The organism is Kitasatospora sp. NPDC058162 (assembly GCF_042884005.1).
In the GTDB taxonomy this organism is placed as follows: domain Bacteria; phylum Actinomycetota; class Actinomycetes; order Streptomycetales; family Streptomycetaceae; genus Kitasatospora.
Map to the genome: position 1 here is coordinate 412,738 of NZ_JBHVUS010000003.1, position 55,692 is coordinate 468,429.

52 protein-coding genes (1 of these 52 only partly in view) are annotated in these 55,692 nt (G+C 73.0%); 24 read left to right on the forward strand and 28 right to left on the reverse strand.

Going from position 1 to position 55,692, the window contains the following annotated elements; translation table 11 throughout:
* Positions 1-2,986: the 5' portion of an FxSxx-COOH system tetratricopeptide repeat protein gene (gene fxsT, locus ACFVXG_RS08295; protein WP_387925481.1), read on the reverse strand. Its footprint begins 1,010 nt before the window's first position; the window shows 2,986 of its 3,996 coding nt (coding positions 1-2,986); the start codon lies at positions 2,984-2,986; its stop codon lies off the left edge, out of view.
* A complete protein-coding gene (locus ACFVXG_RS08300) occupies positions 2,983-4,569 on the reverse strand; it encodes a TIR-like protein FxsC (protein WP_387925483.1) in 1,587 nt (528 codons plus the stop codon). The genes fxsT (ACFVXG_RS08295) and ACFVXG_RS08300 overlap by 4 nt, the downstream gene beginning before the upstream one ends.
* Before the next feature lie 175 nt (positions 4,570-4,744).
* Between ACFVXG_RS08300 and ACFVXG_RS08305 the strand changes: the two genes are divergently transcribed.
* Positions 4,745-4,966: a DUF397 domain-containing protein gene (locus tag ACFVXG_RS08305; protein WP_350505004.1), complete on the forward strand. Its 222-nt coding sequence runs from the start codon at positions 4,745-4,747 to the stop codon at positions 4,964-4,966.
* 5 nt (positions 4,967-4,971) lie between these two features.
* Here ACFVXG_RS08305 and ACFVXG_RS08310 read toward each other — a convergent pair whose 3' ends face one another.
* Positions 4,972-5,931 (reverse strand): helix-turn-helix transcriptional regulator, encoded by a 960-nt coding sequence (locus ACFVXG_RS08310; protein WP_387925485.1) that lies wholly within the window; start codon positions 5,929-5,931, stop codon positions 4,972-4,974.
* Positions 5,932-6,004: 73 nt separating this feature from the next.
* Here ACFVXG_RS08310 and ACFVXG_RS08315 point away from each other — a divergent pair, with 73 nt between their 5' ends.
* The 7 genes from ACFVXG_RS08315 (at position 6,005) to lipB (ending at position 10,161) form a co-directional block, all read left to right on the forward strand.
* The gene (locus ACFVXG_RS08315; RefSeq protein ID WP_387925486.1) at positions 6,005-6,502 is read left to right on the forward strand and encodes a hypothetical protein; all 498 of its coding nucleotides are present in this window, start codon (positions 6,005-6,007) and stop codon (positions 6,500-6,502) included.
* Positions 6,499-7,050: an NIPSNAP family protein gene (locus ACFVXG_RS08320; RefSeq protein WP_387925488.1), complete on the forward strand. Its 552-nt coding sequence runs from the start codon at positions 6,499-6,501 to the stop codon at positions 7,048-7,050. Before ACFVXG_RS08315 ends, ACFVXG_RS08320 begins: the two co-directional genes overlap by 4 nt.
* A gap of 77 nt (positions 7,051-7,127) precedes the next feature.
* On the forward strand, positions 7,128-7,790 hold the full coding sequence (locus ACFVXG_RS08325) for a DUF6215 domain-containing protein (RefSeq protein ID WP_387925489.1): 663 nt from the start codon (positions 7,128-7,130) through the stop codon (positions 7,788-7,790).
* A 94-nt stretch (positions 7,791-7,884) separates the two neighbouring features.
* Positions 7,885-8,196, forward strand: a complete 312-nt coding sequence (locus tag ACFVXG_RS08330; RefSeq protein WP_387925491.1) for a hypothetical protein — start codon at positions 7,885-7,887, stop codon at positions 8,194-8,196.
* A gap of 55 nt (positions 8,197-8,251) precedes the next feature.
* The gene (locus ACFVXG_RS08335; RefSeq protein ID WP_387925492.1) at positions 8,252-8,812 is read left to right on the forward strand and encodes a GNAT family N-acetyltransferase; all 561 of its coding nucleotides are present in this window, start codon (positions 8,252-8,254) and stop codon (positions 8,810-8,812) included.
* 25 nt (positions 8,813-8,837) lie between these two features.
* The gene (locus ACFVXG_RS08340; RefSeq protein ID WP_387925494.1) at positions 8,838-9,419 is read left to right on the forward strand and encodes a hypothetical protein; all 582 of its coding nucleotides are present in this window, start codon (positions 8,838-8,840) and stop codon (positions 9,417-9,419) included.
* A 100-nt stretch (positions 9,420-9,519) separates the two neighbouring features.
* Complete coding sequence (lipB, locus tag ACFVXG_RS08345) at positions 9,520-10,161, forward strand: lipoyl(octanoyl) transferase LipB (RefSeq protein ID WP_387925495.1); 642 nt, start codon at positions 9,520-9,522, stop codon at positions 10,159-10,161.
* A 13-nt stretch (positions 10,162-10,174) separates the two neighbouring features.
* Here the strand turns inward: lipB and ACFVXG_RS08350 are convergent, their stop codons facing one another.
* From ACFVXG_RS08350 to ACFVXG_RS08365, 4 genes are all read right to left on the reverse strand, one after another.
* Positions 10,175-10,702 carry a hypothetical protein gene (locus tag ACFVXG_RS08350; protein WP_387925497.1) on the reverse strand — a complete coding sequence of 176 codons (528 nt, stop codon included), beginning with the start codon at positions 10,700-10,702 and terminating at the stop codon, positions 10,175-10,177.
* Positions 10,703-10,747: 45 nt separating this feature from the next.
* Complete coding sequence (locus ACFVXG_RS08355; protein ID WP_387925499.1) at positions 10,748-11,209, reverse strand: MarR family winged helix-turn-helix transcriptional regulator; 462 nt, start codon at positions 11,207-11,209, stop codon at positions 10,748-10,750.
* 107 nt (positions 11,210-11,316) lie between these two features.
* Positions 11,317-11,562 (reverse strand): hypothetical protein, encoded by a 246-nt coding sequence (locus tag ACFVXG_RS08360; protein WP_387925501.1) that lies wholly within the window; start codon positions 11,560-11,562, stop codon positions 11,317-11,319.
* Complete coding sequence (locus ACFVXG_RS08365; protein ID WP_387925503.1) at positions 11,559-11,936, reverse strand: ATP-binding protein; 378 nt, start codon at positions 11,934-11,936, stop codon at positions 11,559-11,561. Before ACFVXG_RS08365 ends, ACFVXG_RS08360 begins: the two co-directional genes overlap by 4 nt.
* 157 nt (positions 11,937-12,093) lie before the next feature.
* On the opposite strand from ACFVXG_RS08365, the gene ACFVXG_RS08370 reads away from it, so the two are divergent.
* Together ACFVXG_RS08370 and ACFVXG_RS08375 are read left to right on the forward strand one after the other, a co-directional pair.
* Positions 12,094-12,948 carry a helix-turn-helix domain-containing protein gene (locus ACFVXG_RS08370; protein ID WP_387925505.1) on the forward strand — a complete coding sequence of 285 codons (855 nt, stop codon included), beginning with the start codon at positions 12,094-12,096 and terminating at the stop codon, positions 12,946-12,948.
* 2 nt (positions 12,949-12,950) lie between these two features.
* Positions 12,951-13,145 (forward strand): DUF397 domain-containing protein, encoded by a 195-nt coding sequence (locus ACFVXG_RS08375; protein WP_387925507.1) that lies wholly within the window; start codon positions 12,951-12,953, stop codon positions 13,143-13,145.
* Here ACFVXG_RS08375 and ACFVXG_RS08380 read toward each other — a convergent pair.
* A complete protein-coding gene (locus ACFVXG_RS08380) occupies positions 13,135-13,992 on the reverse strand; it encodes a helix-turn-helix domain-containing protein (protein ID WP_387925509.1) in 858 nt (285 codons plus the stop codon). The genes ACFVXG_RS08375 and ACFVXG_RS08380 overlap by 11 nt on opposite strands.
* 133 nt (positions 13,993-14,125) lie before the next feature.
* Here ACFVXG_RS08380 and ACFVXG_RS08385 point away from each other — a divergent pair, with 133 nt between their 5' ends.
* From ACFVXG_RS08385 to ACFVXG_RS08395, 3 genes are all read left to right on the forward strand, one after another.
* Positions 14,126-14,512, forward strand: coding sequence for a VOC family protein (locus tag ACFVXG_RS08385; protein ID WP_387925511.1), 387 nt, complete (start codon positions 14,126-14,128; stop codon positions 14,510-14,512).
* Positions 14,513-14,544: 32 nt separating this feature from the next.
* Entirely contained in the window at positions 14,545-14,958 is a 414-nt protein-coding gene (locus ACFVXG_RS08390; protein WP_387925513.1) for an SRPBCC family protein, read from the forward strand.
* 170 nt (positions 14,959-15,128) lie between these two features.
* Positions 15,129-15,518: a fucose-binding lectin II gene (locus ACFVXG_RS08395; protein ID WP_387925515.1), complete on the forward strand. Its 390-nt coding sequence runs from the start codon at positions 15,129-15,131 to the stop codon at positions 15,516-15,518.
* 55 nt (positions 15,519-15,573) lie between these two features.
* Here ACFVXG_RS08395 and ACFVXG_RS08400 read toward each other — a convergent pair whose 3' ends face one another.
* The 3 genes from ACFVXG_RS08400 to ACFVXG_RS08410 all read right to left on the reverse strand — a co-directional run bounded on the left by ACFVXG_RS08400 (position 15,574) and on the right by ACFVXG_RS08410 (position 18,347).
* Entirely contained in the window at positions 15,574-16,452 is an 879-nt protein-coding gene (locus ACFVXG_RS08400; protein ID WP_387925517.1) for a hypothetical protein, read from the reverse strand.
* Positions 16,453-16,563: 111 nt separating this feature from the next.
* Complete coding sequence (locus tag ACFVXG_RS08405; RefSeq protein ID WP_387925519.1) at positions 16,564-17,646, reverse strand: serine hydrolase domain-containing protein; 1,083 nt, start codon at positions 17,644-17,646, stop codon at positions 16,564-16,566.
* A gap of 32 nt (positions 17,647-17,678) precedes the next feature.
* Entirely contained in the window at positions 17,679-18,347 is a 669-nt protein-coding gene (locus ACFVXG_RS08410; RefSeq protein ID WP_387925521.1) for a DUF4097 family beta strand repeat-containing protein, read from the reverse strand.
* 301 nt (positions 18,348-18,648) lie between these two features.
* Between ACFVXG_RS08410 and ACFVXG_RS08415 the strand changes: the two genes are divergently transcribed.
* Positions 18,649-19,659 (forward strand): questin oxidase family protein, encoded by a 1,011-nt coding sequence (locus ACFVXG_RS08415; RefSeq protein ID WP_387925523.1) that lies wholly within the window; start codon positions 18,649-18,651, stop codon positions 19,657-19,659.
* 30 nt (positions 19,660-19,689) lie between these two features.
* On the opposite strand, the gene ACFVXG_RS08420 is transcribed toward ACFVXG_RS08415, so the two are convergent.
* The 9 genes from ACFVXG_RS08420 to pdxH all read right to left on the reverse strand — a co-directional run bounded on the left by ACFVXG_RS08420 (position 19,690) and on the right by pdxH (position 32,625).
* Entirely contained in the window at positions 19,690-20,466 is a 777-nt protein-coding gene (locus tag ACFVXG_RS08420) for an aminoglycoside N(3)-acetyltransferase (protein ID WP_387925525.1), read from the reverse strand.
* Between the two features lie 48 nt (positions 20,467-20,514).
* Positions 20,515-22,911, reverse strand: a complete 2,397-nt coding sequence (locus ACFVXG_RS08425) for an FxsB family cyclophane-forming radical SAM/SPASM peptide maturase (RefSeq protein WP_387925527.1) — start codon at positions 22,909-22,911, stop codon at positions 20,515-20,517.
* 71 nt (positions 22,912-22,982) lie between these two features.
* Positions 22,983-23,168 (reverse strand): hypothetical protein, encoded by a 186-nt coding sequence (locus ACFVXG_RS08430; protein ID WP_350517169.1) that lies wholly within the window; start codon positions 23,166-23,168, stop codon positions 22,983-22,985.
* A gap of 347 nt (positions 23,169-23,515) precedes the next feature.
* Positions 23,516-24,628 (reverse strand): aKG-HExxH-type peptide beta-hydroxylase, encoded by a 1,113-nt coding sequence (locus ACFVXG_RS08435; RefSeq protein WP_387925529.1) that lies wholly within the window; start codon positions 24,626-24,628, stop codon positions 23,516-23,518.
* A gap of 178 nt (positions 24,629-24,806) precedes the next feature.
* Positions 24,807-25,985 carry an FxsB family cyclophane-forming radical SAM/SPASM peptide maturase gene (locus tag ACFVXG_RS08440; RefSeq protein ID WP_387925531.1) on the reverse strand — a complete coding sequence of 393 codons (1,179 nt, stop codon included), beginning with the start codon at positions 25,983-25,985 and terminating at the stop codon, positions 24,807-24,809.
* A 44-nt stretch (positions 25,986-26,029) separates the two neighbouring features.
* Positions 26,030-30,043 carry an FxSxx-COOH system tetratricopeptide repeat protein gene (gene fxsT / locus ACFVXG_RS08445; protein WP_387925532.1) on the reverse strand — a complete coding sequence of 1,338 codons (4,014 nt, stop codon included), beginning with the start codon at positions 30,041-30,043 and terminating at the stop codon, positions 26,030-26,032.
* Positions 30,040-31,437, reverse strand: coding sequence for a TIR-like protein FxsC (locus ACFVXG_RS08450; RefSeq protein ID WP_387925534.1), 1,398 nt, complete (start codon positions 31,435-31,437; stop codon positions 30,040-30,042). Before ACFVXG_RS08450 ends, fxsT (ACFVXG_RS08445) begins: the two co-directional genes overlap by 4 nt.
* A 132-nt stretch (positions 31,438-31,569) precedes the next feature.
* On the reverse strand, positions 31,570-31,764 hold the full coding sequence (fxsA, locus tag ACFVXG_RS08455) for an FxSxx-COOH cyclophane-containing RiPP peptide (RefSeq protein WP_350504982.1): 195 nt from the start codon (positions 31,762-31,764) through the stop codon (positions 31,570-31,572).
* A gap of 228 nt (positions 31,765-31,992) precedes the next feature.
* Complete coding sequence (gene pdxH / locus ACFVXG_RS08460) at positions 31,993-32,625, reverse strand: pyridoxamine 5'-phosphate oxidase (protein ID WP_387925767.1); 633 nt, start codon at positions 32,623-32,625, stop codon at positions 31,993-31,995.
* A gap of 418 nt (positions 32,626-33,043) precedes the next feature.
* Between pdxH and ACFVXG_RS08465 the strand changes: the two genes are divergently transcribed.
* Together ACFVXG_RS08465 and serC are read left to right on the forward strand one after the other, a co-directional pair.
* The gene (locus ACFVXG_RS08465) at positions 33,044-34,144 is read left to right on the forward strand and encodes a citrate synthase 2 (RefSeq protein WP_387925536.1); all 1,101 of its coding nucleotides are present in this window, start codon (positions 33,044-33,046) and stop codon (positions 34,142-34,144) included.
* Positions 34,145-34,294: 150 nt separating this feature from the next.
* Entirely contained in the window at positions 34,295-35,419 is a 1,125-nt protein-coding gene (gene serC / locus ACFVXG_RS08470; protein WP_350504980.1) for a phosphoserine transaminase, read from the forward strand.
* A gap of 302 nt (positions 35,420-35,721) precedes the next feature.
* Here serC and thpR read toward each other — a convergent pair whose 3' ends face one another.
* A complete protein-coding gene (gene thpR, locus ACFVXG_RS08475; RefSeq protein WP_387925538.1) occupies positions 35,722-36,309 on the reverse strand; it encodes an RNA 2',3'-cyclic phosphodiesterase in 588 nt (195 codons plus the stop codon).
* 46 nt (positions 36,310-36,355) lie between these two features.
* Here thpR and ACFVXG_RS08480 point away from each other — a divergent pair, with 46 nt between their 5' ends.
* Positions 36,356-36,874 (forward strand): GNAT family N-acetyltransferase, encoded by a 519-nt coding sequence (locus tag ACFVXG_RS08480; protein ID WP_387925540.1) that lies wholly within the window; start codon positions 36,356-36,358, stop codon positions 36,872-36,874.
* A gap of 79 nt (positions 36,875-36,953) precedes the next feature.
* Here the strand turns inward: ACFVXG_RS08480 and ACFVXG_RS08485 are convergent, their stop codons facing one another.
* The gene (locus ACFVXG_RS08485) at positions 36,954-38,528 is read right to left on the reverse strand and encodes an MFS transporter (protein WP_387925541.1); all 1,575 of its coding nucleotides are present in this window, start codon (positions 38,526-38,528) and stop codon (positions 36,954-36,956) included.
* A 79-nt stretch (positions 38,529-38,607) separates the two neighbouring features.
* Positions 38,608-39,042, reverse strand: coding sequence for a MarR family transcriptional regulator (locus ACFVXG_RS08490; protein ID WP_350504977.1), 435 nt, complete (start codon positions 39,040-39,042; stop codon positions 38,608-38,610).
* Between the two features lie 121 nt (positions 39,043-39,163).
* Here ACFVXG_RS08490 and ACFVXG_RS08495 point away from each other — a divergent pair, with 121 nt between their 5' ends.
* On the forward strand, positions 39,164-39,586 hold the full coding sequence (locus ACFVXG_RS08495) for a VOC family protein (protein WP_387925543.1): 423 nt from the start codon (positions 39,164-39,166) through the stop codon (positions 39,584-39,586).
* A gap of 292 nt (positions 39,587-39,878) precedes the next feature.
* Positions 39,879-40,718, forward strand: coding sequence for an MHYT domain-containing protein (locus ACFVXG_RS08500; RefSeq protein WP_387925544.1), 840 nt, complete (start codon positions 39,879-39,881; stop codon positions 40,716-40,718).
* Between the two features lie 73 nt (positions 40,719-40,791).
* Here ACFVXG_RS08500 and ACFVXG_RS08505 read toward each other — a convergent pair whose 3' ends face one another.
* Together ACFVXG_RS08505 and ACFVXG_RS08510 are read right to left on the reverse strand one after the other, a co-directional pair.
* Positions 40,792-42,501 (reverse strand): hydrogenase maturation protein, encoded by a 1,710-nt coding sequence (locus tag ACFVXG_RS08505; RefSeq protein WP_387925546.1) that lies wholly within the window; start codon positions 42,499-42,501, stop codon positions 40,792-40,794.
* Positions 42,502-42,693: 192 nt separating this feature from the next.
* Entirely contained in the window at positions 42,694-43,617 is a 924-nt protein-coding gene (locus tag ACFVXG_RS08510) for a DUF4231 domain-containing protein (protein ID WP_387925548.1), read from the reverse strand.
* A gap of 130 nt (positions 43,618-43,747) precedes the next feature.
* On the opposite strand from ACFVXG_RS08510, the gene ACFVXG_RS08515 reads away from it, so the two are divergent.
* Positions 43,748-44,197 (forward strand): VOC family protein, encoded by a 450-nt coding sequence (locus tag ACFVXG_RS08515; RefSeq protein WP_387925549.1) that lies wholly within the window; start codon positions 43,748-43,750, stop codon positions 44,195-44,197.
* Positions 44,198-44,259: 62 nt separating this feature from the next.
* Here the strand turns inward: ACFVXG_RS08515 and ACFVXG_RS08520 are convergent, their stop codons facing one another.
* Entirely contained in the window at positions 44,260-45,720 is a 1,461-nt protein-coding gene (locus tag ACFVXG_RS08520) for an NCS2 family permease (protein WP_387925551.1), read from the reverse strand.
* 184 nt (positions 45,721-45,904) lie between these two features.
* Here ACFVXG_RS08520 and ACFVXG_RS08525 point away from each other — a divergent pair, with 184 nt between their 5' ends.
* From ACFVXG_RS08525 to ACFVXG_RS08535, 3 genes are all read left to right on the forward strand, one after another.
* Complete coding sequence (locus ACFVXG_RS08525; protein ID WP_387925553.1) at positions 45,905-46,228, forward strand: DUF2530 domain-containing protein; 324 nt, start codon at positions 45,905-45,907, stop codon at positions 46,226-46,228.
* A 52-nt stretch (positions 46,229-46,280) separates the two neighbouring features.
* Positions 46,281-48,737: an HAD-IC family P-type ATPase gene (locus ACFVXG_RS08530; RefSeq protein ID WP_387925554.1), complete on the forward strand. Its 2,457-nt coding sequence runs from the start codon at positions 46,281-46,283 to the stop codon at positions 48,735-48,737.
* Between the two features lie 83 nt (positions 48,738-48,820).
* Complete coding sequence (locus ACFVXG_RS08535) at positions 48,821-49,030, forward strand: hypothetical protein (RefSeq protein ID WP_387925556.1); 210 nt, start codon at positions 48,821-48,823, stop codon at positions 49,028-49,030.
* Between the two features lie 2 nt (positions 49,031-49,032).
* Here the strand turns inward: ACFVXG_RS08535 and ACFVXG_RS08540 are convergent, their stop codons facing one another.
* Positions 49,033-52,329 carry a sacsin N-terminal ATP-binding-like domain-containing protein gene (locus tag ACFVXG_RS08540; RefSeq protein ID WP_387925557.1) on the reverse strand — a complete coding sequence of 1,099 codons (3,297 nt, stop codon included), beginning with the start codon at positions 52,327-52,329 and terminating at the stop codon, positions 49,033-49,035.
* Positions 52,330-52,800: 471 nt separating this feature from the next.
* Positions 52,801-53,682, reverse strand: coding sequence for a DUF3027 domain-containing protein (locus tag ACFVXG_RS08545; RefSeq protein WP_387925768.1), 882 nt, complete (start codon positions 53,680-53,682; stop codon positions 52,801-52,803).
* A 641-nt stretch (positions 53,683-54,323) separates the two neighbouring features.
* On the opposite strand from ACFVXG_RS08545, the gene ACFVXG_RS08550 reads away from it, so the two are divergent.
* Positions 54,324-55,688: an MFS transporter gene (locus ACFVXG_RS08550; protein ID WP_387925770.1), complete on the forward strand. Its 1,365-nt coding sequence runs from the start codon at positions 54,324-54,326 to the stop codon at positions 55,686-55,688.
* Positions 55,689-55,692 lie beyond the last annotated feature (4 nt).

Here is a 55,692-nt window from a genome sequence, read left to right on the forward strand (position 1 = left end):
CCTGGAACCGGCCGAGGGCCCGCCGGTCGGCGCCGAGCGAGCCGGCCGTCATCAGGGTGTACGGGTGGTGCTCGCCGAGCAGCACCCGCTGGCGCTCCAGGGTGGCCTCGTCCAGGGCCAGCGCCTCGGCGTAGTTGCCCTGGGAGCGCAGGACGTTGGCGAGTTGGAAGCGCAGCAGCAGGGTCTGCCGGTCGTCCTCGCCGAGCTTGCTGGTCCATTCGGCGTCGAGGGCGTGGCCGAGGTCGCGGGCGCGGTCGAGTTCGCCGCGCTTCCACAGGTAGCGGACCCGGTCGATGAGCAGTTGGCGGGTGTCGGCCTCGTCGCAGTTGTGCGCCTTGGAGGGCGACAGGTGGGGCCAGATCTCGTCGAAGGCCGGCCAGTTGGCCGGGTCGTCGGTGTCGCCGAGGACGGGCCGGGCGCCGGTGAGGATGCGGTGCACCTCGTGGACGGCGATCTCCTGCTCGTCGTCGGTCATCCCGGCCCGGATCACCGCCTGGACGAGGCGGTGCACCTGGAAGCTGTTGCTGCCGGCGTCGACCTTGGCCAGCGCGTACCGGCCGATCGCCTGGATGACCTTGCCGAGCATGAACTTGTCGCTGAGGTCGGCGTCGTAGCGCACCAGCGCGCGGATCATCTGGTCGCTGTAGAAGAGGTTCATCGAGATCGGCTCGGGCGCGAAGAAGGCGCACAGCTGGAGCAGCCGGACGGCGGCCGGGGACTGCTGGCGAAGCCGGCCGATCGAGACGTTCCAGGTCGCGGCGACCGGGGTGGGGTAGTCGGTGGGGTGGTCGACGGCGAGGGCGCGGGCGGCCTCGGCGTGCAGCTGGGCGACGTAGGTGTCCACCGGGGTGCCGGTGGTGTCCAGCCAGGCGGCGGCCACCTCGACGGCCAGCGGCAGGTCGCCGACGGCCTCGGCGACCCGGTCGGCGTCCGGCCGGGAGAGGCTGCGGGCGCGCCGGCACAGGTGCTCGACGCTCTCGCCGCGGGTGAAGACGTCGACCTCCAGCGCCTCGGCGTGCCCGGTCCAGGCCTGGTTGCGGGAGGTGACCAGGATGTGGCCGGAGCCGCCGGGGAAGAAGCGGCGGATCTCGGAGGGCTCGTCGGCGTTGTCGAAGATCAGCAGCCAGCGCGAGGTGGGCACGCCGCGGCGCAGCGCCTCCCGGGCGGCCTCGGCGGCCTCGGTGACGGAGTCGCCGACCCGCAGGCCCAGCCGGCGGGCGAGTTCGGCGAGCGCCGGGGCGACCAGTTCGGTCTGCTCGGCGTCGATCCACCAGACCAGGTCGTAGTCGGACATGAAGCGGTGGGCGTACTCCAGCGCCACCTGGGTCTTGCCGACGCCGCCGAGCCCGTACAGGGTCTGCGGGGTGGGCAGCACGGCCGCCATGCCGCCGCGCAGCTGGTTGCGCAGCTGCTCCAGGACGGCGGCGCGGCCGGTGAAGGAGGGGTTGCGCGGCGGGACGTCCCACACCGAGGGCTTGCTGCCGGGGAAGCGCGGGCCGCCGGCCGGGGCGTCGCCGAGCACGGCGTCGCCGCGGCCGAGGGCGCGCAGCAGGCTCTGGATGGACTGGGTCTCGTCGCGGCCGACCAGGTCGACGGGGTTGCGGTTGCTGAACGGCGCGGTGAGCCGGACGTCGCCGACGCGCACCGGCAGCAGCTGGCGCCGGGTGCCGGAGGGGTCGGAGTTGACCACCGACTCCCACAGCGCCCGGGCCTGCGGGGAGCGCTGGTAGGCGGGCGAGAGCACGGCGACCGTGCGGTAGGCGGAGTCGATGCCGCGCTCGGTCTCCTCTCGGGTGTCGGTGCCGGCGCTGAGGTCGCGCGGCAGCACCCGGAAGCCGGCCCTGGTCAGCACGGACTCGATCCAGTCCGCCCACATCCGGTCCTCGGGCACGTACGAGAGGTAGAGGTCGGCGGGGACGGACGGGCGGCGGCGGGTGAACGCGTCGACGAAGCGCAGCCGCACCTCCTCGTCCAGCGGCGGCAGGGCGGTGGGCCGGCCGGTGATCATCGAGGTGAGCCGCTCGCAGGCGGCCAGCATCGAGGTGGGGGTGCCGCTCTGGTCGCCGAAGGTGGCGAGGATCTCCTCGTAGGCGTAGAACGGCCGGTACGGGATCTCCACCGAGCCCCAGTACCCGGCGAGTTCCTCGCCGCTCAGGCCCGCGGGCAGCCCGTCGAAGCGGACCCGGGCGAGGGCGCGGCCGGCGTCGGCCTTCTCCTTCTCGCCCTCGTCGATGCGCATCGGGACGGGCAGGATGCGGATGCCGCGGTCGCGGTAGCGGTCGTGGATGTGCTGGGCGATCCGGGAGGCGCCGTCGATGGACTGGTCGCTGAGGGTGAAGCAGACCACCAGGTCGTCGGGCATCTGCACGGTGCAGATCTCGGCGATGTCGGACAGGCCGGTGCGGGAGTCGATCAGCACGTAGTCGTAGCGCTTGGCCATGTCGGCCTTGAGCGCGTCGAAGAACTGCCCGCCGTCGAAGCGGTCGTAGAAGATGTCCCAGTCGAGGTGGGTGACGGCCTCGGAGTAGTCGCGGTTGAACTGGCCCGCGGAGAGGAAGTCCAGGCTGCCGCCGGCCGGGAAGTGCGGCCAGGAGAGCGAGAGCGCGTGCGGGTGCACCCGGGCGAAGTCCAGGTGCCAGCCCTCGGCGTGCTCGACCGGGCGCAGCGCCTCCTCGCGGTACTCGGCGATGAGGTCCATCATCCCGGTGGTGCCGGCCAGCGAGGCCGGGTCCAGGAACGGGTGGAAGAACTTGGCGAGGCCGGGGGCCTCCAGGTCCCAGTCGACGGTGAGCACCCGGTAGCCGTTGGCGGCCAGGATCCAGGCGGTGTTGGCGAGGGCCATGGTGCGGCCGGTGCCGCCCTTGTACGAGTAGAAGGTGATGATCCGGCCCTGGCGGTCCTGTTCGGCGGCCCGCCGGGCGGCCTCGCGCGCGGCGGCCAGCTCGGCGGCGCCGAGTCGGAGGTTCCTGGTGGTGTTGTCGCTCATCGGTGCGGTCCTCCCAAGGGCGCCATCCCAGCATCGGGGTCATCGCCGTCGTCACGGTCGTTGCGGTGGTAGCGATCGTTCTCACGGGCGGTGCGGTTGGTGCGGTCGTCGCTGATGTTGCGGACGTTGCCGAGGCCGTAGCCGTCCCGGGTGATGCGGACGGTGCGGTCGTCGGGGGCGCCGTAGTCGTCCCGCGTGGTGCGGTCGTCCCGGCCGGGGTTCCGGTCGTGGTCGGGGTCGTGCTCCCGGTCGGGGTCGTGGTCGCGGTCGAAGGGGTCCGGTCCGAAGGGTTCGGTGCGGTGCCCGCCGAAGCCGTCCGGGCCGTACGCGCCCGGGCCGTGCCGGAAGGCCTCGCGCAGGCTCGGCCGGGGGGCCGGCGGTTCCTCCGGTTCGGCCCTGGTCCGGCTCTCGAAGGCGTACTTGGCCTTCATGGCGGCGCGGGGCAGCGCGTCGTCGAAGTCCTCCAGGCTGTTCAGCCCGGTCGGGCCGGTCACGCCGAGGAAGCTCGGGCGGCCGGCCCGCCGGGTCTTGCGCAGTGTCTGGTCGCTCAACCCGCTGAACTCGCCGTCCCGTTCGAGGCACTCCCGGTCGTCGGTGTTCCACGGTTCGAGGACGCTGACCCAGGTGGCGTCGGAGCGGTCGAAGCGGCGGACCAGTTCGCGCCGGCGCGGGTCGCGCAGCGCCCACCGGTCGAGCAGCAGCAGCCCGGGGGCCTCGGCGTTGCCCTCGATGATGGACTCGACCTCGTCGTCGAACTCGTGCACGGTCGGCTGGAACCCCAACTGCCGGGCCAGCCGGACGGCGTGCTGCGCGATGGGCGAGCCGGCCGGGCGGTAGGGGTGCCAGTCGGCGCGCCGGGCGCCGTAGAAGTCGGGGTTGCGGTCCTGCGGCAACTCGCCCTGGTGGTAGGTGAGTACGGAGATCCGCAGCTGCTTGGTCGGGGCGGACACGTTGAACGCGCTGGGCAGCCCGTTGAATTCCAGCCGCCGCCCGACCGGGATCACGGTCTCTTCCGCGACCTGGACGATCCGCGCGGCCAGCCGGTGCACGGCCAGTTCGTAGGCGGCCCGGAAGTAGCTGAGCTTCATCAGCGCGTACAGGCCCTCGGTGGCGTAGTCGGGCCCGAACCCCGCGTGGTTGAACTGGAGTTCACTGGCGACCTTGGGCAGCCGGTACCGGCTCATCGGCGCCCACAGCACCGGCACGATGCCGCTGGTGCGCTCCACGTCCATGGTCGCCGGATAGACCGGTCGGCGGGTGAAGGCGTGCCACTCCTGCCCGCACGGCACGCTATTGAAGTAGCGCGGGGAGTACAGCGGCACGAAGACGCGGCAGCTCGCCAACTCCTCGGACAGCCGTTCGGCCCACAACTCGCCCTGGTGCATGGACTCGTCCATGAACCCGACCGGCACCCCGGCCGGGACGGTGGTGAGTTGGAGCACCGCCTCGCAGAGGTCCCGGTACAGCTGGCGCACCCAGTGGTTCGGGTCGCCGGCACCCCGCGCACCGGACTTCGGTGTGTGCGCGTAGGAGAGGAAGAAGTACGGCCGGGTCTCGTCCTCGTCCCAGCCCCGGTCAGTCACACGTGCCTCCCCCGGGCCCGTCGGCAACCTGGTTCCCGCAGCCCCCGTGCGGCGGGGTCTCAGTGTAGGAACGACTGACACCCCAATGGAATAGCACAACGACCCGCACGAATTGACATGACCGAAACGATGCCGCTGCCCTCTTGCGTGGAGCAGTACCCTCGTTGCGGCCACCGTGAACGATCAGGAAGGGCACTCGATGGACCAGCTCAACTGGCAGCGGTCGAGCTTCGGCACCGACCAGCCCAACTACCTGGAGATCGCCTCCGAGGGCGACCTCGTCTACATCCGCGAGTCCGACAACCCCGACCTGGTCGTCACCACCACCCGGGTCAAGCTCAACGCCTGGATCCTGGGCGCCAAGGACGGCGAGTTCGACCACTTCGTCGACCTCTGATTTTTTTAGTTCTCAGATCTGTAGCGGACGGCCAGCGCCCGGGCCGTCGCCGCGATCCGCTCGCGGAGTTCGGCCGGTTCCAGCACCTCGACTTCGGCGCCCAGCCGCAGGAACTCCCCGTGGGCGTGGTCGACCGACTCGATCGGCACCCGGGCCTGCGTCCAGCCGTCCTCCACCGGCGGCACCCCGAGCGTCACGCCCGGCGTCACACCCAACCGCCGGGCGCCCTCCGGGGTGAGCCGCACCAGCGCCTCGCCGGTGTGCAGCCGGGCCCGGAAGTCCGCCAGGTAGGCCTGCCAGTACGCGGCCAGCCCGAAGCCGTCCGGGACGGTGAACTCCTCTTCCTGCGGCGTCAATTCGACGACCTGGTCGACCCGGTAGGTGCGCGTCCCGGACGGCCCGCCGGCCACCAGGTACCAGCGGCCCGCCTTTAGCACCAGCCCGTACGGCTCCACCCGCCGCTCGATCTCCTCCGGCGCCCGCCACCGCCGGTACCGCAGCACCACCGCCCGCCGGGCCCACACCGCCGCCGCGACGGCCGCCAGGTGCGGGGTCTCGTCCGGGTCGCCGTACCAGCCGGGGGCGTCCAGCAGGAAGCGCTCCTGGATCCGGCCGGCGTGCGCGCGCAGCTCCGCCGGGAGAGCGGCCCTCAGCTTGAGCTGGGCGGCGGCCAGGGCCTCGCCGAGGCCGAGGTCGGCGGCGGTGCCCGGGAGCGCGGCGAGGAAGGCCGCCTGGGCCTCCTCGGCGGTCAGCCCGGTGAGGCGGGTCCGGTAGCCGTCGACCAGCCGGTAGCCGCCCTCGTGCCCGGCCTCGCCGTACAGCGGGATCCCGGCGGCGGCCAGCGCCTCCACGTCCCGGTAGACCGTCCGGACGGACACCTCCAGCTCCTCGGCCAGCTGGCGGGCGGTCATCCGGCCCCGGTTCTGGAGCAGCAGGAGCAGGGTGACCAGTCGGCTCGCGCGCATGCCGCCGAGTATCCCCGGCTCCCCCGGGTCTACTGACAGGAGGTGTCAGTGGAGTGCCCCTAGCCTGCGGCGCATGAACGGCATGAACGACTTCGACTTCCTGCACGGCACTTGGAGCGTGGCCAACCGCCGCCTCACCGCACCGCTCAGCGGCGACGGCGACGGCGACGCCGGTTGGGAGGAGTTCCCCGGCGAGGCCGTGATCCGGCCGCTGTTCGGGGGCGCGGGCAACATCGACGAGATCGTCTTCCCCACCCTCGACCGCCGGGGCGCCACCCTGCGGCTGTACGACCGGGAGGCGCGGCAGTGGTCGATCTTCTGGTCCGACAGCCGCACCGGCCGGCTCGACCCGCCGGTGACCGGCGGCTTCACCGGCGACCGGGGCGACTTCCACGGCGAGGACAGCTACGGCGGCCGCCCGATCCGGGTGCACTTCACCTGGCACCGCCTCGGCCCCGACACCGCCCGCTGGGAACAGGAGTTCTCCGCCGACGGCGGCCGCAGCTGGGAACTCAACTGGACGATGGACCTCACCCGCACCGGGGCGGCCTTCGACGGGCTCGCCGCATGAACCTCATCGTCGAACTGCGCCAGTACACCCTGCACCCCGGCGCCCGGGAGACCCTGATCGAGCTCTTCGAGCGGGAGTTCGTGACCGGACAGGAGGCCGTCGGCATCACCCTCGGCGGCCGCTTCCGCGACCTGGACGACCCGCACCGCTTCGTCTGGCTGCGCGCCTTCCCCGACATGGCCGCCCGCCGGCGGGCACTGGAGGCCTTCTACGGCGGCCCGGTCTGGCGGGCGCACCGCGACGTGGCCAACGCCACCATGGTCGACAGCGACGACGTCCTCCTGCTGCGCGGGCCGGGCTTCCTGCCGCCGCGCGGGGTCCACGAGGTGCTGGCGACCGTCTGCCACCCCGACCCCACCGGCTTCGACGCCTACGCCGCCCGGCACCTCGGCCCGGCGCACGCGCTCCACCGCACCGAGCACGCCGAGAACGACTTCCCCGCCCTCCCCGTCCGCACCGGCGAGGACGTCCGGCTGTGGTTCGGCCCGGTCGACGCACCACCGCCGGGGCCGTTCCGGCAGCTCCGCCTGGAGCCGGTGACCGGCTAGCCGGGAAAACCCGCAGGCCAGGGGCCTGGTACGAAGGCTAGGATCACGGTCTGGTTTTCGTACGAAGGAGTTCAGCAGTGGAAGCCGACAACGGCGTCGAACAGGACGCCGCGCCGGTGAAGGACCGGGCGGGCCTCAAGCTCGCGGCCATGGCGACGGTGACGTGCGCGGTCCTGGCCGGGCTGTGGGCGACGGGGCAGTTCGACGGCCCGAAGGAGCAGGCGAAGAAGGCCGGGCCGGTCCCGTGCAAGGCGGCCGGGCCGAACGATGCGCAGGGGTACGCGGCCGTCTGCGCCGCACTGAACCGGCCCGACCTGCCCGCGCTGTTGGGCACCCCGGACGACCGCGTCCTGGTCGCGCACCCGATGCCGATGGCGCCCGGGACGGACCCGGCGGTGGAGGTGCGCCTGCGGCACACCTCGGTCGCCCTGACGGCAGGCGCCTTCCCGGTCGCCGAGCCGGTCGAGTTCCGGTCGGGCCCCACGGCGACACCGACGACCGTCCTCGGCCACCCCGCGGCGATCTATTCGAGCACCACGACGCCCCTCCGCCCGGAGCAGGGGAAGCCCTCCGGGCCCAACACCCGGAACCTCCTCGTCGCCCAGAACCCCACGGCAGGCACCGGCCGGGCCTTCGAACTCGCCGTCTTCCGCGGGGACGGCGAGACCATCGACGACACCACGCTCAACCGCCTCGCCGAGGCCCTGCTGCCGACCCTCCCCGGCTGGGCCGCCGCGTAGCGGCCGACCGGGGCACCGCGCAGGAAGTCGGCCGGGCCGACTTCCTGCGCAGGCCGCTTTGCCACACTGAACGAGCCTCGGAAGGGAGCCCGCCGTGACCGGGCCGATCGCCGGCTGGATCACCGGCCGCAACCTGCGCGGGCTCCTGGAGCTGCTGTCCGGCTATGCCGGGTACGCCTTCGACGCCACGGACTGGGAGACCGTCCAGATCGGGGTCGAGCGCACCGACGACGAGGAGCCCGACGGCTGGTACGCGTACCCGCTGGTCGGCGCCGAGGCCACCCCGGAGGTCCACCTCGCCCAGGCCGTCGGCGACGACGTGGTGTCCATCCGGATCACCGGCGCCGAGTCACCCGAACTCCGCCTCCGGGCCGACACCTTGATCAGCGCCTGCGCGGTCCTCTGACGCCCGCACGAGATATCCGGTGGCGTGCCCGGCGGTCGGCGGTGAAGATCACGGTATGCCTGCCTTCCTCCACACCGAACGGCTCGTGCTGCGTCCGTTCACCGAAGCCGACGCCGACCACCTCTTCGCGCTCGACAACGACCCCGAGGTCATGCGCTTCATCAACGGCGGTGAGCCGACCAACCGGGAGACGGTCGAGGCGAAGGTCCTGCCGCGGCTCCTCCACGACCACCCGTGCACCGGCACCCGTGGCTTCTGGGCCGCCGAGGAGGCGGCCACCGGGGTGTTCCTCGGCTGGTTCGAGTTCCGCCCCCTCGACGAGCAGAGCCCCGCCGTCGTCGAGCTCGGCTACCGGCTGAACCGGGCCTCCTGGGGCAAGGGTTACGCCACCGAGGGCTCGCGGGCCCTGATCGACAAGGGCTTCACCGAGCTCGGGGTGGAGCGGGTCACCGCGAACACCATGGCGGTCAACTCCCGCTCCCGGCGCGTGATGGAGAAGTCCGGCCTGGCGTTCCTGCGGAACTTCACCGGCGACTGGCCCGACGCGATCCCCGGCTCCGAACACGGCGAGGTCGAGTACGAGCTCACCCGCGCCGCCTGGCAGCAGCACCGCTGACCGCTCCCCGACGAAGAGGAACACCATGCGTTTCCCATGGCGCCGACGACCGGTCGGGCCCTCGGTGCGGCTGCTCGACCTCGCGGGTGTCGACCCGCGTTCGGTGGACGCCGACGAGGACCTGGACGTCTGCCGCCAGGTCGCCTTCCGGGTGGCCCGGCGGGATCACGGCGGGACGGCCGAAGTCCTGGCGTTCGTCGAGGAGTTGCTGGCGGACGAGACGCAGTACGTGTTCGCTCTCTCGCTCCTGGAGGACGCACAGAACCTGGTCTCCCACGGCCTGGACGCCTTCCGCTCCCCCGAGGAGACCCGGCTCCTGCTCGGGCCCAGGGGCGCGGTCTGCTGGGACACCTTGGCCGACTTCTGGGCCGAAATGGCCGGCTGGCGGGCCGCCGACGGCAAGCCGTTGGAGTCCTCGGCCGCGCTGCTCGGCGTGCAGAACGAGCAGCTGCAGCTGCTCCTCTGGACGTCGAACCGCTCCCTCCCCGGCGGGGAGAAGCTCGGCCTCGCCGATGCCGTCCGCTACGAGAAGGCCGGCGGGTCGCCCCTGCCCGGCTACAGCCACATCGCGGTGGCCCTGGACCTCGCCGGGCGGGTCGGGCCCTGACCGCCCCTCGGTGCACAGGAAGTCGGCCGGTCCGACTTCCTGTGCGCAGCGGCGTACGCTCGGCCTGTCGGTCGAACGGTTGACGCAAGGAGGGTCGTCCATGGGCGAGCGCGGGCTGAAGCGGATCGATCTGGGCGAGATCCCCTACACCGAAGCCGTCGAGCAGATGAGCACCTGGGTCGAACAGCGCCAGGAGGGCCTGACTGCCGACCGGCTGGTATTCCTCACCCACCCTCCGGTGATCACCTACAGTGCCCGGACCCCTCGCCATGAACTGCCCACGCACACCGGGATCCCGCTGGTCCAGGTCGACCGGGGCGGACAGGCGACCTACCACGGCCCGGGACAACTGGTCGGTTACCTGGTGATCAATCTCCGCGAGCGCGGTCCCGGCGACATCGTGCGCTGGCTGGAACAGGGCCTGATCGACGCTCTGGACACGCTGGGCCTGCCGGCGGTTCGTCGCGACACCCCGCCCAAGTCCCAGAGCCTGGTGGGGGTCTGGACCCCGGAGCACCGGAAGGTCGCCTCGATCGGCATGCGGATCCGCGGTGGCGTCACCAGCCACGGGTTCGCGCTGAACATCGCGCCGGACCTCGCGGAGTTCTCGGCGTTCACGGCCTGCGGGCTGCCCGAGGTGGCGATGACCTCGCTGGCCGAGATGGCCGCCGCCCTGGATCGGCCCGCCCCCACTGAAGCCGCGGTGCGCGACGCCGTGGCCGTGGCGCTCGGAGCGGCCTGACCCCGGTGACCGCTCACGGGCCGACGAGCTCCGCGAGCGCGTCGGCCGACTCGGGGGTCAGGCGGTAGAAGCCCTGGAGGCTGACGAAGCGTTCGAGGCGGCCGTTGACCAGGTACTTCAGCCCTCGGGTCTTGCCCCGCTGGTTGCGCCAGGTGAGCTGTTCGAGCAGCTCACCCGGTACCTGCTGGTCGAACCGCACGGGCGTCCCGTCCACGTGGATGGCCTCCGCGCCGCAGCCGCCCGCGCCGAGCATCCGCCAGTCGTAGTGGCCGGGGAAGCTCGAGTCCTGCCAGTTCACCGGAGCGGCGCCGCAGCACTCGCCGCGCTCCCGGTCGACGATCCGCATCCGGCTGACCACGAACACCTCGCACTGCTTGACGTGCAGCGCGTACACCTCGTCCCCGGTTTTGGCCGTCGACCAGGCGGGCAGCGACTGGTGCGCACCGCTGTAGGCGACGGGCGGCCGCTCACCCACGCGGCCCTCCTTGCGCAGGGCACGGCAGGTGTCTTGGGTCCACAGGACGGTAAAGGCATCGGGCATGACGCCGATCCTAGGAACGGGGTCGGACAACCGGGCTCCGGGCCCTCAGTGGTGCCAGGCCTGCCCTCCGGTGTTGTGGACGAACCGCTGCAGAACCTTCAGCGTGGTCAGGTACTCCTCGTCGGAGATGCCCGAGTGACGCTCGGTCCACAGCTCGTCCTGGAGAGCAGCCGCCCGGTCGAAGAACTCCCGGCCTTCGGAGGTCAGTACGAGCCGGCCTCCTGCGGACTCGGCGACGACCCAACCCCGCTCGACAGTCGCATCGATCTCGGCGTCGAGCGCCTCCTGCCCGGTGTCGAGGTAGTCGCGCAGCACGGCGGAGACCTCGTCGCGGGTCCTCGGTGACTCCGCCCGGGCGAGCTGGGCGAGCACCCACCACTGCGGCTGCGTGGTGCCGAGCTCGGCCAGAGCGCCACGGGTGCGGCTGACGACGGCCTTGTAGGCGGCCCAACTCCAGTAGCCGATGGGCTGCTTGATCAATTCGGCGTCGCTGTGCGAGTACTCCACGGCCGATCCCTCCCCTTCACGTCGATCACTTCGGTACGACCGACGCTAGGAGCTGAAGCCGACTTGAGGTCAAGCCCTGCTCCCTTGGGGAGCAAACTTGGCACCTCTCAGTCTCGATGCCGCTTGAACTCCCGCAGCAGCGCGAGCAGGTTGATCACGGTACTGGCGGGAACGTTGCCGAGATCGACGAGCACCCGGCCGTTGAGGATGGTCTCGCCAGGCTTCGCGGACGGCCAGAGGATGCCGAACTCGCGGCCTTCGATCCGGAGTTCGACGATCAGCTCGGTGAGCTGGCGGCCGGTGAGGTGGTGGATCGCCGGATCGGCCGGGTGGATCGGGTGGAGGGCGTTCACGCGGCGCCGCCTTCCTGCCCGAGCTCGAACCAGACCCGCTTGCCCAGCTCCTGCGGCTCGACGCCCCAGCGGTGAGTGAGGCCCTCCACCAGCTGCAACCCCCGGCCGGACTCGGAGAGTTCGGCGGGCTTGCAGCGTGCGGGAAGGACGGGACTGCGGTCGGCCACATCGACCCGGAGGGTGCGGAACTCCATGGAGATGGCCACGACCGGCGCGGGGGTCCGGCCGTGCCGCCAGGCGTTCACGATCAGTTCCACGAGGGCGAGTTCGGCATCCGCGATCTTCGCCCGGGAGTACCCGGCGCGCGCCATGACGTTGCGCAACAGCTCGCGGGACACGGTGAGGGAGGGGGAGTTGAGGTTGGGGTCACACATGGGGAATCTCCCAGCGGTGCAAGAGTTGGTGAGTTGACTGTAGGTCCAATCACCACAATCCTGCAACACACTCCGTGCTTGGATCTACACTGTCAGTAGACAGCTGCCGTCGACCGAACCTCTGCGCGAGAAGGGCATATGAATGGGATTCAGGACCGTGATCAGCGAGAGGCAACGTCGACTTGGCGATGAGCTGCGACGTCTTCGCACCAGTGCGGGCATGTCACTGCCAGAGCTCGGCGACCTCGTCGGCATGAAGGGTCCGGCCGTCAGCCACACGGAGTCGGCCAGGCTTGGTATCAATCCTGCTCGACTGAATCTCTGGCTTGATGCCTGCCATGCCAACGACCCCGAATACCGCGCGGGCCTGCTCGACATGAGCCAGAGCAACGGCAAGGGCTGGTGGACCGACTACCGGCATCATGTCCCGACGTCGGCCCTTGATCTCGCCGAGTTCGAGCGCAGCGCCACCCGCCTCGATACATACGAGACGCTACTGATCCCAGGCCTGCTACAGACCAAGGCCTACAGCGAAATCATCCTTGACTACTCGGAGAAGCCTGTCGATTTCCGACAGGAGCGGCAACGAATCCTGAGCATTGAGAACAAGACGCCATTCCACGCCGTAATCCATGAGGCCGCACTACGCATGATGTACGGCGGGCCAACCATCATGCGCGACCAGTTGAACCATCTGATCGAGGTCGGCAGGTTGCCTCACATCACCATCCAGATCCTGCCGTTCGACTGCACTGTCTTCGCGAGGACCGACACCCCGTTCATGCTGCTTCACGGTGGACACGCCAAGCTGGACACCGTGCTCATGGAGCAGCCCCAGGGCTCGCCGTTCCTCGGCGATCCCGAAGCAGTAGCCTCGTTCCGTCGACAGTTCGAACGGCTCAGGGGCTTGGCACTCCCGCCACTGTCAGCAAGTGCATCCGAACCGTCGCCCACCTCTCGCGACTCCTGGGGCTTGCTCCAACACGCTCGATACGCAGTACAAGGAAGGTAAGTATGGAACAGCTCAATTGGCAGAAGTCGAGCTTCAGCGGCACCAACACCAACTGCCTTGAAATCGCTTCCGACAGTGACCTCGTCTACCTCCGCGAATCCGACGACCCCACCACCGTCGTCACCACCACGCGTGCCAAGCTCCACGCCTGGATCAACGGCGCCAAGGCCGGCGAGTTCGACCACTTCACGGCCTGACGCCGCCACCCCCGTGCCCCCGGCCCGTCGCCGGGGGCACGGGGGTCAGCATTCTCCGCAGATTGGTCGGGGTGTGGCCGAGGTGCTGGCGCATGGTGCGGGTGAGGTGGGCCTGGTCGGCATAGCCGAGCTCAGCCGCGAGGGTGCTGATGCTGGTCTCGCCTGCCTCCAGGCGGTCAAGGGCATGGCCGATCCGAATGCGGTGCCGATAGTGGGTCACCGAGACACCGAGGTGGCGCGGAAACGCCCTGCTCAAGCGGTACGGGGAGACTCCGAGCGACTCGGCCAGCCCGAACAACGTGTCCGCGGCCGGGTCCGCCTCGGCGATCGCCTCACGGGCGGCCGCGACGAGACTCCGGTCGCGCTCGGCCGCCGCGTCCCCTACCAAGGTCCGCCCGACGACGGTACGGCCGATGGCCGTCGCCAGCAGTCCCACCAGCTCCTCGGCGAGCGCGTAGTCGATGTCATCCTCGCGCCCGGCAGCGAGCACGCGCCGGTGCGCCAGGTCGAGCTTCGGATCCGTATAGAGCGTCTGTGCGGCTGGCCCCACCCCATCCCCGGCCAGGGAACGCCACAACTGAGGCGTCACGCTGATCGACGTGCAGACATCGCCCCCAGCCGGGTGCGCGAAGCTCTCCTCCTCCCCCGGGACGCCCACGTAGCCGAGGGCCGGGTCGATGTCGGCGGGCACGCCGGCGGCCGTCCTACGAAACCTCCCACGCCGCACCAGCACCACCCGGTAGTCGGCCCGCACCTCCGACGCCGACCAGCGGGTGTGGTCGGACCGGCAGGACACCGCACTGATGGCGAAGCCCGGGCGGGTGGCGACAGGGTCGGCGGTGAGCACCCTCCGCACGCTACGCACCGGGTCTGACAGCCGCGCCGCGCAAGGATGTTCAAGACCGGGGCGGGACTGCTGGGCGAGGCTCCTCACCGAAGCCCGTACGGCTTCCGATCGTTCACGATTCCGGAGTCCACTCATGCCCGTTCTCGAACAGCTCACCACCGTGGTCGTCGACTGCGCCGACCCGGTCGCGCTCGCCGCCTTCTACCAGCACGCCACCGGCTGGGAACTCACCCACGGCGACCAGGACTTCGCCTCCCTCAGCGCAGGCAGCGCAGGCAGCGCGGGGGCCGGCCTGGCCTTCGTCCGCGTCGATGGCCACCGGACGCCGCAGTGGCCTGATGAGAGCGCGCACCTGCACCTCGACTTCACCGTCACCGACCTGGAGCGCGCGGTCGAGGCGCTGCTCGCCCTCGGCGCGTCCCGGCCGGACTTCCAGCCGGGCGAGGGCCATTGGGTCGTCCTCACCGACCCTCAGGGCCACCCCTTCTGCCTGGTACCGGCCACGCCCACCGCCAACTGACCCGTCCGCCCGCGAGACAAAGGAGTACCCCCATGGCAACCGTGTACCGCGAGATCCTGATCGAGGCCGACCCCGAGGGGATCTGGGCGGCGATCCGCGACTGGGGCGAGGTCCACCACAATCTCGCCCCCGAATTCGTCGCCGACACCCAGGTCGAGGGGGACGTCCGGGTGGTGACCTTCGCGGACGGCACAGTGGTGCACGAGCTCATCGTCTCGCTCGACGACGACCTCCGCCGCATCGCCTACTCGGTGGTCGGCGGCTCCATGGCCGTCTCCCACCACAACGCCTCCATGCAGGTGTTCGCCGAAGCGGGCGGCCGCAGCCGCTTCGTCTGGGTCACCGACGTGCAGCCGCACAGCCTGGCGGAGCCCATCGCCGCGATGGTCGACCAGGGGATCCGAGTGATCCGCCGAACCCTGGAGGCCGCCGCCCCCACGTCCTGACGCGCGGTGCTTCGCCTACCACTATTGAGCCGTCCCTGTCATGGGTTCCATGACTCCGGCCCCTCCGGCTCTCGGCTGGCTACGCTGATCAGCGATCACTGTCGATCACCATTAAGAACCCAGAGTCACCATTTCCGTGCTGGCTTCCAGCCGCCCCGAAGGAGTCCGAAGTGTCCAACGCGTCCGTCTTCGTCAAGGACAACAAGGCCGAGATCAGCCTCCCCGCCGGCGCAAAGGTCACCATCAAGGCGAAGACCAACTCCCGCTTCACCCAGAAGATCTCGGCCACCAGCAAGGACGGTGCGGTGGACTACCTCTTCACCGGAACCGGAGAGCACAACAGCGTCGCCGGGCAGACGACCATCACCGGCCCGAGCCAGATCGTCGCGACCTTCGAGTTCAGCGAAGCCGATGGCAACTGGAAGGCGAGCCGCCTCAACAGCGGCGGCCCGTACGACATCGGCAACTACCACCTGCTGGTGGTCGTCGCGGAGAACGGCGACGACGCCGACTTCAACGACGCCATCCTCGAACTCAGCTGGTACACGCCGAAGAGCTGAGCCAGTCATCCTTGTGCGTGGGAAGTCGGCCCAGCCGACTTCCTGCGCACAACTCCTACTCGGCGTCGGCCAGTTCCCGACGCACCCGCTCCAACTGCTCGACCGTGAGCGGGTTGTCGGACAGCACCAGCGTCCACTGCCACCGATCATCACGCCACCGCTGGAGGTGGTGCCCCGGGTCCCTGGCCCAGCCGGCGAAGTACGGCGGCTCCTCCAGGGGTTGGCGCACCAGTTGGGCCGCCGTCGGTGTGCCCAGTGACGGCTCGGTGTCGAGGTCCACGACGACGAACCCCGTATCGGGATCACCGCCGATCGGCGACGGACGCCCGATCGGCCCGGGCCAGGACGCGGGCACGGGAAGCGGCCGCACCCGGTAGTGCTCACGGATCCGCTCCCAACGAAGCAGCTCCGCCCGGTCGGCGCTGCCATCGTCATCAGGCTGAACGAACCGGTCGTCCGGAAGCGCCTCGGGAAACGCGAGCTCGGACAGCTCCTCGACGTAAGCCGTCCCCGGTGCGGAGGCCCGCAGCACCATGCCGGTCCGGCCGTCGATCACCAGCTGCAGGGTCACCCCCTCGGGCCCGGCCATCTCGGTCCGCACCGCCGCCCGGCCGTCATGCTCCGCGGGGCGACCGGCCGGCAGTTCCGGCAGCGCGGGAACGACCAGCCGGGCAGGGTCCGGGGCGAACCTCCACGGCCAGCCTTCGCCGGGGAAGGAAAGACCCGGCTCCACCCACGGGGGGAAATTGCTCTCGGCAACGGCGACGCGGCCACCGAATTCGTGCCGCCACAGCGACGGCGCCCGAAAGGCGAACCTGATGACCGTCTCGACGTCCTCGGCCGGAGGCTGCCCAGGCCCGTTGCCCACCCGTGGCCGCACCGCCCGGTAGCGCCCGGTGAGAACCCGTACGACCGCCGCCGGTTCACTCGCCATCGCCGACTCCTCCGTTCGCCCCGTGCGCCCTCATCCTCCACCTCCGAGGCAGCGCAACTGCGCAGGAAGTCGGCGTGGCCGACTTCCTGCGCCTGAGAGGCTCGGAGCGGATCAGCAGAAGACCGCCTTGATCAGCTGGTCCAGCGCCTTCGGGAACTCCACCGCCGGGTCCATGTCCGAGTCGCCGGTGGTGAGCCCCGCGGTGAGGGTGCGGGCACCGTCCGGGGTGGCGATCATCAGGGCGCCGTAGCCGCCGGGGGCGCCGCCGTTGTGGTGGACGATGGTGACGCCGCCGTTCTCCGGGCCCAACTCCTGGACGAACAGGCCGAGTCCGTAGCCGAGCATCCCGTGCGGGGTCCGCATCTGCTCCAGCAGCGCGTCCGGCAGGAGCCGGCCGCCGAGCAGGGCGGCGAAGAACACCTGGAGGTCGCGGGTGGTCGAGATCATGTCCCCGGAGCCGCACAGCAGGGAGAGGTTCTGCCGGGCGACGTCGACCACCTTCCACTCCTCGCCGTCCTGGTACCGGTAGTAGCCGTGGGCGTGCGGGCCGGGGAGTTCGGAGAGGCTGCCCGGCACCAGGGTGTCCCGCAGGCCGAGCGGCCGCAGGATCCGGCGCTGCATCTCCTCCGCGTAGGAGTGCCCGGTGAGCGCCTCCACCAGCAGTACGGCCAGCGTGTAGTTGGTGTTGGAGTAGCTCTGGTCAGTGCCGGGCTCGAACCGGGCCGGCTTCGCCAGCGCGAACTCCACCAGCTCGTCGGGCCGGTAGTCGTGGAAGCGGTTGTCGACCCACGCCTTGCCGATCGAGGGCAGCCCGGGCACGAACTCCCCCTCCTCATTGATCTCGCCGGTGCAGTTGTAGACGCCGCTGGTGTGCTGGAGCAGCATCCGTACGGTGATCCGCTCGTCCAGGCCGAACCGGGGCAGGTGCTCGGCGACCGGGGCGTCCAGCTCGATCAGGCCGTCGGCGACCAGGTGCAGCACCAGGGCGGCGACGAAGGTCTTGGTGGTGCTGCCGATCCAGAACAGCCCGTCCGTGGCGGGCTTCGCGCTCTCGCCGAGCTCGTGCACCCCGGCGCTGCCGGTCCACTCCCCGCGCTCGTCACGGACCCGCAGCTGGACGCCCGCGAAGCCGGCGTCGACGAAGTCCTGGGCGGCCTTCTGGAGTTCGGGGCGGTCCTGCTCGATGACGCTCATGGTGCTTCCTTCTTCCGGTGGAGGGGTGCGGATCAGAGGCTGCTGGCGGTGATGTCGCCGTAGGCGGTGGTGGCCCGGATGGTGAGGCCGGGGGTGCCGTCGGTGTTCTTCAGCGCGTTGTGGATCCGGCCGTGGCTCGTGCCGGCGTCGAGGGCGGCGGAGACCCCGCGGGCCGCGCCGACGGCGATCTGCCCGTACTCGGTGCACAGGGTGACGGTGCCGCCGACGGCCTCGGCGATCCGCAGGTCGCCCTTCAGGGTGCGGATCTCGGCGGGGCCGCCGAGTCGGCCGACGGCGATGTCGCCGTCCTGGAGGGCGAGTCGGGCGCCGGCGGTCTCGTCGAGCTTGACGGTGCCCTGGGCGGCCTTGAGGGTGACGTCGCCGAGGCGGCCGACGCCCCGGAACTCGGCCAGCGCGGCGGTGGCGTCGACCCGGGAGCCGGACGGGAGCTGGACGGTGACCTCGACGGAGCCGGAGTCGCCGAGGATCCGGTGCTTCGGCTCCGCGGCCCGGACCTGGAGCACGCCGTCGGCGTAGGCGACCTCGACCCGCGCGGCCGCCTTGACGTCCCGGCTCCTGCCCGCGTCGGCGGGCCGGACCTCGACCACGGTGTCGGACCGGTCGGCGGCGATGAACCGGATGCGGCCGGCGGGGATGTCCAGGACGGCCGAGACCGGGGTGGGGGTGGCGAACTTCTGCATCGTGCTCTCCTTCTCCTCCGCGTCGCGGACCCGGCGGCCCGCTGCTTTCTGACAGGCGAAACGCTACGTTGCGTTCAACCATCAGGCAACAGTCAACCCCCATCGCAAAGCCGTCAGTGCAGGTCAGTGGCGGGATTTCATTGCAACAACTCTGCCGAGAATGCAACGAAACCCCCCACGCACGTTGCAATGGAATGACGGTGAACGCTATGCCGACGCACCACCGGACCCCAGGTCCTAGGCCGAGCCCTACATCTCCGGCCCGTTACGCCGCCGCTCCGCCCCGCCTACCGTCCCTGCCATGGACGCCACCGGAACCCTGGACGAAGCACTCGAACGCCTCCACCACTCGGGGCCCGAACGGCTCGGGCGGCTCACCAACCACGCACCGATGGCCGTCGAGGCCCTCACCGCCCGCGGACAGGCGCATGCCGTGCACCGCTGGCTCGACCTGTACGCGGGCAAGCTCGAAGACTTCCCTTCCCGGGTCGAGCCGGTCACGGCCGACAACTGGGCTTCCGCGCTGGGCGATCCGCGCCGCGCGGCCGACTGGATCGACCACTTCGAGCGGCAGCTCGCCGAACGACCCTGGCGCGACGTGCTCGGCCAGTGGTGGCCCCGACTGCTGCCCGGCCTGTACGGCGGCTCGACCCATCCGGTGATCCGCGTGGGCCACGCCGTCCGCACCCTGCTGTCCGGCGAGGCCACCGAACCCCGGCTGGCCGAACTCGCCCACGGCCTGGGCTACTGGGCCGCCCGACACCGGCCGCTGGCCGCTCCCGCCTCACTGCCCGGCGCCGACAGCGCGGCCGCCGCCCTCGACGCCGTCCCGCCCATCGCCGTACGGGACGGCGGCTTCCCCGCCCGGCTCGACCGTGTCGAGGCGCTGCCGACGTGGGCAGCCGAGGTCACCGACCCGGACGAGGCCCGCCGCCGCCTCACCGAACTCGTGCGCGCGGCGACCCACCGGTACGCCACCCACGGCCACGGCGAGGAGACCATGCTGGTCCACGCCGCCACGGCCCCCAACGCCGTCCTGCGCACCCTCCCCGCGCTCCCGCCCGCCCTGTGGCCGGCCGGTCTGCGGGCGGCCTGGACCGCCTCCGCCGCGGTGACCGCGATGTACGCCCCGGACGCACCCGTCCGATACTCCCCGCCCGGCACCCTCACCCCCGAGGAGGTCTTCGAACGGGCCCTGGCGCACGGCGACGAACACGTCATCAAGCTGACGGACACGGCTCTCGACGTCGGCGACGCACCGGCCCTGGCCGCCGCCCTGCGGTCCATCGAGCTGAGCACCCCACTGGGCTGAGACCCCCCGGTGCCCCGGGCCTGCGACGGATCAGACGAGGACAGGGGCCCGCAGCAACCGGTCCGCGAGGTCCACGGCCTCCCGGACCGGGACGAGCCGGCAGTCGGCGCCCCCGATCCGGTCGGCGGTGACGCCCTCCGCTTCCGCGAGCACCCGGGCGCCGAGCTCGGCGAAGTGCAGGTCGTCCAGGTCGGGGGCCTGGAAGCTGACCCACCCGTCCGCCGTGACGCAGCGGTACTCCCGGACCTGTACGTCGGGTTGGCGCAGGTCGGCAAGGTGGAAGGCGGTGAAGCGGGCCATCCCGACGCCGAGCATCAGCACCCGGGCGTCCAGCTCGTACAGCCGCCCGAGCGGGGAGTCCGGCCCGAGGTGGGAGGTGAGCGGGTGCCGGGCGGTGATCTCCTCGGCCCGGCGCCCGAGGGCGGCCCAGGAGGTCTGCGGGTGGCTGCTGCGCCGGGCGCCTGGCCTGCTCCGGACGGCCTCCGAGAGGGCGCCCACGGTCGGGGAGGCCGGGGTGGTGGCCGGGTCGAAGCGCGGCATCCGGTCCCGGTACTCCTCGACCTCCGCCGCCGACAGCCCGGCGACCGCGGCCTGGTAGATCCGCGAGGTCGAGGAGTTCTCGGGCGTGGACGTGAAGGCCACCAACGTTCCTTCGGGGCCCAGGACTTGAAGCAGGGCGTCGACCACCCCGCCCGCCCCGCCCTCGACCGGCCCGAGTGCCCGCAGCGAGGCCTGGACGTGCAGCACCGTGCCCGGCCGGACGCCCAAACGGGCGAACCGGTCGGCGAGTTCGGCGACGGAGATCACAGCCCCTCCTTCTCTTCCTTCGACTCAGACCCGGGCTCAGACCTGGACTCAGACCTCGGCGAACCGCAGCCGGCTACGTTCCTGCCGCGCCCGCTCGGCGTCCCGCTCCGCCGCCGCGGGCAGCGGTACGGCGAGCCACGGCGCGACGCTCTCCCCCAGCCCCGCTGCGAACCGGTGCCCCAGCTCGGTCAGCACACCGGATCCGACCAGCCGCTCGACGGCCTCCGCGGTGTACTGCCGCCAGAGCGCGAACTGCGCCCGCGCCCGATCGGCGGCCTCGCCCGCCAGGCCGTCGTACGCGGCCGTCCGGGTGCCCCAGTACTCGGTGACCGCCAGGTGGGCGTACGTGCCCTGGAACAGGGCCTCCAGCGGGCGCGGGTCGGGCCGCCAGGGGGCGAAGTACCGCCGGTCGTCGGGCCCGTTGTCAGGCCGGTCGTACAGTTCGTACAGGTCGAGCACCGCGCCGAGCTTCACGTGCTGGAACTCGTGGGCGAGCAGCAGCGCCAGCGTGGGTGCCGTGGCGGGCCGGGCGATGCCGACCGCGCCGTAGGCCTGCCGCGCCGCCGAGCTGACATCGCGCCCGGTGGGGCCGGGCCGCAGCGGGGTGATCGTCGTCAGCCCGGCCCGGATGCCCTCCGCATAGCCGGGCAGGTCGCGCCCGAGCAGTTCCCAGGCCTCGCGCAACGCGCCCGTCCAACCGAGCAGTTCGGTCTCGGGCAGCCGGTCGGCCACCGGGTGGTCGTGGCTGTCGCGGAGCGGGTCGACGTCCTCCAGGGCGACCGTCCAGCCGCCGGCCAGCCGCACCCGCCGCAACGGCTGGTCCAGCTCCGTGAACACCGTCCCGTCCGCGGCCCGCACCTCGAAGCCGTCGGCGTGCCCAGTGACCACCGCCTCGCCGTCCGGCACCGCGATCCGGCCCAGCGTCGGCAGGTGCAGCCAGCCGCCCCGGGCGGGCACCGTGACGGCGTCCCCGCGCCCGGCCCGTACCGCCGCCGCGGCGGCCAGCGCCGCCATCGGCCCGAGGCCGACCGAGAGGTCCCCGACGAGCCGCCGGGCGGCCCAGGCCCGGGCGTACGGGTGCGCCAGCACCGCGTCCACGGCCTTCGTCGCCTTCCTGTCGAGCTCCTCCAGCAGCTCCCAGGCCGCTGCCCGGCCGTGCCCGGAAGCGTCCCAGGCGGCGGCCAGCATTGCGCGGGTGAAGCGGAGTTGGGACTCCCCGACGGCGGCGACGGTTTCGGCTCCGCCGTATCCCGTCGCCAGGTCGTCGAGTTGGGCCGGGGTGAGCGCGATCGACAGCGGCCGGCGGCCGCCCTGGGCGGGCACCGGCGCCGGTACGGGGGACGAACCGCCGCTGCCCGCAATGCCGTTGATGAGCGTCATGAGGTCACCGCAGTAGACGGAGGGATTGTCGAAGCCATTGTCCGCCCGGTAGCGGTGGGCGTACAGTCCGCCACCGCAGGCGCGGACCACCGGGCAGGCCCGGCAGGTCTCGCTGAGCCCGGCCAGGCCGGACTGGCGGGCGGCGATGCCGGGGTGGCGGGCGAGGTCGTCGAGGCTGTGCGCGAAAACGTTCATCCCGGTGGCGGGCGCCCCGTCGTACGCGGTCTTGAGGCTGTCCGCCTGCTCGAAGGTCCCGTCCGTCTCCAGCACGGCGAGGTCCGAGGGCTCCAGCCCGAGCGACTCGGTGAGGCTGGACAGCCCGCGCACCGTCCGGTGCACGGATTCGAAGGTGCGCACGGCGAACGGCCGCGCGTCCGTCTCCCACAGCCTGTGGACGGTCAGCAGCCAGTCCGCGTACGGGTGCTCCGCACCGTCCGGGAGCCGCTTCGGCAGCTCCTCCCAGGTGGCGTGCGGGAGCAGGAAGTCCACGGCGGGGGGCCGGAGTTCGACCAGCGCCCGGTACACGGCCACCGGGTCGTTCTCGATGTCGATGGTGCACAGCAGCCCGGCGAACAGGTGCCGGAACTCGGGCTCGTTCAGCAGCCCGACCGCCCGCAGCACCTGGGGGTGGCTGCTGCGGCCGTCGGCGAAGCGCCGGTGGCGATCGTTGGCGATCTTGTCGCCGTCGAGCGATACGCCGACGCGGATGTCCTGCGCGGCGAACACGGCCAGGAAGGCGCGGCTGAGCAGCACGCCGTTGGTGTGGATGCGCAGGTCGAGGGAGCAACCGGGCGGGAGCGCCGCCCGGAGTGCTTCGGCTGCGCGGCTCAACCGTTCCGGGCCGGCGAGCAGGGGTTCTCCCCCGTGCAGGACGACCCGGACGGCGGACAGCCGGTGGGCGACCGCATGCTCGCCGATCCGCTCGGCGGCCTTGGCCAGGATGCCCTCCCCGATGACCTTGGGGCGGGAGCGCCAACTGCTGTCCGCGTGCTCGTAGACATAACAGTGGTCGCAGGCGAGATCGCACCGGCTGTGCATCTTGACGACGAATTGCGTCAGAGGCACCGGAATTCGCGTCGTCATGGGTGTGGCGGGTTCAGCTCGGCCTGGGGTCCGTTTCGAGGTTCCGGAGCGGCTCAGATCGAGGAGTTGAAGGCCGCGACCGGCACGAGGCCGGATTCCGCGCCGGGGAGGGCGCGCTGCAGCCGGGCGGCGAGTTCCTCCGCACCCAGGGCGGCGAGCTCGGCGAGGGACGGGCGTTCCGGCGTCTCCTGAGTGTCAGTGAGGTTGCCGGCCGGCCTGATGCTGGTTACCGGAGTCATATTCGTTTCCTTAGGCGCGGTTAGGACCTGCCGAGTGCGGGTAGGCCACCCGGTTGCGACCAATGTAGTGCCCGCGAGGACTCCGCGCGGCACCTTGCCCTCTCAAGTTGGTCTGCCCAGCCAGCCGACGCAGTACCACGGCGCGCGAAAGCCTGAGAATTCACCCGTTCAGCGGTCGCGCACTTCACCGTTGCGCGCGCCGAAGCGCGTTGACCGGTGCAGGCGTTCGAGCCCTTCCGCCGTTCCCCGGACGGACGCACGCCGGGGGTACGGGCGGCGCGTCCGCGGTCGCCACCGCAGACCCGGCACCATCGCCCGGTCGGCCGAATCCCTCCGGGCGGCACGCCTCACGCGCCCAGTTCGCGGACGGAACGCGCCAGTTCCTCGGTGAACTCCGTTCCGCGCTCGGTAAGTTCGCCGCATTCCAGCAGGATTCCGGCCGCCGCCAGGGTGTGGGTCCGCCACCGCGCGAACTCCCTTTCCGCGCGGGCCGGTTCGCTCACCCCGGCAGCCGCCTCGGCGCACCAGAAGGAGGCCACACCCAGGTGCGCGTACGTCCCCTGGAGCAGCGCCCCGGCCGGGCGCAGGTCGGGGCGCCAGGGGGCGTGGTAGACCGCCGGGCCGTTCGGCCGGTGCAGCGGCACGAGGTCCAGCAGGGCGCCGAGTTGGACGTGCAGGAACTCGTGCACCAGGGCGAGCGCGAGCAGCACCGGATCGGCCGGCCGGGAGGCCGCCACCGCGCCGTACGCCCGCCGGGCGGCGGCGCTGACCGCCTCCCCGCCGGGGGCGGGCCGCAGCGGCACCACGGCGGCGACGCAGGCCGCCACCGCCTCCGCGTGCGGGCGGTGGCGGCGCACCAGGATCTCCCAGGCAGCGGCCAACTGCACTTCCCACAACCGCAGTTCGGCGGCGGACAGCGGCCCGATCGGAGGGCACCCGTAGTCCACCCGGCGCGGCCCGAGGTGGTCGATCACCGGCGTCCAGCGCAGCCCGTCGCACTCCAGGTCGAGCGCCGGGCGGCCACCCGCCCGCAGGAACTCGCCCAGCCCGTCCAGCGGTGCCGCCGCGCCCTGCGCCAGGTCGCGCAGGCGGTCGGCCGCCCAGGCGTCCAACTCCGGCCGCAGCAGCACCTCTTCCCAGCCCGCGCGGTCGGCCCGCTGGAGCGCGCACAGCTCCTGGAAGGCCGTCCGGTAGCCCTCGTCCTGCGGCGCCGTCCGGCGCAGCGCCAGCAGCAGCAGCGCCCGCTTGCTCAACTGCCCGGCGCGCAGCAGCCGGACGGCCTGCGGGCCGCCGCGCGCGCCCGCGATCGCCCGGAAGGTCGCCCGGTCCAGGCCGTGCCGCGGCAGCGCGTCCCCGTCGCGCCCGTCGGAGGCGCGCCCGTCCGGGCCGCTACCCCGCGTCCCCCGCTCCCCACGCGCGCCCGGCACCCCGGCCGCCACCGCCTCGCCCGTACCCGTCACCGGTCCGTCCTCTCCCGAAAGCCGCCGAAGCCGCTGAAGCGCCTGAAGCGCCTGAAACCCCTGAAGCACCGGGCGCCCCGCCCGGTCCGCCCGCAGTCTCCCCACTCGGCGCCGACTCAGCCCGCTCGGTCCCGCCCATGACCCGGACGGGCGAGCGCACCCCGCGCCCACCGCCCCGCTACCGCCGCCGCCCGGCCCCGGCCAGCTCCGCCACCCCGGCCCGCAGCCGCCCCGCGATGTGCCGGATCAGCCGGTCCAGGTCGGCACAGTAGACGGAGGGGTGCCCGAAGCCGTCCGCCGCGTAGCGGTGGGCGTAGAGCCCGCCCCCGCAGACCCGCACCAGCGGGCAGGCCGCGCACACCGGCCCGAGCCCGTCGAGGCCGCGCTGGCGGGCCCGGAAGGCCGGGTGGGCGGCGGCCTCCGCGAAGCCGTGCCGCCACACGTCCAGGCCCGTCCCGGCGGCGCCGTCGTACGCCACCTTGAGGCTGTCGGCCTGCTCGATGGTGCCGTCCGCCTCGATCACCACCAGGTCGACCGGCGCCAGCCCGACCGCCTCGCTGGCGGCCCGCCCGCCGAGCAGCAGGACGGACAGCTCCTCGAACAGTCGCACCCCGGTCTCCCGGTACGGCGCGTCGTACCAGCGGTCGAACGCGGCGATCAGCCAATCCCCGTACGGCGCGGGCTCGGTGGGCCCGGGCGGCCCGACCGGGAGGGCGCGGTGGACGCCGGCCGGCTGCGCCGACCAGGTGGCGTGCGGCAGCAGCAGGTCGAGCCGGGGCGGGGCGAACTCCAGCAGCGCCTGGTAGGTGGCGACCGGGTCGGCGGCCAGGTCGACGACGCACAGCAGGCCGGCGAACAGCTCCCGGTGCCGGTCGGAGCCGAGCAGCCGGACGGCCGCCGCGGTGCGCTCCCAGCTGCCGGCGCCGGAGGGCAGCCGCCGGTGCCGGTCGTGGTCGGTCCGGGTGCCGTCCAGCGAGACCGCCACGCCGACCCGGTGGCGGTGCAGCACGTCGAGCAGCGCGGGTTCGTCCAGCAGCCGCAGCCCGTTGGTCTGCAGGCTGAACCGGACCCGCGGCCCGTCGTCCGCGATCCGGGCCAACTCGGCCAGCAAGGCGTCCAGATGGGCCGCCCCGACGAGCAGCGGCTCGCCGCCGTGCAGCACCACGGAGACCTCGTCGAGCCCCTGTCCGGCCGCGTGCTCGGCGATCCGCCGGGCGGTGCGGCGGACGGTGGCGAGCTCCATCCGCCGCGGCCGCTCGCGCCAGCTCCGGTCGGCCCCCTCGTACACGTAGCAGTAGTCGCAGGCGAGGTTGCAGCGGCTGTGGATCTTCAGCAGGAACTGCCGGAACGGCACCATGCGCGTGAACCTAGCACCGCCCGGCAACAATTCCTGACCGCCCGTCACACGTGCGGGGGTTCCACGTCCGAGTCGAGCCTGGTGCCCGCCTTCACGGCGACCGTGGTCGGGTGCTCCTCCCCCAGGGTGACCCGGGCCCGCCGGATGCAGTCGGCCCGCAGGTCGGCGGCCCGCTCGGTCTCCCCGATCGCCGCCAGGGTCAGCGACAGGTTGGAGTTGATGCCGATCGAGTCGTAGTGGTCCGGGCCGAGCGCCTCGGTCATCAGCGGCGCCGCCTCCTGTTCCAGGGCGAGGGCGGCCCGGATCTCGCCGCCCAGCGCCAGGTCGTTCGCGTGGTTCATCATCGCGATCGGGATGTAGAGGTGGTGCGAGCCGAGCACGGCCCGGAACTGGGCGAGCGTCCGCCCGGACAGTTCGCGGGCCTCGGCGACCCGGCCGGCCAGCCGTAGGTAGACCGCGAGGTTGTTGGCCCCGGCCAGGGTGACCGGGTGCTCCTCGCCCAGGTAGTCGCGGTACCGCGCGAGGGCCCGTTCGGCCAGCGGTATGGCCCGCTCGGTGTCGCCGAGCGCGTTGAGGTCGCTGGCCAGGTTGGTGGCGGCGGCCAGGGTGTCGGGGTGTTCGGGGCCGTTGATGTCCAGGTAGCGCTGGTAGATGTCCTCGTCGATCTCCAGGGCCTCGTGGTAGCGCCCGGCCCGGCGCAGCGCCACCGCGAGGTTCTTCCGGGCGCGCAGGGTGTCGGTGTGGTTGTCGCCGATGGTCTGCTGGTAGATCCGGACGGTCTCCTCCAGCAGGTCCAGCGCCTCCCGCAGCCGTCCGGTCTCGCGCAGGTCGCGGGCGTAGTTGGAGGCGGAGGAGAGGGCGTAGAGGCTGTGCGCGCCGAGGGCGTCGCGCTGCTGGAGGTAGTTGCTGCGGTGGCGTTCCAGGGCGGCGCGGCGGTCGCCGGCCAGGTAGTCGGAGACGGCGAGGTTGTTGGTGATCATCAGGGTGCGCGGGTGGTCCGGCCCGAGGGTGCGCCGGGCCGCGTCGAGGGTCCGGCGGTCGAGCGTCCGGGCCTCGTCGTAGCGGCCGAGGAAGCGCAGGTCGGCGCCGAGGCTGTTGGCGACGGCGAGGGTGTGGGAGTGCTCGGGGCCCAGGGTGGCGGTGAACCGGTCGAGGATGTCCCGGTCCATCTCGTACGCCTCCTGGAGGGCGCCCTGGGAGCGGCGGATGTTGCTCAGCTGGGTGCGCAGCATGAGGGTCTGGGCGTCGTTGTCGACGTCGAAGTCGGGCCCGCCGTAGCCGTCCTGGCGCCAGTGCTCCAGGGTGCGTTCGGCGAGTTCCCGGCCGGATTCGTGCAGGCTGCGCTTCCACTGGTAGCGGACCGAGTCGATGATCCACTGCCGGACGTCCTCGTCGGCGCTGTCGACGGCGCCGGACGGCCAGAGGTGGGGCAGGAGTTCGGCGTACTCGGCCCAGTTGGCGGGGATGTCCGGGTCGCCGGGGTTGGCGGTGGCCAGGGCGGCGTGGACGACGCCGCGCAGTTCGGCCTGCCGCTCCTCCTCGACCTGGTCCCGGAGCACCGCCTGGACCAGCCGGTGGACGGTGATGGTCTCGCTGCCCTGGTCGGTGCGGGCCAGCCCGAACCGGTTGATGGCGCGCAGGAACTCGCCGATCGCCAGCTTGTCGCGCGGCGCGCGCGGGGGCAGCCGCAGGGCGCGGGTGACGGCCCGGCTGTAGAGCAGCCGCATCGGGATGGCGTCGGGGCCGAAGAAGGCGCAGATCTCCAGGATCTGGGCGGCCGGGGCGTTCATCCGGCGCAGCTCCTCGACCGAGATGCGCCAGGTGGCGGCCGCGGAGTGCGGGTACTCGGCGGTGCGCAGCCGGGTGCGTTCGAGCATCTCGGTGAGCTCGTCGTCGAGCAGTTCGAGGTAGGTGGCGATCGGCATCGACGTCTCCTGGAGCCAGACGGCGGCCTGGCCGACGGCGAGCGGGAGGTCGCCGAGCCGCTGGGCGACCTGGTCGGCGTCCTCCGGGGAGAGGCCGCCGTTGAAGCGGCGCAGCAGCCGGATGCTCTCCTCGCGCAGGAAGACGTCGACCTCGACCAGGCCGGCGTGCCGGGCCCAGCCCTGGTTGCGCGAGGTGATCAGGACGTGCCCGCCGGAGGAGCCGCCGGGCTGCCAGGGGGCGAGTTCCTCGGGGGTGCCGGCGTTGTCGAAGACCAGCAGCCAGCGGCGGTACGGGTGGCCGCGGCGCAGCGCGTCGAGCACGGCGGCGGCGGTGTGGGCGACGTCGTCGCTGGTGGGCACGCCGAGCCGGGGGGCGAGTTCGGCGAGCTTCTGCGGGATGTTGGCGGGCTCCTCGGCGGGCACCCACCAGATCACGTCGTAGGCGGCCTTGAAGCGGTGCGCGTACTCGGCGGCGATCTGGGACTTGCCGGCGCCGCCGAAGCCGTAGAGGACCTGGCTGAGGACGGCGGCGGGGCCGCCGGTGAAGCGGTTGCGGAGCAGTTCGAGCAGCTTGCCGCGGCCGATGAAGGCGGCGTTGCGCGAGGGCGCCTCCTGGACCTGCGGGGCGGTGCCGGGGAACCGGGCGGGCGCGATGAACTCGCCGCTGTCGGTGTCGAACTGGCGGTTGCTGCCGGGCGGCGGGCCGAGTTCGCCGTACAGCTGGGCCTCGGCGCCGGTCGCGGAGGAGCGGACCAGGTCGGGCACCGCCTGGCCGATGAACGGGCGGGGCACCGGCTCGTCCGAGTCCTGCAGCCGAAGGGCGACCAACGCCGAGGTGCCGGACGGGAGTTCGCGCCCCTGGAGGAGCTGCCAGACCTCGCCGGCCCGGGGCAGCGCGGTGTACTCGGGCGAGAGCAGCGCGAGCAGCCGGCCCTGGCCGTCGAGCGGCCCGGCGACCTCCGGCGGGCGCTGGCCGGTGTACGGATCGGCGGCGTTGTGCAGGGAGGTCTGGTAGCCGAAGCGGGTGAGGGTGGCGGCCGCCCACTCGGCCCACATCCGGTCCTCGGGCGCGTAGCTGACGTACACCTGGCGGGGCACCGCCCGGGCCGAGCGCAGGTAGGCGCCGTACAGCCGGCGGCGGGCCTCGGAGCTGAGCGGGCGCAGCGAGCGGACCCGCCCGTCGGTGATCCACTCGGCCAGCCGCTCGAAGGCGTTGAGCAGGCTGCGCGCCTCCTGCGGCCGGTCGGCGACGGTGGCGGGCACCTCCTCGTAGGCGTAGAAGGGCTTGTACGGCACCTCCACGTCGGCCCAGTACGCGGCCCGGCGGTCCCCGGACAGCCAGCGGCCGAGGTAGGGGGCGAAGGCCTCGCGGGCGAAGTCCCGTCCGGCTTCGAGGCGTTCCTGTTCGGCGTCCTCGACCCGCATCGGCACCGGCAGGACCCGGATGGCCCGCTCCTCGGCCTCGGCGATGGCCTTGGCGGCGTCGACGCCGCCGCGGATGTTCTGGGCGCTGAAGGTGAAGCAGTCGACCACGGTGTCGGGCATCAGGACGGTGCAGATGCCGGAGGTGTCGCTCACGCCGGTGCGGCTGTCGATGAGCACGTAGTCGTAGCTGCGGGCCCAGCGTTCGCGCAGTTCGCGCAGGAACTCGCCGCCGCGGATGTCCCGGCCGTGGTAGAAGCTGCGCCAGTTGAAGCTGGTGACGGCGGCCGCGTAGGCCGCGTTCTGGCGGCCGGCCGGGAGGAAGTCGAGCCGGCCGCCGGCCGGCAGGTCGAGGGCGAGGCCGCAGGTGTAGCCCTCCAGCCGCCCGGGTTCGTCCAGCCAGGCGGCCGGGGGCCGGCCGGTGGGGCCGGACGCGGAGGGCAGCGCCTGCTTGACGTAGCCGCGCAGCAGGTCGATCAGGCCGTCGGTGGAGTGGAGTTCGGGGTCGACCAGCAGCGGGTGGTAGTAGCGGTGCAGGCCGGGCGCCTCCAGGTCCCAGTCGACCACCAGGACGCGCAGGCCCCGGCTGGCGAGGATCCAGCCGACGTTGGCGAGTGCCATGGTCCGGCCGGTGCCGCCCTTGAACGAGTAGAACGTGACGACCGAACCCGGTCCGCCGCGTCCCGGCTCCGTGCCGGGCTCGATGCTCATCGTCCGTCTCCCCTCAGCGGGACTGAGCCGTCGTGGCTGCCCGGGCGCTGGCCGGGCAGGTCGTTCGGTGGCGGTTCCGGTTCGCGGCGCGCGGACGGGCTCCGCGGCGCGCCGGAGGGGTCGGGCGGGCCGGCCGGGATGGCCAGGCCCGGCATGTCCGGGCCGCCGCCCGGACCGAAGCCGAAGGCGTCGCCGCCATCGTCCCCCCAATCCAAGTTGTCGTCCATGAGCTTGTTCTGAGCAACCGTCACCATGATGGCGAGGTCGCTGTCGAAGCTCTCCTGGCTCACTTTGACCCGGAACAAGTGCTCCGGGTCGCGCCGGCGCAACCAGTTGCGGCGGAACACCGCGCGCACGCCGGTCCACGGCGCTTCGCGCTCCCCGTCCGGGTCGCTGCCGCCGATCGGCACGACCACGCCGGTGACCGGGTGGTTCTGGTCGTCGTACTCGCGCAGGGCCGGCCGGTAGCGCTCGTTCTCGGCCGCCCACGGGTCCACCAGCAGGACGCTGACCTGGCTGTCCTCCCGGGCCTGGTCGAGCTTCTCGCCGAGACCGGCGCCGACCTCCTCCAGGGAGGTGATGTGCCCGGCGTTGGTGATCACCTGCTGGGCGCGGGAGGCCAGCGAGGGCTGGGCGGGCGGGTAGAACGGCGTCCAGTTCCAGGGCTTGGCCCCGTACCAGCCGCCCGGGCGGGAGCCGCCCTCGGCGGCGGCCTCCGAGGCCCGGCCGGCCGCGATGAACAGCCGGACCATGCCGGGTTCGGCGGCGGGCGCGGGCGCGGCCGGTCCGGGGAAGTAGCCGCGGACGGCGTCCAGGTCGAACTCGGGCAGTTCGGCGAGCCGCCGGACGGCGGCGTCCCGGACCCGTCCGGCGACGACCCGGACGACCTGCCGGTAGGCGTCCTGCTGGGCGGTGCGCAGCAGGGCGCGCAGGCCGTGCCGGGCGTAGGCCTCGCCCATGTCCGGCTGGGCCCACTGGATCTTGGTGACCTCGGTGACGAGGTCCCCGGGGGCGACCGGCTCCCAAAGCACCGGGATCAGGGCCGAGACCAGCTCCGCGGTCTCCTCGTGGTGGCGCCGCACCCGGCCGCGGAAGGCCGTCCACTCCTTGCCGCAGTAGAGGCTGGAGAAGTAGGCCGGGGAGTAGAGCGCGACCATGGTCCGGCTGCGGCCGAGCATCAGCGCGAGCTTCTCGGCCCATTCGTCGCCGAGCCGGAGCCGTTCGGTGTCCCGGAAGGCGAGCTCGTCGGCCTGGACGGCCGGACCGAGGATGCGCCCGAGTTCGTCCCTCAGGTCGTTGAAGAACTGGTCGACGAAGGCGTCCCCCGCCTCGAAGTCCCGACGCGCGTAGCTGAAGAAGAAGTACGGGCGCTGCTGCTGTTCCCGTTCACTCACCTGTTCCCCCCGACCCTGACGGTGCCGTGACGGCGCTGGTTTCTTACCCAGCATGTCGTGAACTGCACCAGCAGGAGGGAGAGTTGGCGAATTCGTTCGCCTCCGGGGGTTTAGCCCGTGGTCAGCGGCGGGTCAGCGGAGTTCGAGTGCCGACTGGAAGGCGGCCAGCGGCTCCGCCCCGGGGGTCAGGGCGTCCGCCACGACCCGGCGCAGCAGGTCGCCGAGGACGGTGTCGGGCAGGGCGTCGAGCTCGTCGAGCGGCAGGGCGGCGACGTCGACCAGGTCGGAGTCGAGTCCAGCGACGGTTTCCGCACCGGTGACGCCCATCAGTCCCTTAGTCCCTCGCTACGATGCACGCAGGCACGACCCGATCACGCAGGCACAGCGGGCCGGTAGCCGAAAAATCCTCGACTCCGGTCCGCGACGCGCACATTCTACACAAAACGGTGACGGTGCGTCAGATCCGGGTGCCCGCCGCGCCCGGACGCGCGACACTGCGCCCCGCGGCCCGGCCCCACGACCCCCGCGGCACGACCCCCGCCGTCACCCCCGCCGTCACGGGCAGAGCCGCTCCACCCGCCAGCCGGTGGGGCCCGCCGGGTCGGCGAGGTAGCGCAGGCGGTCGTGCAGCCGGTTCGCGCGCCCCTGCCAGAACTCGACCGCCTCCGGGACGACCCGGTAGCCGCCCCAGAACGGCGGGACGGGCACGCCCTCGCCCTCGGGGTAGCGGCGCTCCAGGTCGGCGTAGCGCTGTTCGAGGACGGCGCGGCTGTCGATCGGGCTGGACTGTTCGCTGGCCCAGGCGCCGAGTTGGGAGCCGTGCGGGCGGGTGCGGAAGTAGGCGGCGGTCTCGTCCCGGCCGACCTTCTCCACCCGGCCCTGGACGATCACCTGGCGGCCCAGCGCGATCCACGGGAAGAGCAGCGCGGCGTACGGGTTGACGGCGAGCTCCGAGCCCTTGCGGGAGCCGTAGTTGGTGAAGAACACGAAGCCGCGGGCGTCGAAGCCCTTGAGCAGGACGGTGCGCGAGCTGGGCCGGCCCTGGGCGTCGGCGGTGGAGAGCACCATGGCGTTGGGCTCCACCACCCCGGCGGCGTCCGCCTCGTGGAACCAGCGGGCGAACTGCCCGATCGGCTCGGGCGCGAGCTGCTCCTCGGCCAGGCCCTCGTGGCTGTAGTGCTCGCGCATCACGGTGGGGTCCGGACCGGGGCGGGCCTCGTCGGCCGGGGTGCGGGTGGCGGGGCTCAGGGGCGTCGACTGGGCGCGTTCCGGGGTCTGCACGCCAACATCATCCCGTACGACAAGCAACCGGCACCGCTACCTCCGGACAAACCCCGCTCGGAGATATGGTGACTCGCCACCGCTTGGCTGCCCGCCGTGCGGGGAATTGTCCGGAACCGGGTGCCCGGTCGCGGAAGTCCCCCGGGCCCGACCGACCCCTGAACGGGAAGGCCGAGCGGTCCGAGGGGAAACATCACCGCGGTGGTGTCTGGCGCAATGCACCCCGTGCCTGTCACTCTGGCACCGAGTGCCAACCACGATTCGGTCACTGGAGCGCCGCCCCACCACAGCGGAGCACCGATCACAGAACTGAAGGAGCCGTCGTATGTCCGACTTCGTACCCGGGCTTGAGGGAGTCGTCGCGTTCGAGAGCGAGATCGCCGAACCCGACCGTGAAGGCGGCGCCCTGCGGTACCGCGGTGTCGACATCGACGACCTGGTCGGCAACGTCTCCTTCGGCCACGTCTGGGGCCTGCTGGTGGACGGCAAGTTCAACCCCGGCCTGCCGGCCGCCGAGCCCTTCCCGATTCCCGTGCACTCCGGTGACATCCGGGTCGACGTCCAGTCCGCGCTCGCCATGCTCGCCCCGGTCTGGGGCCTCAAGCCGCTCCTCGACATCTCCGCCGAGCAGGCCCGCGACGACCTCGCCCGGGCCGCCGTGATGGCGCTGTCCTACGTCGCCCAGTCCGCCCGCGGCCAGGGCCTGCCGATGGTCCCGCAGAGCGAGATCGACAAGGCCGAGACGGTCGTCGAGCGGTTCATGATCCGCTGGCGCGGCGAGCCGGACCCGAAGCACGTCAAGGCCGTCGACGCCTACTGGACGTCCGCCGCCGAGCACGGCATGAACGCCTCCACCTTCACCGCCCGGGTCATCGCCTCCACCGGCGCCGACGTCGCGGCCGCGCTCTCCGGCGCGGTCGGCGCGATGTCCGGCCCGCTGCACGGCGGCGCCCCCTCCCGCGTGCTCGGCATGATCGAGGAGATCGAGCGCACCGGCGACGCCACCGCCTGGGTCAAGAACGCGCTGGACAAGGGCGAGCGCCTGATGGGCTTCGGCCACCGCGTCTACCGCGCCGAGGACCCGCGCGCCCGCGTGCTGCGCCGCACCGCCAAGGAGCTCGGCGCGCCGCGCTTCGAGGTCGCCGAGGCGCTGGAGAAGGCCGCGCTGGAGGAGCTGCACAACCGCCGCCCGGACCGCGTGCTCGCCACCAACGTCGAGTTCTGGGCCGCGATCATGCTGGACTTCGCCGAGGTCCCGGCGCACATGTTCACCTCGATGTTCACCTGCGCCCGGACCGCCGGCTGGTCGGCGCACATCCTGGAGCAGAAGCGCACCGGTCGCCTCGTGCGCCCCTCCGCGCGCTACATCGGCCCCGGCCCGCGCCGCCCCGAGGAGATCGAGGGCTGGGACGCCATCGGGCACTGACCCCGCGTCGGAAGACCTGAACAACCGCCTCTGACCAGCGGGTCCGGCTCCGAGCCGGGCCCGCTGTCGGCGTCCGGGGCAGTGAAGATCACAGTCTCAGCGTGCGGACGACCGTATCCCGGGCCAGTCCTGCGCCGGTAGGCTGCGCGCGTGGCTCAGATCCAGATCCCCGCTGACATCAAGCCCGCAGACGGCCGTTTCGGCTGCGGACCGTCCAAGGTGCGCCCCGAGGCCCTGAGTGCCCTCGCCGCCACCCAGACCTCCCTGCTCGGCACCTCGCACCGCCAGGCCCCGGTCAAGAACCTGGTCAAGCGCGTGCGCGAGGGCGTGAGCAGCCTGTTCTCGCTGCCGGAGGGCTACGAAGTCGTCCTCGGCAACGGCGGCTCCACCGCCTTCTGGGACATCGCCGCCTTCGGCCTGGTGCGGGAGAAGTCCCAGCACCTGGACTTCGGCGAGTTCTCCTCGAAGTTCGCCTCCTCGGTCAAGGCCGCCCCGTGGCTGGCCGAGCCGACGGTGATCAAGACCGCCCCGGGCACCCACCCGCTGCCGGTCGCCGAGGCGGGCGTGGACGTCTACGGCCTCACCCACAACGAGACCTCGACCGGTGTCGCGATGCCGATCAAGCGTCCGGTGGGCGCGGACGAGGGCTCGCTGGTGCTGGTGGACGCCACCTCGGGCGCCGGCGGCCTGCCGGTGGACATCACCGAGACGGACGTCTACTACTTCGCCCCGCAGAAGTCCTTCGCCTCCGAGGGCGGCCTGTGGCTGGCCACCTTCTCCCCGGCCGCCCTGGAGCGCGCCGCCGAGATCGCCGGCTCCGGCCGCTACATCCCGCCGTTCTTCTCGCTGCCGACGGCCATCGACAACTCGTCGAAGGACCAGACGTACAACACCCCGTCGCTCGCCACCCTGTTCCTGCTGGCCGACCAGCTGGAGTGGATCAACGGCAACGGCGGGCTGGACTGGGCCGTCGCCCGTACGGCCGACTCCTCGTCCCGGCTGTACACCTGGGCCGAGAAGTCCTCCTTCGCGACCCCGTTCGTGGCGAACCCCGCCGAGCGCTCCCAGGTGGTCGGCACCATCGACTTCGACGAGTCGGTGGACGCCGCCGCGGTCGCCAAGGCACTGCGTGCCAACGGCATCGTGGACACCGAGCCGTACCGCAAGCTGGGCCGCAACCAGCTGCGCATCGCGATGTTCCCGGCGATCGACCCGGCGGACGTCGAGGCGCTCACCCACTGCATCGACCACGTGGTCGAGCAGCTGGCCGGCTGAGCCCGCTCCGAGGACACGGCTGAGGGCCACCGCCTGCGGGCGGTGGCCCTCTGGCCGTTCCAGGGTCGTCGGCGGCCGGCCCGGGCCGGGGCAGGGCCAGTCGGGCAGCCGGGGCCGGGTGCCGACCGGCTCGGCCGGGGCTACTTGCCGGCCAGCGAGCTGATCAGCACGACGACCAGCAGCAGCACCAGGGTGCCGGAGACGATGCGCATTCGAGTCTTGGGATCCACGGTCAACGAGCGTACCTCCGGCTCACACCCACGCGAATTCCGAGCCCCCGCCCGACCCGACCCTCACACCGCTCAGCCCCAGTCCGCCAGCGCCCAGGAGCGCAGCGACTCGTAGTGGGCGAAGCCCCCGGCCAGGTCGCTCTTCATCAGGTGCAGCTCGGCGGCCTCCCACTCCGGCCCCCGGTAGTCCGCCAGCGCCGCCGCCAGCCCCTCCAGCTCGGCCGCCGCGACCCGCTGGACGGCCCGCCGGTGGCCGCGCGAGGAGCCGGCCCGGGCCAGGGTGAGGTGCGGGTGGAAGGCGAAGGCGTCGGCCTCCCCGGTCAGCTCGGCGGCGGCCCCGGCCACGGCCTCCGCGAGCCCGCGCAGCGCCCAGGTCCGCCCCTCGACCCCGGCCCAGAGCACCCGGTCGCCGAACCGGCCGGCGCCGGCGATCCGCAGCCGGTGCGCCGGGTGCACCTCGGCGACGGCCGCCAGGGCGCTCTCCAGCTCCGGCAGCCGCTCGGCCGGCACCTGGCCGAGGAAGGCCAGGGTCAGGTGCCAGCCCTCGACGGTGGTCCAGCGCAGCCGGTCCGCCCCGGGCAGCCCGTGCAGCGGCGCGACGGCGTCGGAGAGCCCCTGGAGCGCCTCGACGGGCGGCAGGACCGCGACGAACAGTCTCATGATCCAAGCTTCCCTCGCCCAGCCGTTCGGTGTAGAACGGATTTCCATGAAGATCCGCAACGGGGGGTCCGCGGACGTCCCCGACATCCTGTCCCTGCTCGACGGCGCCGTCTCCTGGCTGGCCGGGCAGGAACGCGCCGGCCAGTGGGGCGACCAGCCCTTCAGCACCGACCAGGCCCGCATCGACCAGGTCACCGGGTACGCCGAGGAGCCCTTCCTGATCCGCCTCGCCGTGGACGAGGACGGTCGCACCGTCGGCTGCTGCGTGCTGGCCGAGCAGCGCGGCAAGTACGTCCCGGTCTCGGCGGAGCCCGAGCTCTTCGTCCGCCTCCTGGTCACCGACCGCAGCCGCAAGGGCTCCGGCATCGGCGCCACGCTGATCGCCGACGCGCTCGAGGAGACCCGTCGGCGCGGCCACGGGCTGCTGCGGGTGGACTGCTACGCGGGCAACGACCGCAAGCTGGTCAGCCAGTACCGGGCGCTCGGCTTCAGCGAGTTGGAGGGCTTCGAGGTCGAGCAGCCGGCCGGCGTCTGGCCCGGCCAGGTGCTGGAGATCCGGCTCTGACGCCCCCCTCCAAAACGCTCCACTTTGACGAGCCGTCAGAAAGCCCCGAGGGCGCACCCCGGGGCTTTCTGATGAATCATCAGCAGGCAGGCGCCAGCTCGGACTTGCGCGCCGGGGCGACGCGCGGCACGACGGCCACCACGCGCCCGCCGCGACCGGGGTGCAGGTCGACCCGCACCTTCAGGTCCGCACTGCGGGCCAGCACCAGGCCGACCGCGCCGGCCGCCAGCGCGGACACCAGGCCGCAGGCCAGCAGGCCCAGCCGGGGCCCGTACGAGGCGGTGACCCAGCCGACGACCGGGGCGCCGATCGGCGTGCCGCCGGTGAAGACCAGCACCAGCAGGCCCATCACCCGACCGCGCATCTCGGGGTCGGTGCCGAGCTGCAGCATCGAGTTGACCGAGGTGTTGAAGCTCAGCCCGAACACCCCGATCAGGGTCAGCAGCAGCGCGAAGGTCCAGTAGTCGGGCGCGAAGGCCGCGACCACTTCCAGGGTGCCGAAGGCCAGCGCCGCGCCGACCAGCCGGCGCAGCCGGGGCGCGCCGCGGCGGGCGGCGAGCAGCGCGCCGGCCAGCGAGCCGACGGCCATCGCGGTGTTCAGCAGGCCGTACTCGCCGGCCCCCACCTTGAAGGTGTCGTGGGCGAATCCGGCGAGCAGCGTCGGGAAGTTGAACCCGAAGGTGCCGATGAAGCCGGCCAGCACCATCGGCCAGAGCAGCTCGGGCCGCTCCTTCACGTACCGCAGGCCCTCGCGCAGCTGGCCCTTCTCGCGGGCGATCGGCTCGGTCGGGCGCAGCTCGGACTCCCGCATCGCGAGCAGCCCGCCGATCACGGCGGCGAAGGACAGCGCGTTGACGGCGAACGCCCAGCCGCTGCCGACCGCGGCGATCAGCAGGCCCGCGACGGCGGGGCCGACCAGCCGGGCGGTCTGGAAGTTGGCGGCGTTCAGGCTGACGGCGTTGGCGAGGCCCTTGGGGCCGACCATCTCGGACACGAAGGCCTGTCGGGTCGGGTTGTCGACCACGGTGACCAGGCCGAGCAGCAGGGCGAAGCCGTACACGTAGTACGGGGTCACCACGTCGCCGATGGTCAGCACGGCCAGGCCCGCGGCGAGCAGGCCCATCGCGCCCTGGGTGTAGATCAGCAGCCGGCGCTTGGGCATCCGGTCGGCGAGCACGCCGCCGAACAGGCCGAGCAGCAGCATCGGCAGGAACTGCATGGCGGTGGTGATGCCGACCGCGAGCGGGCTGCCGGTCAGGCTCAGGACCAGCCAGTCCTGGGCGATCCGCTGCATCCAGGTGCCGGTGTTGGACACCACCTGGCCGGCGAAGTAGTAGCGGTAGTTGCGAACGCGCAAGGAGGAGAACATCCCCCGGGGCCTGGTGAACTCGGCGCCTGTGGGGGACGAGGCCGATCGGGTTCGGCCCTGAGCGGCGGAGTCCGCCGCGGTGCGTTCGTCGGGGTCGTCGTCGCCGCTGCCGGGCAGTCCGCTGGGGGCGGGGGCCTGGGCGTCGGCGGCCGCGGTGCGGTCCGCGGCGGGGTCGGTGGTCGGGTCGGTGGTACGGGCGGCGGCGCTGGCTGCGGCCGGCGGTGTCACGGTGGTCTCCCCTCGCGGCGCGACGACCCCGGCGGGGGCCGTCGCGCTCCTGGTCATGGTGGTCGGTCCTGCGGTGATGCGGGCTCCTTCTCCTCCCGGCGGCCGGCCGGGGTCGGTGTGCCTCGAGCTGTGCGAGTTACAGGTGGGCGAGCTTGTAGAGCACGGGCGCGGCCTCCCTGAGGACGGCCCATTCCTCGTCGTCGAGCCCCTGGGCGAGCTCGGCGAGCCAGGCGTTTCGGCGCCGACGGCTCTCCGCGAGGATCGCCTCGGCCTGCTCGGTGCTGCTGACGACCACCTGGCGGCGGTCCTCGGGGTGCGGCTCCCGCCGCACCAGCCCCTTCTCCTCCAGCATCGCGACGATCCTGGTCATCGATGGAGGCTGCACGTGCTCCTTCCGGGCGAGCTCACCCGGCGTCGCCTTCCCGCACCGGGCGAGGGTACCCAGCACCCCCATCTCGGTAGGACTCAGCGACTCCTCCACCCGTTGGTGTTTGAGTCGTCGGGAGAGGCGCATCGTGGACGACCGCAGCTGTGAGATCGCTGCGAGGTCCGGCTCGGACATCTCGGGCATCTCTTTAGCTTACGTCATTACCCTAGCTAAAGAAAAACGGGTTCCCACCGCGCCGGAGGATCGGCCCGGTGCCATATTGGTGATGGGTGATCGTTCCCCCTCCCGGAAGGGCCGACCAGACATGTCCGACCTCGCCTCCGAGCAACCCGCGCACTCCGCACAGTCCGTGCCGGACGACTCCGGCTTCGCCCGGCTCGCCATGGTCACCATCGACTGCGCCGACCCGGTCGCGCTGGCGTCGTTCTACGGCGAGCTGCTGGGCTGGGAGACCCGCCACGTGGACGAGCGCTTCGCGATCCTGGACAACCCGGAGGGCGGCAGCCCGCTGGGCTTCGGACGGGTGACGGGCTACCGGCCGGAGCCGTGGACCGAGCCGGACGGCAGCAAGCACTTCCACCTGGACTTCTACGTCGACGACCTGGAGGAGTCCACCGCCAAGGCCCTCGCGCTCGGCGCGACCGAGCCGAGCTACCAGCACGGCCGCACGCTCAAGGTGCTGATCGACCCGGCTGGCCACCCGTTCGGGCTGGCCCCGTTGGAGTAACGTACGAAGCCGCCCGCAGGACGTGCGCAGGCGGTGTCAGGGCTTGGTGCCGAGATCTTGCAGGCCGCGTAAAGGTCCATCCTGACCTGGGATTTCACGAAAAGCACGAACCTTGTGCGACTACCTGACAGTGGTTACTGTCCCGGGTTGTCAGGGGCATCACCACGCCAGGTCTCCCCTTCGGCGGAGCCCCTCCGCGCCCGTCTGCGCGCGAACCCCCCATTCCACGGCCTCCGGCCGACCCCCTCCGCCCGAACCCTGGCGCCCGCAACCCCTCGTCCAGGGAGCTCAATTGGGTGAGATCCATCATGCCGACCACGGCTGGGTGACACCGGCGGTCTCGTACTTCGTCGCCTGCCTCGGCGCCTTCGTGGCGCTGCGCAGCGCCCGTTGGGCGCTCGTCTCGCAGGGCCGGACCCGGGCCGTCTGGCTGCTCTTCGCCTCGACCTCGCTCGGCGCCGGCATCTGGTCGATGCACTTCATCGCGATGCTGGGCTTCTCCGTCACCGGTGCCGAGATCACCTACCAGCCGGGGCTCACCGTGCTCAGCCTGCTGGTCGCCGTCGCGGTGGTCGGCATCGGGCTGTTCACCGTCGGGTACTGGCGCAGCAGTCCCGTGCTGTCCCTGCTGGTCGGCGGGCTGACCACCGGGCTCGGGGTCGCCGCGATGCACTACCTGGGCATGGCCGCGATGGTGCTGCCCGGCCGGCTCGGCTACGACCACGTCACGGTGTGGCTGTCGGTCGGCATCGCGGTGTTCGCCGCGACGGCCGCGCTCTGGGCCGCGCTGAACATCCGGGGCACCCTCGCCGTCCTGGCGGCCGCGCCGGTGATGGGCGTCGCGGTCTGCGCGATGCACTACACCGGCATGGCCGCGCTCTCGGTCCGACTGGACGCCTCGCAGCCCACCCAGGACGGGGTGATGGCGCTGCAGTTCATCTTCCCGCTCGGGGTCGGGCTCGGCTGCTACGTGTTCTTCGGCTCGCTGGCCTTCGCCGTCTCCCCGAGCAAGCCGTCCACCCAGCCGCTGCTGGTCGGCCCGGCGGCCCCGCTGCCCCCGCGGGCGGCCCGCGTCCCCGAGCAGCGGCAGCGGCGGCGCCAGCCGCTGGACGGCGCCACCGCCCGGCGCTGAGCAGCGCACACGAAGCCGACGGCCGGCCGGGTCCCGCACCCCGGCCGGCCGTCGTCGTTCCGGGAGACGGGCCCTAAGGCCGGCCGAGCAGTCCGGTCAGGTGCTCCGGCGTGGCCACCGGGCAGGCCTTGCGCACGAAGTCCCGCCGCAGCGCGTGGTACGGCTCGCCCGCCCGGTAGAAGTTGGCGTGCATCCGGCGCAGTTCCTCCGCCCGGTACTCGGCCAGCGGCTTCGCCTCCTCGTCCTCGGCCCGGCGGCGCTTCTTGTCCACCAGCCGCCCGGTGAGCTCCGGCGAGGCGGCCAGCCGGGCGGCCTCCCGGGCCGTCCAGCGGCGGAACTCCGCCGCGTCCCCGCCGGCCGTGCGGTCCACCAGGCCGATCCGGCGGGCGTGTTCGGCCCCGACCGGGAGCGCCTCGGTGGTGAGCCGCTCGGCCTGCTCGGCGCCGACCCGGGCCGGCAGGGTGTACGTCCAGTACTCGGAGCCGTACAGGCCCATCAGCCGGTAGTGCGGGTTGAGCACCGCCGAATCCCGGCACCACACCTCGTCGGCGGCCAGCGCCATCATCAGGCCGCCGGCCGCCGCGTTCCCGGCCAGCGCGGCGACGGTCAGCTTGTCGTCGGTGGTCAGGACGGCCTCGACCAGGTCGTCCATCGCGTTGATGTTCTCCCAGGACTCCAGCGCCGGGAAGGCCGCGCCCTCGATGACGTTGAGGTGGATCCCGTTGGAGTAGAAGTCCCGCGGCGCGCCCAGCACCAGCACCGAGGTGGGCCGGTCGGCGGCCGCCCGGTAGGCGGCCAGCAGCCGGCGGCACTGCTCGGTGCTCATCGCCCCGCCGGCGTAGCCGAATTCGAGGAAGCCGACCTCGCCGTCCTCGTGGTAGCGCAGCTCCGACCAGGTGGTCCGCCGGGCGGCCTGCTCCGGGGTCACCGGCACCTCGCGGACCCGGTGCAGCTCGTCGGCGAGCACCGTCGCGGCGGGCAGCTTGAAGGTGACCGGCCCGCCGGGGGTGCGGCGCGGACGCAGCTGGGGGATCCAGACCGCGCCGTCCACGGTGGCCCGGCAGATCGCGCCGTCCCGGGTGGCGAGCACGGCGCCGGGCTCGGGGCCGCGCAGCTCGTCCTCGGGGTGGCCGCCGTGCAGGAAGAACTCGCGCCCGTACAGCTCGTCCAGCACGCCGGGCTGGGAGTCGGCGGCGCGCAGCTTGCGCAGCACGGTGGCGGTGTCGTCGTGCTGCCAGTCGATCCGGCGGGCCTCCTGGCGCAGCAGGGGCCGCAGTTCGCCGCGCACGTCGGGGCGGTCGTAGTCCAGCGGCTCGGGGGTGTACAGCCCGCCCTCGTACCGCTGGACGGCCAGCAGGACCGCCTCGACGGCGGCGTCCGCGACCTCGCCCCGGTACAGCTCGCTCTTGCCGCAGTCGGGGACGGGGAACTCGACGGAGGCCCAGATGTCGCCCGCGTCCATCTCCTCGACGGCCTGCAGCACGGTGACGCCCCAGCGCCGGGCGTCCTCGGTGATCGCCCAGTCGAGCGAGGAGGGGCCGCGGTCGCCCTTGGGGCCCGGGTGCACGATCAGGACCGTCCGGGTCGACCAGATGTCGGCCGGGACGGCCCTGGTGAGCATCGGGCAGACGATCAACTCCGGGTCGACCCGGGCCACCGCCTCCCTCATCTGCTCGTCGCCGAGGGCGAGTTGGACGGCGACCTGGTGGCCGCGCTCGCGCAGCTCGAGGTGGACGCGCTGGGTCAGGCTGTTGAACGCGGTGGCGATCAGGAGAATGCGCACAGGGGGCCTCCGAGCAGGGACTGCGGGTCGCGCGGAGGTGATGAAACCAGGGCATGGACACGTAATGGTCACGTTCCGCGCCCCGGCGCCCCACTCTCACGCACCCCGCACACCTGTGCCCCCGGCGTGGCCCCGCTTCGCCGGATCTCCCCATCCCCTCCCCGCAGTTGGGCTGGCGCCGGAGGGGAAGCGTCAGCGCGGGAACGCCCGGCGGGCCCGCCAGGTGGTGTGCTCGCGGGAGACGGCGTCCTCGGCCTCGGCGGCCAGCCGCGCCCAGCGCTCCTCGGCGTCCGGCGTCTTGAGGTCGAGGTCGGACAGCTGGTTGCCGACGTTCTCCAGTTCGCGCGCGGCCAGCTGGTACGCGGCGGCCAGCGGGCGCAGCTGCTTGAGCTGGGTCCAGGCGATGATCGCCGCGGCCGCGGCCGAGCTGGCGCCGAAGATGTGCACCTCCAGGGCGCCGGTGGCCTGGGCGATCGCCGCCGCGGCGCCGATGATGATCAGCGTCGCGATGCCGAGCCCCCAGGAGACCGCCTGGGACTCGCAGGAGTCGGCCCGGGAGCGGTACCAGGTCCGCTGGCTCTCGACCCGGGTGCGCAGGTAGAGGGTGCGCCGGGCGGCGATGTTCCCGGCCCGGGCCCGGCGCATCTCCTCGGTGATCTCCGGGACGCTGCCGGGCGGCACGATCTCCGGGTCCTCGAAGGCCCGCAGCACGTCCTCGACCTGCAGCAGGTAACCGCGGTCGGCGTCCGGCGAGTCGGCCTCGCCGCCGAACGGCCGGGCCCGGACGCTGTACTTCCAGGCCAGCGTCTTGACCGACTCCGCCGCCGCCCGCGCCTCGTACCACCGGCCCTGCGGGTTGCTGCGCCGCAGCCGGGACCAGAAGTAGCCGGCGATCAGGAAGGCGGCCACCGAGAACAGTGGCTTGATATCGCTGTCGCCCTTGTGGTCCGGGCCCGGGAGCGAGCCGATCAGCGCGGCGACCACCAGCATGGCGATCAGTCCGCGGTGCCAGCGGAGCGTCTCGCGCTGCCCGTCCAGCGAGGCCTTGTCCGCCCGCCAGAACAGCTCCGGCAGCAGTCGCGCCTCGACTCCCCCGGGCGGATCCTGTTGCACCATCGGTCGAGTCCCCTCCCCATCTCCGTCCAGGCAGTATTCCCGCCGCCAACTGCCCTACACGGTCGCCTTTTTGACACCTTCCGACCGCCGGTGATTGCCCCTCCCAGCGGTAACCGATATAACCGGTTACATGCCGCTGCACTGGAAACTCGTCATCGACTGCGCCGACCCGCACCGCCAGGCCGCCTTCTGGGGCGCCGCCCTCGACTACACCGTCGAGGACCACGCCGCCCTGATCGCCCGACTGCTGGACGCCGGCGCGATCACCCCGGACGCCCTCACCGAGGTGGACGGCCACCCGGCCTGGCGCACCCTCGCCGCGGTCCGCCACCCCGAGGACCCGTACGACCCGGCCTCCGACACCGGCCTCGGACGCCGCATCCTGTTCCAGGCCGTCCCGGAGGAGAAGCGGGCCAAGAACCGCCTCCACCTGGACGTCCACCCCGGCCCGGGCGAGCGCGCGGCCACCGTCACCCGCCTCGAAGCCCTCGGCGCCACCGCCCTGCGCGAGGTCGCCGAGCCCGGCGGCGCCTGGACCGTCATGCAGGACCCGGAAGGCAACGAGTTCTGCGTGCACTAGGAGAAACGCCGAGGGCCCTCCCCGCGTCGATGCGGGGAGGGCCCTCGGGAGCCGTACGACTGTCAGAGCAGGCCGAAGGCCGGCATCAGGTAGTAGAAGGCGAAGACCCCCGCCACCACGTACAGCGCCACCGGCACGCTGCGGCCGCGGCCGGCGGCCAGCCGCAGCACGCAGAAGGCGATGAAGCCGAAGCCGATGCCGTTGGTGATCGAGTAGGTGAACGGCATCATCACGATGGTCAGGAAGGCCGGGATCGCGATGGTGTAGTCCGCCCAGTCGATCTCCTTGATCGAGTTGGCCAGGATCAGGAAGCCGACCGTGACCAGGGCCGGGGTGGCGGCCTGGGCCGGGACCATGGTGGCCAGCGGGGTGAGGAACAGCGCCACCACGAAGAGCAGGCCGGTGACGATCGAGGCGAAGCCGGTGCGGGCGCCCTCGCCGACGCCGGCGGTGGACTCGACGAAGCAGGTGTTGGCCGAGGCGGAGGTGGCGCCGCCGGCCGCGGTGGCGATGCCGTCGACCATCAGGATCCGGTTGATGCCGGGCAGGTCGCCCTTCTCGTCCAGCAGGTGGGCCTCGTCGGCGACGCCGAGGATGGTGCCCATCGCGTCGAAGAAGCAGGACATCAGCACGGTGAAGACGAACAGCACGCCGGTCAGCACGCCGACCTTCTCGAAGCCGCCGAACAGGCTGACCTTGCCGACCAGGCCGAAGTCCGGGGCGGCCACCGGGTTGCCGGGCCAGGTGGGGACGGTGAGGCCCCACTTGAGCGCCGGGACGTCGGCGACCTTGTCGAGCACCAGGGCGAGCGCGGTGGAGGCCGCGATGCTGATCAGGATGGCGCCGGGCACCTTGCGGATGACCAGGACCAGGGTCAGCAGCAGGCCGAACACGAAGACCAGCACCGGGAAGCCGAGCAGGTGGCCGTTGCCGCCGAGCTGGAGCGGGACGGTGGTGTGGGCGGCGTCCGGGATGCGGCTGACGAAGCCGGAGTCGACCAGGCCGACCAGGCTGATGAACAGGCCGATGCCGATCGCGATGGCCTTGCGCAGGCCGAGCGGCACGGCGTTCATGACCCGCTCGCGCAGGCCGGTGGCGACCAGCAGCATGATCGCGAAGCCGGCCAGCACCACCATGCCCATGGCGTCCGGCCAGGTCATCTTGGGCGCGAGCTGGAGCGCCACGATGGTGTTGACGCCGAGTCCGGCCGCCAGGCCGATCGGCACGTTGCCGATCACGCCCATCAGCAGGGTGGTGAGACCGGCGGTGAGGGCGGTGGCGGTGACCAGCTGGGCGCTGTCCAGGTGGGCCCCGGTCATGTCCGTGGCGCTGGCCAGGATGATCGGGTTCAGCACCAGGATGTACGCCATGGTGAAGAAGGTGGCGACACCGCCGCGGATCTCGCGCGGCAGGCTGGAGCCGCGCTCGCTGATCTTGAAGTAGCGGTCCAGGGCGCCGGTGGGGGGCGTGGGCGCGGATTCCGCGGGTTCGGGCGACTCGGTGGTCGGCTGGACCACAGGCATGCGTGCGTCCTCTGTGGGGGAGCTGAGGAGAGGGGGACCGCCCGGGGCGACGGTGGCCGGGCGTGGACCTTTAAGTATGGTTTCCCGGTCGCACACGCGCTATCTTCGCGCGTAGAGCCCGGGCCGGGCCGACCGGGCGCCCGCCACACCCCTCGGGGCCCCCGCGCACCGTACGCTAGGCCCCATGCCCAAGACGCCGCTGCACCCCTCGCCCCCTCCGCTGGAGGCCAATGACGTCGCCATCGTCGGCGCCGGCACGGTGCTGTGGTTCGTCGGCTTCCTCGCCCTGCTCCCCTTCCAGGGCACCCTCTCCGACCACGGCCACGGCACCTGGCCGTGGATCTGCCTCTCCGGCGGGCTGCTCGGCCTGATCGGCCTCTGGTACTGCCGCGCCCGCCGGGACGCGATCGCCCGCAGCCGCGCCGCCGAGGCCGCCGACGCCGCCGCGCGGATGGCGGACGGCGGTGACTCCGGGACCGGTTCCGGCCCTGCCACCCAGTCGGACTGAATAGTCCTTTAGTAGCACGCATCGGACATAAGGCGCCCGTAGAGTCGGTGCCATGACGCAGCCTGCCCAGCCCGCGGAAGAGCAGCCGACTGCCGGAGACCGCCCCGACGGAGCGCACCCGCTCGGGCTGCTGCCCGGCCGGCGCGGCGGCCTGACCACCGCCGAGGTGGCCGAGCGGGTGGCGAACGGACAGGTCAACGACGTACCGGTACGGTCCAGCCGGTCCACCCAGGAGATCGTCCGGGCCAACGTCTTCACCCGCTTCAACGCCATCATCGGCATCATGTTCGGGATCATCCTGATCGTCGGACCGCTCCAGGACGGCCTGTTCGGCCTGGTCATCGTGGCCAACACGGCGATCGGCATCATCCAGGAGCTGCGCGCCAAGAAGACCCTGGACAGCCTGGCCCTGATCGGCGAGGCCAAGCCGCAGGTCCGCCGGGACGGCGCCGTCCAGCAGATCGCCGTCTCCGAGATCGTCCTCGACGACACCGTGCTGCTCGGCATCGGCGACAAGGTGATCGTCGACGGCGAGGTCACCGAGGCGGACGGCCTGGAGATCGACGAGTCGCTGCTCACCGGCGAGCCCGACCCCGTCCTCAAGCAACCCGGCGACCAGGTGATGTCCGGCAGCTTCGTGGTGGCCGGCGCGGGCGCGTTCACCGCCACCAGGGTCGGCCGGGAGGCCTACGCGGCGCAGCTGGCCGAGGAGGCCAGCAAGTTCACCCTGGTGAAGTCGGAGCTGCGCAGCGGCATCAACAGCATCCTGCGGTTCATCACCTACCTGCTGATCCCCACCGCGCTCGGCCTGATCATCAGCCAGCTCGCCGTCGAGGGCCGCGACTGGCGCGAGGCGGTGCGCCGGATGGTGGCCGGCATCGTGCCGATGGTCCCCGAGGGCCTGGTGCTGCTGACCTCGGTGGCCTTCGCGATCGGCGTGATCCGGCTGGGCCGCCAGCAGTGCCTGGTCCAGGAGCTCCCGGCGATCGAGGGCCTGGCCCGGGTGGACACCGTCTGCCTGGACAAGACCGGCACCCTCACCGAGGGCGGCATGGACGTCATCGACCTGCGGGTGATCGCCGACGGCGGGCCGGCCCCGGTCGACCCGGAGACCGTCAAGCACGCGCTCGCCGTGATGGCCGGGACCGACGCCCGCCCCAACCCGTCCATGCAGGCCGTGATCGACGCGTACGGGCGCGGCGACGGCGCCGGCCCGGGCGGCGGCGGCTGGCGGGTGATCGAGGCGATGCCCTTCTCCTCCGCCCGCAAGTGGAGCGGCGTGCAACTGCTGGAGCCCCAGGGCGGCGAGGCCAGCTGGCTGCTCGGCGCCCCGGACGTGCTGCTGCCCGCCGGGCACCCGGCGCTCACCGAGGTGGACGAGCTGGGCGCCCAGGGCCTGCGGGTGCTGCTGCTCGGCCGCACGCCCGTCCCGCTGGACTCCCCCGACCCGGCCGCCGGGCTCACCCCGCTGGCCCTGGTGGTGCTCCAGCAGCGGCTGCGCGCCGACGCCGCCGACACCCTGCGCTACTTCGAGGGCCAGAACGTCCGGGCCAAGGTGATCTCCGGCGACGCGGCCGTCTCGGTCGGCGCGGTGGCCGGCCACCTCGGACTGCCCGGCGCGGACCGCCCACTGGACGCCCGCACCCTGCCGACGGACCCGGAGCAGCTCGCCGAGACCGCCGACCGGACCAGCGTCTTCGGCCGGGTCACCCCGCAGCAGAAGCGCCAGCTGGTCGGGGCGCTGCAGTCGCGCGGCCACACCGTGGCGATGACCGGCGACGGCGTCAACGACGTGCTCGCGCTCAAGGACGCCGACATCGGCGTGGCGATGGGCACCGGCTCGGACGCCACCAAGGCGGTCGCCCAGATCGTGCTGCTGAACGACTCCTTCGCGACCCTGCCCTCGGTGGTCGCCGAGGGCCGCCGGGTGATCGGCAACATCGAGCGGGTCGCGGGCCTGTTCCTGGTGAAGACCGTCTACTCGGTCCTGTTGGCACTGCTGGTGATCTTCACCCACTCGCCGTACCCGTTCCTGCCCCGGCACTCCACCGTGCTGTCCACCCTCACCATCGGCGTGCCGGCCTTCTTCCTCGCCCTCGCCCCCAACAACGAGCGGGCCCGCACCGGCTTCGTGAAGCGGGTACTGCGGCTGGCGATCCCGGGCGGCGCGATCGCCGGCACCGGCACCTTCGTCGCCTACGCGCTGGCCCGGGCCGACCACGCCACCGACCTCAAGGCCGACACCAGCGTGGCCACCCTGACGCTCTTCCTGATCGCGATCTGGGTGCTCGCCATCGTCGCCCGCCCGTACAACTGGTGGCGCCTGCTGCTGATCGGCACCATGGGCTTCGCCTTCGCGCTGGTGCTGCTGGTGCCGTGGCTGTCGGACTTCTTCCAGCTCTCCCTGGTCGGCCAGCGGGACCCGTGGACGGGCGTGGCCATCGCGGTGGTCTGCGGCGTCGTCCTGGAGTTCGCCTGGGCCTGGATGAAGCGCCGCGGCATGGAGTGACACCACCCGGCGTGACACGTCATGGAGTGACACGGCCCGACGCGAGGCGCAGCTCGTAGCATGTCCCCGAAAGGGGGTGCCGAATGGCGCGCAAGGGTGGGGAGTTGGAGGCGTTCACCGCCTTCCTGGGCGGACTGCTGGCGGCCGGGCTGACGGCGCTGGCGATGGCGGGCGTCGGCCTGGCGGTCAGGCCGACGCCGGCGCTGAAGTCGGCGGCGATGGTGACGCTCGGCGCGGTCTGGCTGACCGTCACCACCACCGTCTACCTGCGGCTCAAGCCGCGTGACGACTGAGCTCAGCCCTCGAAGTCCCGGGCCGCGGACAGCTCGTACGCCCGGTCCGGCTCGCTGAGCGCGGCCAGCACCTCGAACCGCCGGTGCCACTGCCCGACCGACCAGGCGAGCCCGGCCGCCAGGCCCTCGGGGGTGGCGGCGTGCAGCAGCCCGGGCACCGGCGGCACCTCGAACTCGTCGTCCTCGTCGCCGGCTTCGGCCAGCTCCGGGTCGTACGGCGGCTCCGGGGCGTCCGCCTCGCGGTCCCAGCGCCAGTCGACGGCGGCCTCGCCGCCGTCCGGGCCGACCACCAGCAGCTCCTCGTGCTCCTCGTAGGCGACCGGGCAGCCGGGCAGCAGCTCCCGCACCACGGCCGGGACGCGGTGCAGCACGCCCTCCGAGAGCACCCGCCCGCCGGCCACCTCGCTGGCCAGCGACACGTGCAGCCGCTCGGCGAGGTCCGCGGCGAGCGCCGGGGCGACCGGCAACAGCGGGTACGGGTGCAGGAGTTGGACCAGGTCGGGGGCATCGGCGACGACCGCCTCGGTGGCGTCCACGACCACCGTGTGGTCCGGGCGGCGCCCGGTGGCCGGGTCCAGCGGCGGCAACGCCCGTACCACGTCCAGCGGTTCGATCCGGTCCCGGTCGACCCGGGCCAACGCGCTGTGGATGCCGTGCAGTTGGCGGTGCCCGACCTCGGCGGCCGGGTCGGTGAGCCGGTCCAGCACCTCGTCCGGGCCGTGCAGCTCGGTGAGCAGCGCGGCCAGGGTGGTGCGCACCCCGAGCGCGTGCAGGAACTGGTCGTCCAGGGTGGTGCGGGCCTCGTCGTACAGGCCGCGCAGCAGCGGGTCGGCCCCGGCGGCGCGCAGCCCGGCGGGCTCGCGGCCGCCCAGCACCGGGTGGTCGCGCAGCCACCAGGCGGTGTACGGCGGCAGGTCGGTGTAGGTGCCGTCGGGCAGCAGGGTGCGCACCGGGTTGACCACGGCGTCCCGGTACGGCGGGCGGGCGAGCGCGGCGAGCGCCTCGGGCCAGGCGTCGTCGTCCACCAGGTCGAGGTCGCGGACGGCCAGCAGCTCGGCGGCCACCGGCGGCACCCCGATCACCTCGTCGGCGTTCAGCGCCTCCAGCGCGTCCTCGGCCCACTCGGCGAGCCCGTCGGGGGCCTCGTCCAGCAGCCCGGTGGGGTGGCCGCCGGCCGCCCGGTCGGCGGGGACGGTCGGGTCGAGCCGCTCCAGGTCGTCCGGGTCGAGCACCACGTCCTCGGCGCGCACCAGCACGAAGTCGGCCAGCACGCCGACCGCCGTGAGCACCTCGGGGCCCCAGCGCTCCAGCAGCTCGTCGTCCACCCAGCCGGCGTCCTCCTCGCGGGCGAGGGCGGCGAACGGGCTGCCGGGCAGCACCAGTTCGCCCGCGCGGGCGGGCTCGCCCTCGTCGTCCAGCAGCGCCAGCCGGGCCAGCCAGGGGTGCTCGCCGACGGCCGGGGCGGCGGCCTTCACCAGGGCCAGGACGGCGTCGGCCAGCTCCAGCGCGGCGTCCAGGTCGTCGTCGGTCAGCTCGTAGGAGCGGGCGACGGCGGCCCGCACCTCGGGGGTGTCCAGCACCCCGGCCGGGGTGGCGGTGCCGGCGCCCAGCTTGGCCAGCAGCGGGTGGGCGGCCTCGGGGTGGGCGAGCCGCAGGTCGAGCGCGGCGAGCGCCCCGGCCAGCGACTCGGGGTAGCCGGGGAAGGCCGCCCAGTCGGCGTCCTCGGAGGGCAGCAGGACCCGCCGGGGACCGGTGACGGTCCGTCCGTCGGCGAGCGGGACGGGCAGCGCGCCGAGCGCCTCCGGGTCGGCCGCGCCGAGCGCCGCGTACAGGTTGCGCCACCAGGCCGGGTCCCGGTCCAGGCCGCCGAGCTGGTCGACCACGTCGGCCAGCGGCACCCGGCGCACGTTCAGCACCCGCAGCTCGGTGCGGCGCTCCAGCCCGGCCGGCAGCAGCCCGGGGAAGATCGGCGCGAGCGCCTCCACCACCGAGCCGTCCGCGCCCTCCAGCAGCGTGGCGTCCTGCGGCCGCAGCGCGGGCGTGCCCTCCTCGACCCCGCCGGGGTGCGGCAGGAACGGCGTGCCGGGCAGCCGGGACAGCACCGCCGCGCGCAGCGCGTTGTCCAGCGCGCCCTGCCCGAGCGGCCCGGGGACGAGCCCGAGCGAGCCGAGGTCGGCGCCGCGGGCGCGCAGCAGGTCGGTGTAGCCGTCGGCGGCGCGCTCGGTGAGGAAGTCGGCGAGCGCCCCGGGGGCGATGTGCCGGCGGGTGGAGTCCAGCGGGTAGGAGGCGATCAGCAGCGCGGGCAGGCCGATCGGCTCGTCGCTCGGGGTGGGCGCGTGCAGCACCGGCGCGATCGCGGGCCGCTGCGGGGTGCCGTCCTCCTCGACCGGGACGGCCCAGGTCACCGTCCAGTACGGGCGGGCGCGTTCCTCGGTGGGCCGGTCGGCGAGCAGCTCGGCGTCCAGCCGGCCGGAGGCGCCGGCGGTCTGCCAGACGGTGCGGCGCAGCCGGCCGCCCCCGTCGTCGGTGACGGTGACCTCGGTGACGCCGTCCGGGCGGGGCTCGGCGGCCTCGCGGGTGAGCGTGCGGGTGCCCTCCGGGGTCTCCACCACGACCTCGGACAGGCCCGGCAGGGTGAGCAGCAGGGCGTCGTCGACGGCGGCCAGCAGACGGCGGGTCAGGTCCTCGGCGGCGGCGTCGCGCAGCGGCAGCACCACCACGGTGTCGTAGCCGGACGGCGCCGGGCCCTCGGCCGCGAACGGCAGCCGCAGCAGCGGCACGTGGCCGTCCCGGCGGCGCAGCTCGTCGGCCAGCGCGGGCTGCGCCTCGGCGAGCGAGCGGGCCTCGCCCAGCGACCAGCGCACCCCGCCGGCGGCGCCGAGCACGGCGGGCTCGTCGGTCACGGCCAGGACGGCGGCGAAGCCGACGCCGAACCGGCCGACGGCGGGCTCCTCACCGCGCTTGGAGGAGGCGCGCAGGGTGGACAGCGATTCGACGGCCGCCGCGTCCAGCGGGGCGCCGGTGTTGGCGGCGGCGAGCACGCCGTCGGCCAGGGTCAGCCGCAGCCGCCCGGGGCCGTGCCCGGCCCGGACCGCCGCGTCGGCCGCGTTCTGCGCCAACTCGACCACCAGGCGGTCGCGGTAGCCGCCGAGCGCCAGTTCCTCCTCGGCGTTGGCGTCCTCCCGGAACCGGGCCGGCGAGGCGGCCCAGGCGTCCAGCACCCGTCGGCGCAGCGCGGCGCTCCCGAACGGGTCCGCGAGGTGCTCGTCCGTGCCGCTGCCGATGATCCGAGGTTCCACTGGACCTGCCGCCTTCCGCCGCCCTGTACGTCGTAGGGCATTCTTCCCTGCCCCACCGACTGCTCCCGACCACGGCCCGCTCCGGGGGCGGCGCGCAGTCGGGCCCGGCGCGGGAATCCGCAGGCGGGGACGGCTCGGCGGCGGCGGGTCCGACCGTACGGTCCGGCACTCCCGTCCCAGGGGCACCGGCGGCGGCGAAGGGGGCGGCGGGGAGGGGGCCGGGGAGCGAGGGGGTAGGGGGGCCGTCGGGGCGGCACCCCACTGCCGGGTCCGACGGCCCACCCTGCTGCCGCCCGTGGGCTGGGGGGAATCCCCACGGACAGCAGGCGGGCGGGGCCCCGCGGCCTCGCAGGCGCCCCTACCCGGAAGAACGCCGCGGCCCGCCCCACCGGTTCAGTGGGACGGGCCGCGGATCAAGAAGCGGGCTCGGTCAGCGCCGGCTCAGGAGCAACCAGCTCAGGAGTGGCCGGCTCAGGAGTGGCCGAGCTCCTCCGCCGGGGCGTCCGGCTCGACCGAGCCGGAGGCACGGTCGGGGTGCAGCTGCAGCGGCTCGACCACCAGCTCGTCCAGGATCAGCTCGGACGGCGCCGGCGGGGCCGGGATGACGGCCGCCTCGGAGTGCCCGCCGCAGCCGTACGCGAAGGAGACGATCTGGCCGTCGGCCGGACCGAACTCGTTGCCGCACACGCCGAAGGCCTGGCCGAGCGAGCCGCCGATCGGGATCAGGAAGCCGCAGCTGCCGCACGCGGCCGGGGCGGCCTGCGCCATCGGGGTCTGCGGGCCGTGGGCCTTCTCCCAGCGGTCGGCCGCCAGGTGCAGGCCCAGCCGGGAGAGCACCCGGCTGCGGCCCAGGCCGAGCTCCTCGGCGACGGCGTTGATCTGGGCACGGGCCGGGGCGGGCTGGACGTGCGGGTCGGAGACGACCACGTCCTCCTGGGCCGCCAGGGCGACCGCGGAGTTCGGGGCGGGCTCGTCCTCGCCGCTCCAGCCGGGCTCCAGCCGCGCGTCGTCGGCGCCGGTGGGCAGCAGGTCGCCGGGGCCCATGTCGCCCGGGCGCAGTCGCTCGCTCCACGGCACCCACTCCGGCGCCAGCACCGCGTCGGGGCCGGGCAGCAGCACGACCTCGTCCAGGGTGACGTTCTTCGCGCGCGGAGCGCGGGCCACGGTGACCGCCCAGTGCCAGCCGCGGTAGGCCGCGTCCAGGCACTCGAAGCTGTGGGTGACGACGCGGTCGGCGTCCGCCTGCACACCGAGGTGCGCTCCGACGGCCTCGGGCCCGACGGCCTCCTCGGCAGCCTGGCGGGCGAGTTCGACGGCCTCGGCACAGAGCCGGTCGGGGGTACGGCTTCGCATCGCAGCACTCACGGCGTCGATTCTCTCCCAGTTCTTCTGTCGCCCACGGCGTGTTGCCTTCTCCGTCGCGGCTCGGTAGTCCCGCGTCCATTCTGCGCGACCCGGGGCCGCCGCGGGTACCGACCGCGCCGCTCGTCCGGCCTGGCGACGCCCCGGCGCCCCGGCGAACGGACCCTGGGGCAGGCTACCCGCCGGTCGGCACCCCGGCACAGTCCGGGGCGGAGCCGGGTCTTCCGGAGGCCGCGCCGAGCAGGTCCGAATCCCGCGTCACCACGGTGAATCTGGGGCAGGATGGGCTTGTGGCGGACGACAACCCGTCGCAGCACGCACTGCGCCCCTCGCAGGCCGGCACCCCCGACGAGGCGGACGCCGTGCCGCGACAGCAGCCTCCCGTCCCCGCTGCGGGCGAACCGCAGCCGGTGGGCGGCGGCTGGCCGCCCGCAGCCGCCCCGGTCAGCCTGGAGAAACCCGCCCGCACCGCCGGGGAAACCCGGGACGCCGGACCGGATACCGAGCCGGAACCCGGAGCGGAAAGCCCTGAGGACAGCCCCGAGGACGCCCACACCCGGCACCTCCACGCGCTCGACGAGGACCTCGACGAGGAGTCCGCGGAGGAGGCCCCCGAGCCCCGCCGCCACTTCCTGGTCCGCACCGCCTCCGCCGCCGGCCTGGGCACCGGCAAGCTGGTGCACGGCACCGGCCGCCGGATCCGCCGGGCCACCTCGGCCGAGGGCGCGGGCGAATCGGGCCTGGCGAAGCTGATCGAGCTGCACGCGCTGAACTCCTTCGGCGACATGCTGATCACCATCGCGCTGGCCTCCACCATCTTCTTCTCCGTCCCCACCGGCCAGGCCCGCGGCCGGGTCGCGCTCTACCTGCTGATCACGATGGCCCCGTTCGCCCTGCTCGCCCCGGTGATCGGCCCGCTGCTGGACCGGCTGCCGCACGGCCGCCGGGCCGCCATGGCGATGTCGATGCTCGCCCGGGCCGTCCTGGCCTGGACGATGGCCGGGGTGATCGCCGGCGGCGGCATCGCGCTCTACCCGGAGGCGCTGGGCGTCCTGGTGGCGTCCAAGGCGTACGGGGTGGTGCGCAGCGTCGTGGTGCCCCGGCTGCTGCCGCACCGGCTGTCGCTGGTGAAGGCGAACTCCCGGGTCACCCTGGCCGGGCTGCTGGCCACCGGGGTGGCGGCCGCGGTGGGCGGGCTGCTGCACCTGATCGGGCCGGGCTGGCCGCTGCGCGGCGCCTTCCTGGTGTTCGTGGTCGGCACCCTGATGGCCTTCCACCTGCCGCACACGGTCGACTCCGCGAAGGGCGAGCAGCGGGCCGTGCTGCACGCCGAGGTGTCCACCGAGGTGCCCGGCGGGGGCTCGCACCTGATCCACCACAAGCCGCCGAAGGTCAAGGCCTCGCTGCGCACCGTCGGCCCGTCGGTGGTGCTGGCGCTGCGGGCGATGGCGGGGATGAAGTGGCTGGTCGGCTTCCTGGTGTTCTTCCTGGCCTTCCTGCTGCGCACCGACCCGATCGGCGGCCTGCGGCCGACCCTGGCGCTGGGCCTGGTGGCGCTGGCGGCCGGGACGGGCAACGCGCTGGGCTCGGTGCTCGGCTCCTGGCTGCGCACCCGCGGCCCGGAGGCGACCGTCACCGCGATGCTGCTGCTGGCGACCTGCGTGACGGCCGCGGCCGCGCTCTGGTACGGCGTGGTGACGGTGGTTCTGGTCGCCGGGGTGTCCGGGATGGCGGCCTCGCTGGGCAAGCTGGCGCTGGACGCGCTGATCCAGCGGGACGTCCCGGAGGCGGTGCGGACCTCGGCGTTCGCCCGGTCGGAGACGCTGATGCAGCTGTCCTGGGTGGGCGGCGGCGGGATCGGCATCGTGCTGCCGCTGAACGGGGTGCTGGGCCTGTCGATCGCCGCCTCGGTGGTCGGCCTGGTGCTGCTCTGGACGGCCCGCTCACTGCTCCGGCTGGGCCTGCGGCGGCACCCGACCGCGCCCAGGGTGGCCTGAACCG

Coding starts and splice junctions, on each gene's coding strand:
- ACFVXG_RS08405 (WP_387925519.1), bottom strand. CDS start 17,646: ATGAGCGTCATCGAGCAGGACCGCCCCGAACTCCAGAAGGCCGCCCAG.
- ACFVXG_RS08495 (WP_387925543.1), top strand. CDS start 39,164: ATGTCCGACCTCGCCTCCGAGCAACCCGCGCACTCCGCACAGTCCGTG.
- ACFVXG_RS08520 (WP_387925551.1), bottom strand. CDS start 45,720: ATGCCTGTGGTCCAGCCGACCACCGAGTCGCCCGAACCCGCGGAATCC.
- ACFVXG_RS08465 (WP_387925536.1), top strand. CDS start 33,044: ATGTCCGACTTCGTACCCGGGCTTGAGGGAGTCGTCGCGTTCGAGAGC.
- ACFVXG_RS08485 (WP_387925541.1), bottom strand. CDS start 38,528: ATGACCAGGAGCGCGACGGCCCCCGCCGGGGTCGTCGCGCCGCGAGGG.
- ACFVXG_RS08385 (WP_387925511.1), top strand. CDS start 14,126: ATGCCCGTTCTCGAACAGCTCACCACCGTGGTCGTCGACTGCGCCGAC.
- ACFVXG_RS08340 (WP_387925494.1), top strand. CDS start 8,838: ATGCGTTTCCCATGGCGCCGACGACCGGTCGGGCCCTCGGTGCGGCTG.
- ACFVXG_RS08430 (WP_350517169.1), bottom strand. CDS start 23,168: ATGACTCCGGTAACCAGCATCAGGCCGGCCGGCAACCTCACTGACACT.
- pdxH (WP_387925767.1), bottom strand. CDS start 32,625: ATGCGCGAGCACTACAGCCACGAGGGCCTGGCCGAGGAGCAGCTCGCG.
- ACFVXG_RS08510 (WP_387925548.1), bottom strand. CDS start 43,617: ATGGTGCAACAGGATCCGCCCGGGGGAGTCGAGGCGCGACTGCTGCCG.
- ACFVXG_RS08335 (WP_387925492.1), top strand. CDS start 8,252: ATGCCTGCCTTCCTCCACACCGAACGGCTCGTGCTGCGTCCGTTCACC.
- ACFVXG_RS08515 (WP_387925549.1), top strand. CDS start 43,748: ATGCCGCTGCACTGGAAACTCGTCATCGACTGCGCCGACCCGCACCGC.
- ACFVXG_RS08415 (WP_387925523.1), top strand. CDS start 18,649: ATGGACGCCACCGGAACCCTGGACGAAGCACTCGAACGCCTCCACCAC.
- ACFVXG_RS08320 (WP_387925488.1), top strand. CDS start 6,499: ATGAACCTCATCGTCGAACTGCGCCAGTACACCCTGCACCCCGGCGCC.
- ACFVXG_RS08530 (WP_387925554.1), top strand. CDS start 46,281: ATGACGCAGCCTGCCCAGCCCGCGGAAGAGCAGCCGACTGCCGGAGAC.
- ACFVXG_RS08535 (WP_387925556.1), top strand. CDS start 48,821: ATGGCGCGCAAGGGTGGGGAGTTGGAGGCGTTCACCGCCTTCCTGGGC.
- thpR (WP_387925538.1), bottom strand. CDS start 36,309: ATGAGACTGTTCGTCGCGGTCCTGCCGCCCGTCGAGGCGCTCCAGGGG.
- ACFVXG_RS08315 (WP_387925486.1), top strand. CDS start 6,005: ATGAACGGCATGAACGACTTCGACTTCCTGCACGGCACTTGGAGCGTG.
- ACFVXG_RS08375 (WP_387925507.1), top strand. CDS start 12,951: ATGGAACAGCTCAATTGGCAGAAGTCGAGCTTCAGCGGCACCAACACC.
- ACFVXG_RS08545 (WP_387925768.1), bottom strand. CDS start 53,682: ATGCGAAGCCGTACCCCCGACCGGCTCTGTGCCGAGGCCGTCGAACTC.
- ACFVXG_RS08400 (WP_387925517.1), bottom strand. CDS start 16,452: ATGGCGAGTGAACCGGCGGCGGTCGTACGGGTTCTCACCGGGCGCTAC.
- fxsA (WP_350504982.1), bottom strand. CDS start 31,764: ATGGGCGTCACCGGTGCGGAAACCGTCGCTGGACTCGACTCCGACCTG.
- ACFVXG_RS08490 (WP_350504977.1), bottom strand. CDS start 39,042: ATGCCCGAGATGTCCGAGCCGGACCTCGCAGCGATCTCACAGCTGCGG.
- lipB (WP_387925495.1), top strand. CDS start 9,520: ATGGGCGAGCGCGGGCTGAAGCGGATCGATCTGGGCGAGATCCCCTAC.
- ACFVXG_RS08310 (WP_387925485.1), bottom strand. CDS start 5,931: ATGCGCGCGAGCCGACTGGTCACCCTGCTCCTGCTGCTCCAGAACCGG.
- ACFVXG_RS08365 (WP_387925503.1), bottom strand. CDS start 11,936: ATGTGTGACCCCAACCTCAACTCCCCCTCCCTCACCGTGTCCCGCGAG.
- ACFVXG_RS08480 (WP_387925540.1), top strand. CDS start 36,356: ATGAAGATCCGCAACGGGGGGTCCGCGGACGTCCCCGACATCCTGTCC.
- ACFVXG_RS08350 (WP_387925497.1), bottom strand. CDS start 10,702: ATGCCCGATGCCTTTACCGTCCTGTGGACCCAAGACACCTGCCGTGCC.
- ACFVXG_RS08525 (WP_387925553.1), top strand. CDS start 45,905: ATGCCCAAGACGCCGCTGCACCCCTCGCCCCCTCCGCTGGAGGCCAAT.
- fxsT (WP_387925532.1), bottom strand. CDS start 30,043: ATGAGCATCGAGCCCGGCACGGAGCCGGGACGCGGCGGACCGGGTTCG.
- ACFVXG_RS08440 (WP_387925531.1), bottom strand. CDS start 25,985: ATGGTGCCGTTCCGGCAGTTCCTGCTGAAGATCCACAGCCGCTGCAAC.
- ACFVXG_RS08410 (WP_387925521.1), bottom strand. CDS start 18,347: ATGCAGAAGTTCGCCACCCCCACCCCGGTCTCGGCCGTCCTGGACATC.
- ACFVXG_RS08390 (WP_387925513.1), top strand. CDS start 14,545: ATGGCAACCGTGTACCGCGAGATCCTGATCGAGGCCGACCCCGAGGGG.